Here is a 57,671-nt window from a genome sequence, read left to right as displayed (position 1 = left end):
ACCTTGAACCAACCGTGGGGAATAAGCAGCGCTAATCGATTGCGCCTCGAGAAGGACAGTACTGAACTGATTCCGTCTCCACTGTCAGCGCGACCCAACCCTTGAGATGCTGCGGCAAGACACCCGGACCCAATTGTCAATAGCGAAGGCCTGACCCTCCTCATCAGGGAAATGTCGCATCCACTCAGATTCTTGACAGGAGAGAAGCAAGCCCCAACGACAAAAACGGTGATCTCGGGCATCCAGAAAAGCCCATCAAACCCCAGGCGCCAAAATGACCCCACAGCAAATTACATTCTTGCTAACCGGTCTTGCAGCAGGAGCCATTACTGTCGTCGGAGCAAGAGGGTGGCCCATGCTTTTAGTGCACGGTGTTGGGCCGCTGTTTTTTCTTGCAGTCCTTGCGGCGATCATCTTGACCGGGGCCTGGTCTCATCTCGGTGGCGGCTGGTGGCGCATACTCGCCGGAATCTGCATCTGCGTAGGAGCCTACCTGCTCGCGTTATTCGCGTTCTCGGCTGTGGGCGGATACTCACTAGACATTTTAGGTATTCCATCGTCTGGCGACTCAAGCAGATTCGGCCCTGATGTCTGGATAGGTTTGCTCGCCGCGGCTTTGGTTGCATCCGCCTGCATCGAATTCCTTGTTTATGTCCTCACCGGCAAATGGAGCAACTCTTTTCTCCTCCGCTTGGCAGTTGCTGGCGTTGTCACCGTTCTTGTGACCTTTGCAGTTGATCGAGCAGCTCACTCCTACTGGACTTTCTACGGTGTCTTGTTGCCCCTAGGGGAAGGTCTTTTCTGTGCCATTGTAGGAGCACAGATCTGGGGAAGTTCCCGGTGGCCGACCGTCCCCGGATGATTGGGGTATGGTCTTTCCAGGCTGCTGCTCAAACCCGAGAGCGCCCGGTGAGGGCGACGGGCCTACAACATAACCCCATGATTCTGCGCTGCAGGCCGTCCGCCTAGGCCGGCTGACCCGGCGAATTGATATGGGCAGCAGCCCGTTTCCAGTCTCCAATTAAGATTCGGCGTTCTGGAAGACCTCGGCCAAGTGCTGGTCTGTCTCCAGTTTGCCTTCGATCCGATGGGTGCCCCCGGATACGGTGACATGGTCCAAGTATAATGTAGCGCTGAAATGGAGATTGGAAAGGCCAGACCCCATTCGTCCTGTTTACGCCGACGGAACCCATCTAACAGAACGCGAAACGTTCAGCCGTCCGGAGAACGCGGTCACCGGCGGCCAAATCACCAATGCGGGCTACGTGGATGTTACCCACTACGATCCTGCCGCCGGGAACACGGTTGTTGCCGTAGAGCGACATTACTTTTTGGGGAACGGGCCCGGCGCCACCCTGTTCAACAATGGCCTCGATCTCGATGCGACGGTCTACAATGCGTGGGTGGACGGCAAGGAAAATCAGACGGATATCGGCTCGCCGGCCCTTCGCCGCATGACCAACTTCTGGACCCAGCAGCCGCCGAGTTGGTGGACCGCAAGCGCCGATCTGGCGCCGTCGAACAACTCTGTCATCCAGGAAACCGACACCACGTTGTTGGATATGAATCAGGTGTCGAAACAGACCTTCAACTATGACCAGTACTCGAACAAGATTCTCACACAGGAGTTTGATTACGGAGTGGGCACGCCCGGCCCGCTGGTTCGGTGCACTTCCACGACTTATTTGGCGGCGGGGTACGATACTTTGAACCCGAGCGCCAGTTCCCCCGACCCCGCTCAGACAATCCACCTGCGGAGACTGCCGACCAACCAACTTGTGTATGCCGGGGCGTGCGCGGGGACCCCCGTTTCTCAAACGCAATTCGAGTACGACAGTTACACGGAAGGCTTAACCATGAGCAATGCCGTGCAGCACGACCCGTCGTTCGGGACAACCTACACGACGCGCGGCAATGTGACGGCCGTTGAGCACTGGCGCAACACGGATGGCGCATTTCTTACCACCCGGAACCAATACGATGATGCAGGCAACGTCCGAAAAAGCGTCGACCCGAAAGGAAACACGACGATTTTGAGCCATGCAGACGCATGGGGGAACACGGCGTGCCAGCCGGTGGGAGGCTCAGCTGCAGCATATCTGACGAGCACGACCAACGCGCTGGGACACCTTACCAGCAGTACCTATGATTCGTGCACCGGATGGGCCATGTCGGCGACAGATGCCAACGGCCAGACAATCACCTTTGCATATAACGATCCGCTCGATCGGCCCACCCACGCGACCCGTCCGGCAGGCGGGGGAAGCACTAACTTCACCTACGACGATGTCAACCACATCATCACCACCGCCAGCGATTTGAACACCCTGGGTGACCAGTCATTGAAAGCGGCGACCATTTACGATGGGCTGGGACGAACGATCGAAACACGGCAATACGAGACCCCCTCCGCCTACATCAGCACTAAGCAAACTTACGATGCGATGGGGCGAAAGAAGACTGTATCCAATCCCTACCGCAGCACGACGGATCCCACATACGGGATTACGACGTTCGGGTATGACAGCCTGAGCCGGGTGACGTCGACGACCACGCCGGATGGAGCGGTGATGGCGACCGCTTACATTGGGAATACCACCACGGTGACCGATCCAGCCGGGAAATCACGCAAGAGTACCAGCGACGCGCTGGGGCGCTTGACTCAGGTGATTGAAGACCCGCTTGGATTGGCCTATCCAACCAACTATACTTATGATGCGCTGGATGATCTGAAAACCGTACAGCAGGGCGTGCAGACCCGCACGTTTGTCTACAACTCGCTGAAGCAGCTCACGAGCGCGGGGAACCCTGAGAGTGGGACTGTGAATTATACCTACGATGCCAACGCGAATCTGGCGTCGAAAACGGACGCCCGGGGCACCACCACAACGTACGGCTACGATGTATTGAATCGGATGACATCGCGGAGTTATTCGGACGCCACCACGCCCGCGGTCAGTTATAACTACGACGCTCTGGGAGTGGCCAACTCGAAGGGGCGGCTGACCAGCGTGAGTTCGAGTGTGTCCAGTAACAGCTATGGCGCCTATGACGCCATGGGGAGAGCGCTTTCCTATTCCCAGACGACCGACGGACAGGTCTATAGCATCGGCTATACGTACAATCTCGCTGGCGACTTGGTGCAGGAAACCTATCCCTCGGGACGAGTGGTCACGACGGGCTACGACGCGGCCGGTCGTGTGAACGCCGTGACCGGGACTAGCGGAACTCTAAATAGGATCTACCTGACGGCGGCGAACTATGCCCCCCAGGGTGCGATAGCGACTATGAGCTTGGGAAACGCATTGACTGAAACAACCCAGTTCAACAATCGCTTGCAGCCGACCTCGATCGGGCTGGGAACGCTGGTGAGCTTTGGATACGGCTATGGGACCACCAACAACAACGGCAATTTGTTGAGCCAGTCGATCAGCATCCCGGGGTGGGGGGTGACCCAAAGCTATGGGTACGATGCCCTGAACCGATTGACGAGCGCCAGCGAATCGGCCTCCTGGTCACAGAGCTACGGCTACGATCAATACGGAAATCGCACCTCGGTGACCTCGCCGACGTATCTTCCGACATATGCCCCGGCACCGGCGGTGAATGCGACGAACAACCGAATTTCCGATGTCGCCTTCACCTATGATGCAGTGGGGAATTTGACGCGGGCGCCGATCGTCCCCGGAGGAGCTCTTCAAAATTATGGGTACGACGCGGAAAATCGGCTGATCAGCTTCAACAGTGGTGCCGCAACGTACAGCTACGATGGCGATGGCAAGCGGGTAAAGAAGACTGTGGGCTCAGCCACAACGATCTTTGTGTATGACGTCGGAGGGCGATTGATCGCGGAGTATTTTAGTACAGCGTCGACCACGGGCGGCGGGACGCTGTACCTGACGGACGATCACCTGGGCAGCACGCGGGTGGTCACCGACGCAAGTGGCAACCTCAAGGGGCGGCATGATTACCTGCCCTTCGGTGAGGAAATCCCTTCCGGCATCGGCGGGAGAACCACGACGATGGAGTACGGATCAAACGATGGCGTCCGGCAAAGGTTCACCGGCAAAGAGTGGGATACGGAAACGGGGCTGGACTATTTCGGGGCGCGGTACTTGTCGGCGGCGCAGGGACGATGGACAATTCCGGACTGGTCCGAGGGAGCGGCACCTGTACCGTACGCGGACCTGCACGACCCGCAGACCCTGAACCTCTACGCCTACGTTCGGAACAATCCTCTGACTCGTTCTGACCCCGACGGCCACTGTCAGGACGATAAGGGCAAGGAACGTGGGACGCTGTGGTGCGCCGCGCACGCCCTCGGGTTCATCCAAACCGACAAAGACAGGGCCGACGAAGCTAGGAACTTCTTCACGATTAACCCCACCAAAGACGCGAGCGGCAATCTCATCGACCCTACGAAGATGTCGGACGCCGAGGTGACCAAGACGTTCCAGGACTTCAACCATGAGAGGCGCGATCAGATCGAAGCAATGGCGATCGCCACTGCTGGTGATAGGGCCCTCGGGGTCTACATAAACCTGCTCGATGCCAGGGCTCAAGGCCACGTGCTTGAGGGCGACGCCACCGGCGGAGGGCATAGAGCGGGCACTGGAATACCTGGCAAGAGCGAGTTCCCCGCCACTTGGAGCGATGACAAAGTCCTTCACTATATCTCGGACGTTGCCACAGCCCCGAACTCGATCGTGACGAGGCAAGGCAACACTACACTCGTTGAAGGCACGCGGGAGGGAGTGAAGATTCGCGTGGTGGAACGCGACGGGCGCATCGTGAGCGCCTATCCCACGAACACTCCAAGAAACCCCTAGGGGACCGTCATGGCTATGGACAAAAAGAGGTTCGAGGAACTGAGAGCAGGGGTAGAAGAACTCCGTCCTATTTTAGTCGCTGAGCAACGTGCCCATGGTTACCTCAGCCTCTTCGACGAATTCGTCCGGGAGGCGGAACTCGGGCTTGCATTGCACACCGTCTGCGACTACCTGTTGGAATCGGAAACTCCACGGCCAGAGGCGACGACGGTCGAGCGGATACGGGCGTTGCACGCGTCAATGGAAATCGAGGACGATTGCCTTGACCGGCTGCGCCAAAAGGCCGGCCTGATCGAGACCGGCCTGTAGGGAACACTCCCGCGATCAGAGTGTTTCCGGGCGGCAAACTTGGGGGATAAGGGGCCAGACGCGTTTATGACGGAATCGTCATTAATATTCTGGGGTCAGAGCTCCGCATTCTGCATTTTGACAATTCAATCCTTTCTCTTGAACACAAGACGATGGGGATGGGGTCGGATCGGGGCATAGGGACAATTCGAGCGTTGCTCAAGCAAGGATGGCGCATCTTTAAGACTGGTTCTTTCATTCTTCATCTGGTGAATGATCACATGGCGTGATCTCCCGGAGGGATGCAACGCGGTAGACAGCCGCAATGTAGGACAGAGATAAAGACCGTGACTAAGCTTGTGAGGAAGCACATGAATAGCAAAAAGAAGCTTATGTTGGTGAGTACAACCACATCAGTCTCTCGATCCATCTGTTGGCTGATGGAAATCGTAGCGGCGCCCCTTTTCGTTTCCGTACTCTTTGCCCAGGGCCTTCCTTCCGCCACAGTGGATCGCGCCGTCCAGGCACATGGGGTGGGCTGGCAGAATGGGGCGGTGAAGAACTGGATTGCGACGGGACAGGTGACCATCTTTCGCTATGACGATCAGAACCAGCAGTCGTACGACATCTATCCGATGACGCTCATCCATGCGGCCGATACGACCGGGGGCGGCGGTGCAGGCGACCGGCTGCAGCGATTGATTTTCCAGCCGCCCGATCCGGACGGCCTAGTGAACGTTGGCAATGCCACGGTGAGCAGCTACTCCCTGCACTCGGTGCTGAGCCGGGAAGGCACCGACGGCGCCCAGACGTGGCACTCCTCAGGCCCCTTGAGCACCCCCGCCGCCGGACGAGCGCAGCGTTTCATTGAGGCGCACACGGTGCGGTCGCTCGAAGCCTTGTTCAACTACCGCGGACATGGGGGAACCGTCGCCGATATCGCGGCGCGCATCTTGAGCCTGAATCCGGGAGCGAATCTCCCTCCTGGCCTGGGCCAGGCCGACCGGGTGCATCCGCGACCGTCGTTCCAGGTTGCCGCCAACGCCCGAGTCATCGAGCTGAGCGCGGGGCTGAAGGGTCCCACCACACGGTATTACATCGACAAGACGACGGGGCTGGTGGCGCGGATGGAGTTTGACTATGCGCAGGGACCGGATCCGCTCTCCGGACAGATGGTTCCCTTGACTGAAATCTACGAATTCTCGAACTACCAGGACGTCCCTCTGACGGGCGCGGGACTCTTCGCCACTGCCTCCACAGCCCCTGCGGCCACAGTGAAATTTCCGATGGTGATCGATCGATACGTCGTCGGTCGCAAAGTCAAAACGATGGTGTTCACGCAGGTATTGCTGAACCAGAACCTTCAATCGGAGAGCTTTTCGCGGTAGGCGAAGGGGATGAAGGGGACTGACACCTTGTTCGATATCAACCGGAGGCCGCCATAAATGCCGGTGTCTGTCCCCGCATGATCATGCCACTCCTAATGGGGTTCAAGCGAGGAAGATAAGGGGTGTGGCGGTTGTATAGAGATTCCACTCCTACGGAGTTGGATCATGGCCGCATCGGGAGGGTCGTTCAGGTCCAGCTCACCGCCCGACAGGGCATAATCGCAAATCCCCCCGATGGTCCGCCTGGGCGGAGGGGATCATTCAGGTTCAACCCACCGTCAGCCGCCCCCTGCGACGCCCGAATTCCCCCATCGAGAGGTGGGGGGATTGTCCCGTGATCGGGTCCCACTGAGACGTGGCGATGTTGTTCAGGGGGCGGGTTTGAGCATCAACGAATGGGGTCAACTCGGGGTGCCGCCGGTATGCGTTGTGTGCATGCCGGCGAAGAGAGGTTTCCGAAGCCACTGCGCGCCGGAGAAGGCGGCAAACAGAATCGGCATCGATTCCATGGGTCCCGTGGTGACGATGGCGGACGCAGGCATGCACACAACGCATGCCGGCGGCACCCGGCTTAATCGATTGCCCGTGGGCAGGGGGAACCTGAAACATCCCCCCACTCCCCTCGGGGGAATTGAGAGCATGATGGCATGACGGGTCAGATCTGACACCCGACACCCCCTTCACATCATTCCTTTTTCGGCAAAACTAAAATAATCATTTCCGCCAATGACAATGTGGTCGAGCAGGACGATATCGACCAGCTTGCACGCCTCGCGCAGTTCCTGTGTCAGCCGCTGATCCTCGCGACTGGGCTCGGGGTTGCCGGACGGATGATTGTGGACGGCCACCAATGCCGAGGAGGAGACCGCCAGCGCCCGCTTGACAATTTCCCTCGGGTAGACGGAAGCGGAATCAATGGTGCCTCGAAACATCTCCTCGATCTTCAGGACCCGATGTTTGGTATTGAGGAAGACGACGGAAAACACCTCCTGGTCGAGGTCACGGAACTTGTGGGCCAGGAGGTCGACGACATCACGCGAACACTCAATGAACGATTCATGCTCAACTTTTTCCCGGAGCTGCCGCTGGCTGAGTTCGCCGATCGCCCGCAACGTAGCGATTTTGGCCGGCCCAAGGCCTTTGACTTTCCCGAGCGTCTCGTCACTTGCCTTGAATAGTCCGCGCAATCCTCCAAAATCGAGGAGCAGTTGGCGGGCAAGATCCACCACGTTCATCCCGCGCACCCCCACGCGGAGAAAGATGGCCAGTAACTCCGCGTCACTCAAGGCCGCTGTCCCGTGCTGCAGGAGGCGCTCACGTGGCTGCTCGCTTTCAGGCCAGTAACGTACCCATTTCTCAGAGATCTTCTTGGGTCTCATGGCTATGGTTCTCAGGGGGGAGGTTTGAGTAAAGGGTAGTCTAAATCGAAGGGAAATTCAAGTGATGATGGGGGCTCCGAGCACACGGTGCTGGGGAGGATAGTGAACGACTGAAGTCGTCACTACGACACGGGAGAAAGCGAAGGAACGACTGAAATCGTCACTACGACACTGGAGAAAGCGAAGGAACGACTGAAGTCGTTACTACGACACGGGAGAAAGCGAAGGAACGACTGAAGTCGTTACTACGTGAGCTGTCAATCCACGTAAACCCGGTACACTCTTCGGGTGCTGATCCCGCATAGCACCTCATAGGAAATGGTTCCCACGTACTCGGCCCAATCCGCGGCGTTGATGTCGTGCGGTCCAGACCGACCGAGGAGGATGACCTCGTCACCCAAGCGCACGCCCCTCACATCGGTGACATCCACCAGGGTCAAATCCATCGACACCCTCCCCACCATCGGCGCGAGCTGGCCGCGAACAATTGTGTCCATTGGACGCGCCTGAGCATTGGCACGACGATGGGGGCGCCGATTGGCAAAGGAAAGCCTCCGGTGAACCCCGTGAGCATACCCGATGGGCAGCGTGGCAATGACAGAGGGTCGCCGGGTGACAAACGTCCCCCCATAACCGAGGAGGCTTCCGCGGGGAACCGTCTTCAAATGAAGGATCCGTGTCTTCAGTGAGAGCACGGGCGCCGTGCCCATCGGCGGAATTTTTGCACCTTGCGGTTCGTAGCCAAACAACGCGATGCCGGTCCTGACCAGGTCCATCCGCATGGCGGGATGAAAGGCAGCCCCCGCGCTGTTGGCAAGATGTCGAAGAGGGATCTTGATCCCGGCCGTCTCAAAGACCTCCAGGATTCTTCCAAAATTCTGCAACTGCATCCGATTCTGGGGACAGTCCAAATCTTCTGCGGAGGCCAGGTGAGAAGAAACGCCCTGGAGTGAAAGGTGCGGCCACGACCCGCGCGCCCAGCGCTGCGCCAAGAACCCGGCATCGGCGAGAGAGAATCCCATCCGGCCCATCCCGGTGTCGAATTTCAGGTGGACCATTGCCGGCGTTTTCCTCGAGGCGGCCCGGTTAAGGGCATCGAGGTGTTGCGGGGAGCTGGCCGTCACTTGGATGTGATGCTTGATCGCGGAAGAGGCCTGGGGGGGGAAAAAAGTGCCCAGGATCAGGACATTTTCCCGGATTCCCACCCGCCGCAGTTCCAAGGCCTCCTCGATCGTCGCCACACCGAACCACCGGACCCCGTGGGCGGCAAGATAGGGTGACACGATGGCGGCGCCATGACCGTATGCGTTGGCCTTAACCACGGCCATCAGCTCGCAGGTTTTTCCTGTGCGTCGCTGGACTGCCCGGAGATTTTTCAGGATTCGAGACAGTGAAATCTCAGCCCAGGCGGGGCTCGCTTCAACCGGCAGTCGCCGGAGGAATTGAATGGGTGTTTGCACGGAGCAGATGGTAACACGATCCGGAGGAACCACAAATCCGCAGACCCCGGACGATGCCCATTGTTGCATGAGGGCCGCGCGGAGAGTTTGTCCACCCTTCTTGCTTGAATTGACATCACTTTGTCGCTATGTGATAATCGCAAGTTGCAGAATGGGTGACTGGCGACGCAATCACAACAATTTGCATCAAACAAGAGGCAATCTTGTTTGGAAGCACACCCCGCAAGAAGTGAGGTCATCGAGATTTATATGACGTTTAATCAGGTTTCCCCCCGGCGGTTGGATGTATTTTTCGCATTCTTGGCACTTTTCCTGTCCCTGGGTTCTCTCCGGGCCGATGATAAGGACAAGGCGAAGGATCCGAAAGCCCAGGGCCCAGCCGCGGTTTCGACATCGGCGGCCAAGAGCGCCGTCGCGGAGTCATCGAACCCCTCGGACCGCGCCCAGAGTTATTACCATTACATCCAAGGCCACCTCCTGGAGGAACAGGGCCGATTTCGAGAGGCCATCGAGGAATACAAACTGGCCATCAAGTATGATCCCTCGTCCTCCTTCTTGAATGCCGAATTGGCCTCCGCCTATGCCCGAAACAGCTCCATCAAGGACGCGGTCAGCGAAGCGGAAGCAGCCATCAAAAAAGATCCGAACAACCTGGAGGCCCACCGCCTCCTCGGCAACATCTATCGCTCTCTCATCGGGGATGCGGATTCTCCCGCGAAGACCTCTGACTCCATGGTTGACAAGGCGATCGCGCAGTACGAAGAAATCACCCGGATCGATCCCAATGCCACCGACGATCAGCTGACGCTGGGCCAGTTGTACCGCCGCGCCGGAAAAACCGATCAGGCCATGGGCATTTTCAAACACTGCCTGGAAATCGAACCGGACTCCGAAAGCTGTCTCACCAACCTGGCCTTTCTGTATACCGATCTCTCCGAAAGCGAGCAGGCCATCGCCCTGCTCGAGAAGAACCTGCCCAAAAAGGTGGATTCCGCCCAGTTGTATATTGCGATGGGGTACGCTTATGAGCGCAGCAAGAATTTCAAGAGGGCGATCGATTTTTACCGAAAAGCTATTGTATTGGACCACAGCAATCTCAACGTGAATCGCAGCCTGGCGGAGTGCCTGCTTCAGGACGGCCAATTGAAAGCCGCCCTCGACGAGTACAAGGCGGTCGTCGAAACCGATAAGAGCGATGCCGATTCCTATCTTCGGATCGGGCAGATATACCGCCGGTTGAACAACTTTGACGCGGCCCTCCAAAGCCTGCTCAACGCTCAGCTCCTGCGCCCCGATTCCATCGATGTGACCTATAACCTCGCGATTCTTTACGAGGAACAGGAAAAGTTTGATGAGGCCGTCGCGAAGCTCAACGACCTGGTGAAGACCACCGAAAAGAAGAACGGCACCTATTCGGCCGCCGAGATGAATAACCGGGGCATCTTCCTGGAACGGCTCGGCATGGTTTATCGCAAGATGGAAAAGTATTCCGAGGCGATCAAGACGTTCGATCAGTTGAAGGCCCTGGACAAGGAAAATGCGGTCAAGGTGGACAGCCTGATTATCGACACCTACCGGACAAAGAAGGATTACGATAAAGCCATCGAACTCTCCAACGAGGCGATCCAGAAATATCCCAAGGAGCGCGGCTTCAAGCTCCAGCGCGCCGAGGTGGTGAATGAAAAAGGCGATTATCCGGGTTCCATTGCCCAACTCGAGAAGCTGCTGACCGGAACCAAGGACGATCGCGAAATCTATCTCACAATGGCACAGATCCAGGAGCGGGAGAAGCTGTATCCCGACGCTGAGAAGAACATCCTGGCCGCAGAAGCCCTGGCCGGGGATGATCAAAAGGAAAGCATCTTCTTTTTCCTGGGGGCGATCTACGAGCGGGAGAAGAAGTACGATCTCGCCGAGGCGACATTTCACCGCACCCTGAAGCTGAATGCGCAGAACGCCGCGGCCTTGAATTATCTTGGCTACATGCTGGCCGACCGGGGGGTGCGGCTGGAAGAGGCGCTCAAGTACATCCAGCAGGCAGTGGATCTGGACCCGGCCAACGGCGCGTACCTCGATAGCCTGGGCTGGGCTTATTTCAAACTCAAGAAATACGATCTTGCCGAAACCAACCTCTTGAAGGCGATCGAGAAGCTCCCCAAGGACCCCACCATCCACGATCACCTGGGCGACCTCTATTTTGCGACCGATCAGTTCAAGCTGGCCACCAGCGAGTACGAGAAGTCGATCAAGTCTTATCGCCAGAACCCCCAGCAGGGCAACAATGTGGATGCTGAGGAAATGGCCAATGTTCAAAGGAAGCTGGACGACCTGAAGGCCCGACTGGCGCAGAATGTCAACAAATAGGCGGACGCCTTCCCGATTGCGTACCTCGCGTTCATCCGTCAAAAGCCGGGTTGATTCTACGGGGGGATCCCCTGCCAAGTCACTCACCGTACGATCTTTTGCCAAAGTGAATTTGGGGTTAAAGCTCGCGGGCCGACGGGCCGACGGGTATCACGAACTCAGGACGGTTTTTCAATCCGTAGATCTGAGCGACCGATTGACTTTCACCTCGCGGCGGGATTCCCGGATTATACTGAAATGCTCCGATGTCCAGCTCCCGCTCACGGAGGACAACCTCGTGGTGGCAGCGGCTGAGCGTTTTTTCTCCGCCACCGGGTCGCGGCGCGGAGTGGATATTTTTCTTGAGAAGCGGATTCCGGTGGGCGCGGGCCTGGGGGGCGGGAGCTCCAATGCCGCCATCACGCTGCTGACGCTCTGCCGGCTCTTCCACCTGGAGCTTACCCCCGACCAACTCCTGGAGATCGCCTTTTCCCTGGGCTCCGATGTCCCTTTCTTCCTCCTCGGCGGACGGGCCCTGGGGATCGGGCGGGGGAACGAGTTGTTTCCGCTGCCGGACGTGAAGGCGCAGGCGATGCTTGTGGCCTCCCCGGAGGATCTTCGCATCCGCACGCAGGAGGCCTATGAGCGGGCAAGTTTGTGGTTGACAAATGGTCGTCGGGCCAATAACATGGCTCGTTTCGGTTCAGCGGTCTTTGAAAAGGTGAGCGCCCTCGAGTTGTTTGAAAATGATTTCGAAAGTGTCCTTTTTCCCGAGTATCCTGAACTCCAGTATCTCAAGGCGGCGCTGTTGGCAGGGGGGGCTCGAAGCGCACAGATGACGGGGAGTGGATCGGCCGTTTTCGGCCTGTTCCCTTCGATTTCGGATGCTCGACGGGCGGAAAAAGGGCTCCGGGCGCGCCTTTCCGCATCTTCGCTGTTGACCTTCGTGGTTCGCAGCATTCCGCGGTCTCAATACTTGAAAAGGATTTTTGCCGCCTCCGAATGATCGGGTGAGTCTGATCCGAAGCATGTTTTTTCGATTGTACCAAAGGCTCGATCTTCTCCGATCACTTCCCGGGGCCAAACCCATCTTCGGGGGTCGTCTAACTGGTAGGACACCAGCCTTTGGAGCTGTGAATCGGGGTTCGATTCCCTGCCCCCGAGCCAGGATCTGAACGGAGTTTCGACAGCGCATGTACGACGAAATCAAAATCTTCACGGGCAATGCGAATCCGCATCTGGCGGAGGAGATCGTCAAGTACCTGAAGCTGCCTCTGGGCCAGTGCTCGACGAAGCGATTTGCGGATGGCGAGATTAATTTTCAGATCTTTGAGAACGTGCGCGGGGCCGATGTTTTCATCATCCAGCCGACCTGTCGGCCGGCCGATTCCAATCTCATGGAGTTGCTGGTGATGTTGGATGCCTTCAAGCGCTCCTCGGCCCGACGGATCACCGCGGTCCTGCCTTATTACGGATACGCCCGGCAGGATCGCAAGGACAAGCCGCGCGTCCCCATTTCTGCCAAGCTGGTGGCCGACCTGCTGACGACCGCGGGCGCGGATCGCGTTCTCACGATGGATTTGCACGCCGCACAGATCCAAGGGTTTTTCAATATCCCCGTGGACCATCTTTATGCCGGACCGGTCATCATCAAGCACTTTAAAAAACGGAAGATCCCCAATTTGATGGTGGTTTCTCCGGATACCGGCGGAGTCGAGAGGGCCCGGTCGTATGCCAAGCGGCTGGAGTGTGATTTGGCCATCGTTGACAAGCGCCGCGAAAAAGGGCTGGAGGCCGAGGTGATGAATGTCATCGGCGAGGTCAGCGGCCGGAACACCCTGATCGTCGATGATCTTATCGACACCGCCGGCACCCTGGTCCGGGTCGCCCAGGCCCTCAAGAAGAATGGCGCCAAGCGGCTGCTGGCCTGCTGTACTCATCCGGTGTTTTCCGGGGATGCCCTCACGCGGATCGAAAAGTCCGAAATCGAAGAGGTGGTGGTCACCAATTCGATCTCCACCGATCCGATTTGCAACTCGAAAAAGATCACCTGCCTGACCATCGGCCCATTGCTGGGAGAGGGGATCAGGTCGATCCACCAGGAGACCTCTATTAGCCGGTTGTTCGACAAGAAGGTGTGACCCGCGAGATTGGACTCGCACCCCATGGCAGCCCCGGCGCTCCATGGCTATTTGAAAACCGAAAGTTTTATTCAACCATGATAATCCCCCACAGGGGGATGAAAGTAGGTGAATCATGAAAGCGATCAGCGTTTCTGCAAAGGTACGGTCGGAAAGAGGAAGTCGTGCGGCACGGCGCGTCCGGCGCCAGGGCCTGATCCCGGCAGTGGTCTACGGGGCTTCGAAGCAGACCCTTTCCCTCCTCGTCAATCCCAAAGAGATTCTCTCCATTCTGAATTCCGAGACCGGGCACAACAGCATCTTCACGCTCGAAATCGAGGGCCATGGAAAACAAAACGTCCTGATTAAGGACTGGCTGTACGAACCGGTGAAGTCGGCCTTGTTGCATGCCGACTTTTACCGCATCGCCATGGACAAGCCCATCGAGGTCACCGTGCCTATTCGCACGGTTGGGGAAGCCCAGGGGGTGAAGTTGCAGGGAGGCATTTTGGAGATTGTTCTCCGCGAAGTGGAAATCCAGTGTCTCCCCGCTGATATTCCCGACCACATTGACGTCGATGTCACGGAGCTGGTGTTCGGGACCAACATCCGCGTGGGGGATTTGAAGGTCGACTCTAAAATCAAGATCCTCTCGGATCCCAACCTGACCGTGGCGCACCTCACCACGGTGCGAGAGGAGAAGGCGGCGGCTGAGGTCGTGGAAGGAGCGGCACCGGAAGCGCCTGCGGAACCCGAGGTCATCAAGAAGGGTAAGATCGCTGCCGAGGGCGAGGAAGCGCCTGAAGAGGCGGAGAAGGGCGAGAAGAAATAGCCTTTTGGTCCGGACAGCATTCCGCTGGATGGGATCGCCTGACCCGAGGGAATTGACCATGCGAATGATTGTCGGTTTGGGAAATCCGGGGGAACGCTATGAAATGACTCCGCACAACCTGGGTTTTCTCGTCATTGATGAATTGGCCAGGTTATTGGGGGTTTCGGTGAGACGGAATGAAGCGGAATCGCTTCTCGGGTTGGGCCGTTCCGGGGAGAACGAATTGGTCCTGGTCAAACCGCAGACCTACATGAACCTCAGCGGCCGGGCGGTCAGGCGTCTTCTGGAACGCTGGGAATCGACTCCCCGGGATTTAACCGTGGTGGTGGATGATCTCGATCTTCCGTGGGGTCAACTGCGCATCCGGGACCGGGGAAGCGCGGGGACGCACAATGGGATGCGTTCCATCGTGGAGATGATTGAAAGCACCGACTTCTCGAGGGTGCGGATGGGAGTTCGGCCGGATCACGCGGTGGAAGACGCGGCCCGGTTCGTGCTTTCCCCTTGGGGGAAGCAACAGCGCACCGCGGTGGATGAATTTGTGGCTCGTGGAGCGCAGGCGGTTCTAACGCTCATCAACCTGGGAACGCTTGCTGCCATGAACCAGTTCAATGCGCCGATCCCGGAACCTGCCGCCGCCGGGAAGGGATCTGAGGGATCCACGCGTTAGCAGTATTTAACAGGAATACCAGAGACAAGGAGATTTTTGTGGACCGACTTTATGAAATCATGTTCATTGTCAATCCGAATGTGCCGGATGAGGAACTGGACAAGCTGATCGCCCAGTTTGAAACCACCATCACCTCGACCCACGGAGAGACGCAGAAGATTGAAAGACTGGGCAAGCGGCGCCTCGCCTACCGAGTCGGAAGGTTCTGGGAAGGCAACTACGTGTTGTTCACGGTCAAGGGGGGCGGCGAAACCGTTAAGGAATTTGAGCGTCGCTTGAAGGTTACCGACGCGATCATCAAATACCTGACCGTCCGGGTGGATGAGGATTTGAAACGCCTCGAAAAGATGAAGGCCAAGCGCGCGGCACGGGCCGCCCGAAAGCCGGCCCGCCATGCCCCGCCGCCCGCCCCGGTCGCGGCGCCGGAAGCACCGCCTGAGGTGGCCCCGCCGGAACCAAGCACGCCCGCATCCAGCTAATGTGATCGGGCCGGGCGCGGCGAGCGACCCGCTTGATCCCTTCACGCGGTGGTGAGGAGAGCAGGCGGGAGACGCCGGACAACGGGACCGGTATCCCGCGTAACACACGGAAATATTTTTTAAGGAGTCCAAAATGGATAATCGAACCAGTCACTACCCTGCAAGTCGGTCCGGTCAACACGGCCCCCCTTCGCGCGGAGGCCAGGAGCGCACCGGCGGCCGCCGTGATTTTGTGCGGCGACGGCGCGTTTGCAAGTTCTGCGTCGAGAAGATTGATTACATTGACTGGAAGGACTACCGCACCCTGCTGCAGTTTGTCCCGGAACGCGGGAAGATCATGCCCCGCCGGCTCTCAGGGGTTTGCGCCCCTCACCAGCGCCGGCTGATGGAGGCGATCAAGAAGGCGCGCAACATCGCGCTTCTTCCCTTCGCCGCCGAATGAAAACATGGCGGGGATTGGACGACTCTTCGCAAATCGGAACCGCGGGACAACCCCCGTGGCGGAATGGGCGCCCTGGAGAATCATCGCCGATTGAACGTTCTCAGTAATTATGGGGAGGAAATATGGAAGTCATCTTGAAGGAAACGATTGAGAAACTGGGCACGCAGGGGGAAGTGGTGAAGGTGGCCAACGGGTATGCCCGGAATTACCTGCTCCCGAAAAACCTGGCCCTCGCAGCCACGCCGGGAAATCTGAAGAAGATAGAACATATCAAGGTCGCCGCGTTGAAGAAGGAGGCGACCGAGAAGAAGCAGGCTGAAGAGCTTGCCTCTCTGGTCAACCAGCTCACGGTCACTATCGCGCGGAAGGTCGGCGAAAAAGAGGTGCTGTACGGATCGGTCACGACGATGGATATTGCGGACGATCTGAAGCGGCAGGGCTACGAAATTGATAAGCGGAAGATCCACCTGGAAGAGCCCCTCAAGACCCTGGGGGAATATTCCGTGCCGGTCAAACTTCACCGCGAGGTCACCGCCACGATTAAAGTGAATGTGATTCCCGAAGCAACGACCTAGGATTATCCGGGACGTTCCCTCGAGGCGCCCTCGAAGCGACTCGCATAACCCGTGCGGTTGTGCCAGTCGCTTTTTTGTTGGCCGGCACCCCGTGAAGCGGGGGAACATGCCCTCCTGGGCGGGCCCCGGACCCGCCGCTGTGAATATCCTGTGCACCGGATGTGGAAGACTGATGCGCCACTGCCCATTTCTGTCAAGACGAATCTGGTTCGTGAAGAAAATTATTTCGTGCGAATCTACTTGAAGAGTTCTTGTCTCCGTTCTAGATTGAATCGACTTTCTTCAGAATTGATTTTCATTCCACTCGGGTCATAGAACCATCAGTATTGAATTCCTGAGCATGTCCACAGACCAACTCATCGAAAAAAGCCTGCCCCACAACGTGGAGGCCGAGCGTTCCGTGCTCGGCGTCATCCTTCTCGACAACGCCGCCTGCGACGCGGTCGTCCAGATTCTGAAGCGGGAGGATTTTTATCTCGACAGCCACCGCCGCATCTTCGACCGGATCCTTCATCTCTCGGAATTGAACCGGGCCATTGACCTCGTCACCCTCTCGGAAGAGCTCGCGCGCGCGGGAGACCTCGAAAGCATCGGCGGTGCCGCGTATCTCTCGTCCTTGACGGACGGAATGCCGCGATCCGGAAACGTGGAGTACTACGCGAAGATCGTCAAGGAAAAGGCCCTGCTCCGGAAAATGATCAACGTCTCCAACGGAATCATCCAGCAATGTTTCGAAGCGGGGGAAGACGCGGAGACGCTTCTGGACCAGGCCGAGAATGAAATTTTTCAGCTCGCCGAGGACCGCATTCAACGAGGGTTTTATGGCATCAAGGAGATCGTCCGGGAGAGTTTCGAGACGATTGAGAAACTTTATGATCGCCGGACGCATGTCACCGGCGTGCGGACCAGCTACGAGGATCTTGACCGGCTGACCTCCGGGCTTCAGCCCTCGGAGCTGATCATCCTGGCCGCCCGCCCCTCCATGGGCAAGACCGCCCTGGCGTTGAACATTGCGGAGAACGTCGCCATCCAGGACGGAAAGACCGTCGGGATTTTCAGCCTGGAAATGTCAAAAGAGTCCCTGCTGATGCGCCTGTTGTGCTCGCAGGCGCGGGTCGATGCCCACAAGCTGAGGAGCGGCTTCCTGCCAAAAACAGATTATGGCAAACTGTCGGTCGCGTTAGGCGCCCTCGCGGAGGCCCCCATTTTCATCGATGACACGCCCGCCCTGACCATCATGGAAATGCGGGCGAAATGCCGCCGCCTGAAGAAGGAACACAACCTCGCCCTCGCCATTGTGGACTACCTGCAGTTGATGAGCGGCAAGGGAAGATTTGAAAACCGGGTCCAGGAGGTTTCGTCCATTTCCCGCGGGCTCAAAGCCCTGGCCAAGGAATTGCGGATCCCCGTCGTCGCCCTCTCCCAACTCTCCCGCGCTCCCGAGAAGGAACGCGGCGATCATCGCCCCCAACTCTCCGACCTCCGGGAATCCGGATCGATCGAACAGGACGCCGACGTCGTGATGTTTATCTTTCGAGAAGAACTCTACAAACCGACGGAGGAGAACAACGGCCTCGCCGAACTGATCATCGGCAAACAACGCAACGGCCCGATCGGAAGGATGAAACTGGTTTTCCTGAAGGACTACACCCGCTTCGAAAGACTTCAAATGGAAGATTAGGGGATCGTCTCGGGGCGGCGAATGCATGGAACAAGGGGTGCAGGATTCCCGGTATTCCTGTTTGAAGGCAACGACCCACCGCGCTTACTTTAGACCTTCCATCGATCTGGGCCTGATGGCTTTGGGTTCCCGCAATATTTGCTTCACGGGTTGTCGAGAGGTGAGAAACCCAACACTCAATCTCTGCAGACCATTCCGGATACCCACCGTTTGGAGGCTGGAATACGGGATTTGACTGGAATTCAGGATTTGGATTTTACTTCTTCAAGCCAGATGCAATTTCCTTCAATGCCTCGACGGAATGGACGACGATGTGGCGGCCGTCCACGGCGATGAGCCCTTCGGTTTGAAACCGGCCGAGCGTGCGCGACACCAACTCGCGGACTGTCCCCATTTGAGTGGCTAATTCCTGTTGTGAAAAGGGCAACTCAATCTCCAGGCCGGCCGGGGTCTTCTTCCCACGAGCCTCCGCCAGGGCCACGAGGCGGCGTGCGATGCGCTGACTGACTTCCTTCAATGACAGTTCCTCCACCAGGGTCACCATCTTGCGCAGGCGCTGTCCCAGGGAACGAATCACCGCCATGGCCAGTTCGGGATGCTGCCGCACCAGCGATTCGAAATCGCGCCGTGAAATGAACAGAAGTTCAGAATCCTCCACACACTGGGCCGAGGCAGGATAATGCCCGCCGTCGAACAGCGGCAACTCCGCCACAGGTGTCCCCGGCAACTGAATCTCCAACGATTGCTCGCGTCCGCTCACGGAGCACTTCAGGATCTTGACGGCACCCCGCCCGACGACAAACAATCCTTTGCATTCATCCCCCTCTGAGAATAACAGCTCCCCTTTGGAATAAGTCTTTTCTGCTGCACGCTCCGCGAGGGCGGCAATCTCTTCCTCACCCAGCTCACGAAGGAATGGAACCCTCTTTAATAATGCGGTCTTTTCCACTTGACACTCCTCTTGAGTGGTATCAATTTGGTTTTTGGATTTTCAATCCGAAAGTTTAGCCCATCCTGTTCGATTTTCAAAGAAGGGCGTGACTTAGGTCATCTGTGTAGCCGGGCCAGCAAGGTACAATGAGTGACAGGTATCGGGTGTCAGGAAAGAGTTCTCAGTTGTCAGTTCTCAGTTGCCAGTGAAGACATCCGGACGCCAGAGGCCGGAAGCCGGAGGCCGGAGCTCAGAGAACCAGTTGTCAGTTCCCAGTTCTCAGAGGAAATAACCGGAAGCCAGGAGCCAGACGCAGGAAGCCGGAGGTCAGAAGTCAGAGTTGAACTGCACTTTGAACTTGGAACTTCAAACCTTGAACTTTGAACTGGGTTTCTAATGACCGCGAAGCAAGTTTTTCCGAAAGAGCATGGAACATGGGCGATGCTGTTGATCCCGTGGGCGGTGGGGTGCGGCGTCGCGCGTCGATGGAGTGAAAAAGAGTTGTTGTTACTTGTCGGAATGCTGATGCTCTTTCTGGCGCAGGCGCAGATCATGAATTGGCTCCGGCTGCGATTTGCCACCACTCCTGACCTTCGCGCTTTGTCCCGTGTCCGGGCCCTCTTCGTGACGTTTGCTGTTCTAGGGATGCTGGCCGTTGCGCCGCTCCTTGCGGTCTACCGTTTGAAGGCGCTGGTTTCCTTTGGGGGACTCGCCCTCGTGTTGACCGCGATCAGTATGGTCCTGGTCATCCGGAAGCTGGATCGCTCATTGGCCGGACAGATTCTGGCTTCTGCCGGCCTTTCCATGAGCGCGCCGCTCGCCTATTACGTCGCTGCAGGAATCGTCGATCCTCTTGCCATGGAGTTGTGGATGATCAACTTCCTTTTTTTCCTGGGAGGGGTGTTCTATGTTCAGCTCAAGATTGATGCCCTCCCCCAGAGGTCCAGACTCAGGTCCCTGGCGGACCGATTCCGGTTTGCGGCAGGCACCCTGAGCCTGAATCTCATAATACTCTCGCTGGTGTTTCTCAGTCTTCGGATGGGTCCCTTATCGCCTCTTATCATCCTCGCGTTTGTGCCGACATTTCTTCAGGCCATTATCGGAACGATCCGGTTGGATCGTCCGGCAAGGCTCAAGCGCGTGGGAATCATCTCGACCGGGCATTCGATTGTGTTTGCAGTCCTGGTGATTTGGCTGGCGTGAGGAAAAGTTGCCAGTTCTCAGGTGCCAGTTGTCAGTGAATGAGCCTTTATGGTTGACGTTCGACAGCAATCAAGTATGGCCACATTTTTCAGACGTCATAAGAGGGACGCTGGCCATGAGATGATCCTGTGTAATCATCGGACCGTCAAGACTCTTGCTATGAGAGAAAAGTACTGTGGGTTCGTTACGCAACTGGACCGACATCAGGATCACTGGCTGATAACTGGGAACTCACAACTGGCAACTGGCATCTGACGCTGAAAGCTGATGGCTGATGGCTATTCCCATGACCCTTGAACAACTCTTCCTGCTGGCCACTCTGTTGATCATGCTCGTCAATTTCGTCGGCTGGGAAGGCCTCCGGCGATATTTCCGGTTGGCGCGGGGAAAGACGTCCTCGCCGCAGGATCGGTTCTTTGTCCGAGCCCTTTTGCCCTGGGTGGTCCGTGTGGAGTTCTTCTACTATCTGGCCCTTGCCGCCTTTGCCATTGTGAGACCACGAATGTTCCCCGTTGTCATAGTGTACTTCCTTGTTCTCTACCATGCCGTCGGTTTGGTGCTCGGCGAAAAGTATGCAGTTCAGAAACAGCCTGAAACTCCGCAGACCCATGTCCTGAGCCCTTCTTCCCGAAAGCAGCTGTTCCCCCTGCGAATCATTTCCTTCCTGGACGGATTTGAGATGGCTTTGTTGGTCTACTTTTGTTTGATTCTGATACAGCGAATGTAGAGCAGCGATCAGCGGTCAGTCATCAGCTTTCAGCAACAAATCCTAAGCTGTCGCTCTTCGGCAATAAGTCGAGGTAATCAAATCTCCGAAGATAAATGCAGGAGGCATCGACTGGCATCCATCCTCACATTACGACAGGCTGTTGTCTGACGCGTTGAAGGATCAGCTGATCAAAGCTCGCTGCAAACTTTGGATTTCTGACAGCTGATTGCTGAAAGCTGACCGCTGATAGCTATTTCTCGAATTTCAGACGGGTCACTTTGATGGCAGGATGCTGGTGATTCCAGTCGGTGGGCAACCCCTCAAAACCAATGGCAAACTCGCGGGATTCGCCGGGTTTCAATGAGGCCTTATGTTCATCGATGGGGCGTTTGGATTCGCGGAGGACGGTCTGACCCAGGGTGTCAGAAAAATAAAAGGTCAGCTCCAGCAACTCCACCGGACGCGATTCGTGATTGGTGAAGGTGCCGTTCAGGTAGCGGACTCGATCCCCGAGAAAATTCTCACCGGTGTTAAAGTACACATGACCAATTTCAATTTGTGATCCGAACTGCTCTGCCGCTTGAATCATTTCCTCATCTGCGGCGGCCCGCCGTCGATTCTGAATTCGCGAGGCCAGAAAAGCCACCACGGCGAAGAGGAGGAAAAAGACAACGATTCCTCCGACCATGCGGAGAAGGTTCGGCCCTTCCTTCGGCCGATCAGGAAATGGATTCATCATGGACATGGGAACCGGCAATTTGAGAGGGAGTGCGGGTGCGGATGCCTCCGAGTTTCGCACAGCGCTTTCCAGGGTCGCTTCAAAACCGGCCCCGCATCGAGGGTCCCTTCAGCTTCCGCTGACCATCATCTTCGAGATCTTGATGGTGGGGGCAGCGACGGCATCGCGGAAATCCTCGTCATTCGCCACAGCCTCAATGGACAATAGCATTTCCGCGAGGTTTCCCGCAATGGTGACCTCCTCAAAGGGAAACGTCAATTTCCCTTTTTCAATCCAAAGCCCCGACGCCCCTCGCGAATAATCCCCTGTAACGACATTCACCCCAAAACCGATCAAATCAGTCACGTAGACCCCGCGTTCCACCGACTGAATCAGGTCCGCCGGGGAGAGTGTTCCCGCCTTGAGATAGAAATTGGTGGGGCCGACGCGGGGCGATCCGGCGACGTCCCTGACCGCATTGGCCGTGGTCCGCAATCCCAGCTTTCGCGCGGCATAACAATTCAAGAGGTAATTCTTCAGAATGCCGTGTTCGATGATGGGGGTGATTTGAGAAGGCACTCCCTCGCCGTCAAATGGCGAGGTCCCCAGCCCTGCGGGCATGAGGCCATCATCAATCACTGAGACGCACTCGCTGGCCACTTTGTTCCCCAGTTTTCCCACCAGGAAGGAGGCATGGCGATAGATGGAGCTCCCGGACACGGCATCCACCAGGTTTTCGAGCAAGGTGCGTGCCGTGAGCGGATCAAAGACGACGGGGACTTCACCGGTTGAGACCTTTCTGGCCCCCAACCGCCTCAAGGTGCGTTTCGCCGCATTGGTTCCGACCACCTCCGGCGATTCGAGCCGGGCGAAGTCCACCGCGTTTGAGTACCAGCCATCTCGCTGCATCGATCCCTCCCCGCCGTCGTCGGGACCTTTCTCAGCCGCAATGGACACGGTGGTCAGGGAACAGCCGGAGCTTCGATACTCACCCGCAAAGCCGTTCGAATTGGCAAGGATAACCCGCTGGAGCGAACTGCTGAAGGAGGAGCCATCGGAGTTGATAATACGCGGATCATAGTCCAAGGCATACTTCTCGGAATCCTTCGCAAGGCGGATCTTCTGGTCGGTGTCCAGAAGCGCGATGGAATCACTGTAAATGCCGAGTTCTCCCCCGAGCGGATGGATCCATTCCTTCTCGGGGAGGCCGGCGCACTCATCGGGCGAAGTGATCCGCGCCAGAGCCAGGGTGTCTTCGAGAAGACGTGCCAGGCTGGTTTCCGAAAGGTCGGAGGTGTGCGAAGTGGCTGTCTGTAACCTCGTTCCATCGCCCGACCGAAAGAAGACCCGTAACCCCAACCCCTTTGAACCGGATTCCTTCAGGGTCTCGATTTCCTGTCGGCGCAGGGTGACCGAGAAGTCGTCCCCCTCCACAATGAGACAATCGGCCGCCGCGGCGCGGCGCTCCATCGCCCGTTGGACCAGTTCGACGGCAAGTTGTTTGAGATCAGCCATGGTCAGGTGATAGGGATTAGGTAATAGGTAATAGGTAATGGGTAATAGGTGTTAGGTATCAGGTGACATGGGTCAGAGGGAGGGGGTAGGTGAGATGAAGACGGTTCCTGTGTCACTGAAGCGCTTTTCATGAGTCTGCGCTTCCTTCGGGGTTGCGCATCTCTGCGCTTCACCGAACCTCAGGATTCAGCCTTCTAGCCCCTAATCCCTATTCCCTACCACCTGCCTTTTCATCCCTGCGTGCCGCCCACCGTGAGTTCGCTCACCTTGATGGTGGGGATCCCGACACCGACCGGCACGGACTGTCCATCCTTCCCACAAACACCGATGCCTTCGTCCAGCCTCAGATCATTGCCAACCGCCACCACCTTGGTCAGGACATCGGGGCCGTTGCCGATCAGGGATGCGCCGCGCACCGGTGCCGTGATCTTTCCGTTTTCTATCAGGTAGGCCTCCGAGGCGCTGAACACAAATTTCCCGTTGGTAATGTCCACCTGTCCACCCCCAAAGTGAACGGCATAGAGGCCCCGCTTGACCGACCGAATGATGTCTTCGGCCGATTCCGTCCCAGCCATCATAAAGGTGTTGGTCATGCGCGGCATGGGGATGTGGGTATAGTTTTCGCGTCGGCCATTGCCGGTCGGTTCCACCCGCATCAGATCGGCGCTCAAGCGGTCCTGCATGTAACCGCGGAGGATTCCCTTTTCAATCAGGATGGTCCGGTGCGTCGGGGTCCCCTCGTCGTCGATATTGAGCGATCCCCGTCGATTCGGGAGGGTTCCGTCATCAACGACCGTGCAGAGGTCGGAGGCCACTCGTTTTCCAATCAATCCGCTGAACGCCGATATCTTCTTGCGATTAAAATCCGCCTCCAGGCCATGGCCAATGGCCTCATGCAGCAGAATACCCGGCCACCCGGGTCCGAGGACGACCTCCATCGGGCCGGCGGGACAATCGATCGCAGACAGCTGGATAAGGGCCTGCCTCGCGGCCTCGCGTGCGAAGTAAGCGGGAGGATGATCTTTCTGAAAGAAATCCATGCCAATCCGTCCGCCCCCGCCATACACTCCATCCGCCCGGCGGCCCTCTTCGTGGGCGATGCAGAAGACCGTCAGCCTTGAGAGGGGCTGATCGTCGGACGCAAGATGCCCTCCCCCCGTGGCGATCAGGACGCGTTTCAATTCATCGGCATAGCTGACGATCACCTCTTTGATTCGCGGGTCATAAGCCCGGGCTGTTTCGTCCGCCTTGCGAACCAGCGCAATCTTCTGACTGACGTCGAGATCTATGGTCGGATGTTCAACCGGATAAAGATTGTGTCCCGCGATCGAGCCGGAGATTCCGACGGATACCGTCCTGCCGGCACTCGCCGCTATGTGAGCGGCCGTCAGCGCTGATCTTTCAATCTTATCGCGTGAAAGATCATCAGAGTAGGCATAGCCGGTTTTCTCCCCGGAAAGCACGCGAATCCCCACCCCAACCGAAATCCCCCGCGTCGCGGTCTTGACAATGGATTCTTCCAGGTGAACCGAGGACGTCGTCCGGTATTCAAAATAAAGATCGGCGTAGTCTCCGCCGCGCGACAACGCCAGGCCGAGGTAATGCTCCAGATCCTTTTCCGCCACCCCAAACTGGGCCCGGAAGAATTCCTTTGCATTGGGTTGTTCCAACATGAGTAGCTTTTCGGCTCAGGCAGCTGCGGCTGAAGCCTGTTGTATCGTATTCAAGAACTCCTTGGTGACGTCCTTGTACTCGAATTGAAAGTCGGTACGCCAGGTCGCCTTGTGGCGTGTTTCGTACTCGTTCTGCAATTTCTCAATATCGGAAAAAATATTCTCGGATCGATTAAGACAGATGTACCGGTCCACATTGTTTGTTTTTCGGTTGGTCACAGTAACCAGATAAACCTCGTTAATGATCATGCGAAACCCCCGTCAGGCGTGAATTCGAATTGCGGTCCGCCTTGTTCTCAACCCAGCCGAATCGCGGAGCAAAACCTCCTCCAGACCGAAGAGCGCGACTCCAAGGAGCAATTGAGAATAGCATAAAAGAAAAGCGATGAGAACATGCTCCACGGGAAGGAGGTCCCCTATTCCATGAGACGGGGCACGGCTTCAGAGAGAGTTCATTGTTCGGTCAGCAGGTTGCAAAGTGAAGCATTAGCCGTTATCCTTCCGGAACGTGATCTTGTGGTTTGACACTATTGCGGGAAGGCCGGCATGGCGCCAAGCGCCTTTAAGCTCGAGTAAGGAGAACAATGCCTGAAATGACAATCTCTTGGAAGAAGGACCTCATCGCTCTGTGCTTGTCCCTGGCCGTGTTGCTAGGCCCCACTTCTGCACTCGCCAGTGATTCCCCGCTGGAGACGGAACTCAAGCTCCGCGTGGAAAACTACTTGACCCGGTATTTCCAGCTGGCGCCCCAGGAGTCCCTGACCGTGGACCAGATCTGGTCGGTCGAAAACCCTCCGATGTGGGGGCTCGCAGTGACACGGAAACAAGCCGGGAAGACCTCCACGGAGGTCTACATGCTTTCCAAGGACCTGAAACAGCTCTCGCTCGGTCGGGTGCTTGATTTCAACAGGAATCTGGATGCTGAGAACCTCGAGAAAATAAATCTCAACGATGCCCCTTCCCGAGGTCCAAACAACGCCCCGGTCACCGTCATCACTTATTGTGACCTCCAGTGCCCGGATTGCAAAGCCATGTCAGCCAACCTCAGAACGGTTCTTCCGGCTTATGACGGTAGTGTACGCCTCGTGTTTAAGAACTTTCCATTGATGAGCAAGCATCCTTGGGCCGAAGCAGCTGCCGTGGCGTCCCGCTGCGCCTTCATCCAAAAGCCCGATGCGTTCTGGAACTTTTATGACTTTTTTTACACGCACCAGGACAGCGTGACCAAGTCCAACATCCGCGAAAGAGCGCTGGAGGTGGGAAAGGAGGCCGGCCTCGATGCCAACCGGTTCGCTGCCTGCTACGACTCCAAGGAGACACTTCCGGACATTCAGAAGGACCTCTTTGAAGCCAACAAGCTGGGCGTGCGGGGTACGCCGACCCTTCTCGTGAACGGGCGCTTCATCTTTAACGAGGATATGACTGAACAGGATTATCACAAGCTCATTGATGAGGCTCTGGCCACGCATGGTCGATAGACTTCCCGTCAGGAAAGGCATTGGTCAATAAGAGTGAGAACCGCAATTCACTTCATCCAAGGGGATCCCATGAAAAGACACTGCACTTATCTGATAATTGCCATGATCGCTACAGTTGTCATAGGTCTACCAGCCCAAGCGCAGGAGACACACAAGAAAGCCACCGAAGAAACCTCTTCAGACATTCCCAGGCTCGCCGCGTTTCATGAGGTCATATTCCCGATGTGGCATCAGGCGTACCCACAGAAGGACTATGGCCTGATGAAAGAGCTTGCGCCGAAAGTATCCCAGTTTGCCAAGGAACTTCCCTCCATCGAGTTGCCCGGGATTCTCCGCGACAAGAAATCGAAATGGGATGACAAGGTCCGGGGGTTCATCCAGGCTGCTTCCGATTATGAATCAGCGGTGGGGAAAAACGATGACGCCAAACTGCTCGAGGCCGCGGAGAAAGTGCATGCCGAATATGAGGGGTTGGTCCGCGTGATCCGGCCTGTCAGCAAAGAACTCGATGCGTATCACGTCGTACTTTACAAGATTTATCATCAGTATCTGCCGGGAATGAAGTGGAACGAGTTACGGGCAAGCAGTGTGAAGTTGGTCTCTCAATGCGGCGATTTGCTGAAAGCGCCTCTTCCCAAGCGCCTCGAAAGCAAGATCCCGTCATACGAAAAGGCCCGGGCAGAGCTTTGTTCAGCCACCGACCAGTTGGCCGAGACCAGCAGGGGAAAGGATCAGGAGGCCCTCAAAAAGGCCGTTGATGACGTGCACAGCAAATACCAGAAGGTGGAGAAGGTATTTGATTAGGAGCAACAAGAGAAAACAAGTGGATTGAAACCGGATGGAAGATACGGAAGCCAGAAGTCGGAGGTCGGAGGTTGGAAGTCAGATTTGAATGAGGGAAAAGAGATCTGTCGCAAAATGCTTCGGTCCGTTCTTATCCTTTGAATTCTGACCTCTGACCAGACTCCCCCATTAGCCCGGAAGGGTACGACTTTAGTCATACCCCGCCGTCTCCCCCCTTGACCTGTCAGGGCATGACTTTAGTCGTGCCGTCCAAGCTCCCCCCCTTTATTACCCCCTGGGGCTTTAGCCCCTGGAGCAGATCCATGGCAAAACCTCATCGTGGTCCAAATCATCAAGGGACCTTCTTCATCACGGCAAACACCTGGGAGCGCCGCCAGCTTTTTCGGGCGGATCCTTTCGCAAGATTGTTCTTGGACGTTCTCTATGACTATCGAATGAAATCACGTTATCTGTTGCACGAATTCACACTCATGCCGGAGCACTTTCATCTGATCATTACACCAGGAAAGCAAACGACCTTGGAGCGGGCCGTGCAGCTAATTCGGGGCGGGTATTAATATCGGGTAGGGAAAGAGTTAAACTCATCGCTTGAGATATGGCAGCCAGGTTTCGCAGATCATGAGATTCGAGACACAAGAGATTATGCAACTCATAAAACCTATATTTGGGAGAACGCGGCCCAGCGGCAAGACTGAAGTCGTGCCCTTACGCCAAGGGGGGAAGTTCGACTCTGGCCCAGTTAGGTTCGAACTCAAGCGGCCTGAGAATCCCTGCCGTGCCCTCACGTCTGGGCGGGACTTCTCAGGCCTGGCAAGGTCCGAACCCAAGCGGCGCGAAATTCCCTGTCGGGCCCTTACGCCGGGGCGGACATTTCGACTTTGGCCCGATTGGTCCTTAGGTGGTCCGCCCCACCCCAAATTCGATTCCCCGCTTCTCGCGCCCCAGCGCGATGACCACCGCGGCAATCAAGAACACGACGAATGCTGTGGCAGCCATGGCATTGGCGTAGTTCATTCGGTTTGCGAAAATCGCCTCCAGGTAGGCCACGCTCCCGGCGATCAAAATGCCGCACTGGTAGGCAAAACCCGCCAGAAATCCTCTAACGCTATCCGGGGAAAGTTCTGTGATGTGGGCCGGAATAACCCCCCAGGCCCCCTGGACCATAAATTGAATCATAAAGGCCCCCAGCATCAGCAGGCTGGCGGTGGGGGAATACACCCAAAGGGGAATTATCACAATTCCGATTAACAGTGCCGTGATCATTCCCCGGCGGCGGCCAAACCGGTCCGAGAAGAGCCCGCCGCATATCCCCCCAATCAAAGCTCCGAGGTTGGCGATGATGGAAATGATCGCGGTCATTCGCGGAGAGAATCCGCGCTGCACCTTCAAAAAGGTCGGATACATATCCTGGGTACCGTGCGAAACAAAACTCATCATCGTCATCAGCGCGACCAGATAGAAAAATAGTTTGCGGTGTCCTTCGGCCACATGCCAGGTCACATCCGCCATGAAGAGGATGATTCCAGCGACCACGAACACGATGAGGATCCGAAATGGAGAAGTCCCTCCGGTTCCCTCCATGCTTTCCGAGTTCAAAAGCCTCTCCAATAAAGAGGCGGCCGGTCGGCGGAAGGCGTCAAGGACAACAACGACTCCTGCGAGCAACACGTAATATTTGACGTGGCTCCGCACTGAGATCCAAAGGGCACTCCAGTCCTTTCTCCTGGAACGCTCCCACACATCAGATTCTTTTACCTTGCGCCGGATGAACCAGGCCAAGAGCGCTGGGGCCCCACCAATGAAGAACATGGCGCGCCACCCCAAATGAGGTAGGACGAGAAAATAGGCGCTCGATGCTAAAAGGTAGCCTGCCGCATACCCTTCCTGAAGGAGACCGGAGAGAATCCCCCGCCATCGGGGAGGCACCGCTTCCATGGCCAGGGAGGCGCCCACGCCCCATTCGCCTCCCATGCCGATGCCAAACAGCGCCCGCAGGATCAGAAACGTGGTGAAGTTTGGCGCGAGACCTGAGGCGACTTCAATGACTGAAAAGAAAACGACGTCGATCATGAGGGGCAAGCGACGCCCGTATTTGTCGGCCATCAACCCGAAAATGAAAGCTCCGATCGGCCGAAAAGCGAGGGTAGCCGTGAGCGTCAGCGCAATCTCCGCATTGGTCCGGTGAAAGTCCTTGGCGATTTCGGTCAACACCATGACCACGACAAAAAAATCAAAGGCGTCAAGGGTCCAGCCCAGGAAGGAGGCCGCCAGCGCATTGCGTCGATCGCGAGCCTCCGGCCCGGACAGGGTGGTCAGGACAGGAAATGAGTTAGACGGCATCGGAGGGGGTCTCCGGAATTGACAGGGGGAAATGACTGTCGATCTTAAGGTGTCGAAGCCGGTAGCCAAACACGATGGCACTCAAAACGCACGCGAGCCCCCCGCAAATCACAGCCAAAGGGGCACTGTACCGTTGCGCCAGGAATCCGGCCATCAAACTTCCAAAAGGGGCTATCCCCAGAAACATCATGGTGTAGAGTCCCATCACCCGGCCGCGCATGGCATCGGCAACGATCGACTGGACCAGGGTGTTGGTGGCCGCCATTTGCACCATGAGACAGAATCCGGCGGGAACCAACAGGACCATGGACAACCACAGGAACTTGGAGAATCCAAACAGCACCAGGCTCACACCGAATCCCGCGGAAGCCCGTGCCACCACACGATCCAATCCCAAGACGTTTCTTCGTCTTGCCAAAGAGAGGGCAGCCAACAGTGCGCCAAAGCCGGCGGAGGTCATCAACCACCCCAAACCCCGCGCTCCACTGTGAAGCACCTTATCCGCAAAGATTGGCATGAGCACCATGTAGGCCATTCCCAGTAAGCTGACCATACCCAGCAAAAGCAGCAAAGCGCGGATGGCCACGTTCTTCCGAGTGTAATTCAAACCTTCCCGGAACTGGTCCCACTTCCCGGTGCCATGGTGCTCGAACCGTGGGGTGTTTACTTTCATCATCAAAAGCCCCGCGATCACGGCAATAAAACTGAGGCCGTTGATGAGAAAGCACATCCCCTCTCCCAGGGCGGCCACAAGCACCCCGGCCACAGCGGGGCCCACGATCCGGGCACTATTGAAGATCGAGGAGTTCAAGGCGATGGCATTCATCAAGTCTTCGTCCCCCACCATCTCGACCAGAAATGATTGCCGGGCGGGAATATCAAAGGCATTGCAGACACCCAGGCAGAGCGCCAGAACGAAGATCTCGCTGAAGGTGATGACCCGGGTGAGGGTGAGTATCGCCATAAGCAAGGCCTGACACATCATGGCCGCTTGAGTGGCAATGACAATGCGGTGCCGCCGGTGGCGATCGGCAATGATTCCCGCCAGAGGGCCAAAAAAAAGAACCGGAATTTGACCTGCAAAGCCGACCGTCCCGAGCAAGGCCGCGGAATGCGTCAGCCGATAGACCAGCCAGCCCTGCGCCAATGTCTGCATCCACGTTCCAATCAACGAGATCAACTGGCCGCCGAAAAAAAGCTGAAAATTTCGATGGCGCAAGGCGCGGAACATGGACGCGCGCCGGGCGGCTGCCCGGGGGGTTGTAAGGTTAGGAAGAGGAGCGGTCACGATTTGAAGGAGCCCTTCCGGGTTCTAAAACAAACTCCGTGCAGAGACGTGAAGGAGGCATAGAACAATCGAGTGGACGGATGGATTTCGCCCGTCTGTCTGTCCCCAACCGGCGCCGCATGGGTGACGAGTCAAGAGTGGGGCACGAAGATCGGGGACGACCATGCAAGAGTTGCGGACCGCGTTCTTGTGGATTCTGCTGTGCGGGTGGTCGTGCCCTTCATTTCTTAACACGCCCGTAATCGTCTTCAAGACGCGCGATGTCGTCCTCGCCAAGGTAGCTTCCCCGCTGGACTTCAATAAAAACGAGCATTCCCACTCCCTGGTTCTTGATCCGGTGTGCAGATCCTCTGGGAATATCAATCGTCCCGCCTGAGGACAGGGAAATTTCCAGGCCGTCGAGCGTCACCAGCGCTCGACCTTGGACAACCATCCAATGCTCAGCGCGTTGGGCATGCTTTTGGTAGCTCAACCGTTTCCCCGGGAGGACTTCAATCCGCTTGACCTTGTATCCGTTCCCTTCATCCAGCACTGTGAAACTCCCCCAGGGACGGTGATCAAACACGGCTGAGGAGCTCTTCTTGTTCATATCATCCATGCTACACACCTTTCACGTAGGATATCACTTCACCTGGACGAATTGCGGCCGTCCACCCTCTCCCCAGGGATTGTACTCCAGCGCAAAGGCGACTCGCTCTGCGACTGGTGGATGCCCGTAAAGCCAGACCTTGATAAACTCGCCCGGATCGGGGTCTCCCAAATCCACTTCTCCAAGGATCTGGAACGCGCGGGCGGCATTCTGCGGGCCGTCGGGTACCAGGCCATGAGTCACTTCAAGGCCGTAAATATCGGCCTGATGCTCAAAGTGTCGAGAAATCCCGTTCAGCAGCGGATTGGAGACAAAGGAAAGAATGGTGATGAACAGGAGCAAGAACGTCAAGGATCCCCAATCCTCGAGACGGTTGACCCCGGACCAGTCCTGCCAACGGGGGATGGCCCAGTTCACCAGCCGGTATCCGAGATAGAAGAGCACCAAAATAACCAGGAGTGTTAATGCGATCAATTTGGGAATATGGTGCAGAACGTAATGCCCTGCTTCATGACCGAAGACAAACGCGATCTCATCAGGGGTCATCTTGTTGATCGTCGTGTCCCAGACCACCACTCGTTTCGAGGACCCCAGCCCGCTTACGTAAGCATTCAGCGCCTTTACCTTCGTGCTGGCGTTCATCTCATACATCTTGGACTCGGGAATATCGAGTCCCGCCCGGCCTACAACTTCCAAAAGACGCCCGGTCAACTTCGGCTGGGTTTCCTGAAGTGGTGTGAATTTGTAAAAGAGGGGCTCGATGACATAAGGCTGCAAAAATATCAGGAAGACCGCAATGGGGATGGTGGCCAGCCAAAAATAGAACCACCAGCGTCGAGGACTGCGTCGAATCACCCCATAGAGGATCCAGATCAGGAAAGTCCCGAGAATGACTCCAAGGACCAAGCCCTTCAGCCAATCGAGCATCCAGGAACCAAAGGACTGGACCGACAAACCAAATTTCTTTTCGAGATGTTCACCGTAGTAATCAACCGGAAAGGTCATCACCTGCAAGGTGACCAGGAACAGCGGGGCAAAGATGAGGACCTGGAAAATTCGCCGCCGCGTCCCTCTCCCTTCAGCCCAACGCGCAAATTGGACCGGCCATTGAAGGCGCATCAGGAAGTAGAACAGGGCCAGGCTGTAAGCAATCCCGATAAAGTAAAGCAGGTAGTTGGCCCGGGAGTAAGCAATGGCTTTCTCACGCTGATCAGCGGTCAGGGTATAGCCCTGCACCTTCCGCTCTTCTTGGTCCTTGGCCGCTCGAATCGCCGGCTTCTCCGGAGGCGGCGCTTGCGAAGCGCCGGTCTCGCTCGCCTTCGCCGCGCCTGCCAGAGGCCCGGATGCCGCCCGGGCCAGGTAGGTTGAACTTAAAGACAAAAGCAAGAGCGCTGTACCGAGGATGATTCGGTGGCCGGATCTTTGACGCATCGCTTGCTCCATTATCCTTGAAATCTTTGAGAGTGGATTCCTGTGCGTCCGGGGGTCATGATGAGAGAGGTCATCGTCAAGCCGGTCGTTCAAAGGCTCCCGCGCGTCAGGCGTCTCTCTCATCTCACTGCATGTGGGTGACGGCTTCTCCGCTCCCCCGCAGCGGAGATTCCGGTGGAACCGGTTCCCCCCAGATATAATAGCTGAACCAATCGAGATTATGCTGCAACACGGCGCGATTTGATTTGGGCTTGGTGATGCCGTGGCCGAACCCTGCATAAATGATCATCCGGGCGGGAACGTTTTCATCCTTCAGCCCCCGATAGAGCTCGAAGCCGTTGGGGTTTGGCACTCGCTTGTCGAACTGGCCATGTTGTATCAGGGTGGGGGTACGGGCCTTCCTGATATTGGTAATGGGAGAGGTCAAGGCATAAATCGCCGGATCCTCCCATGGCGTGGCATGCAAGTACTGCCGGGTGAAGGGTGTAATATCTGTGTTGACATAGTACGTCATCCAGTCACTGATGCCGGCGCCCACCGAGATGGCCTTGAACCGATCGGTGTTGGTGGTCAAGAAAGCGGAAATGTAGCCGCCCTGTGACCAGCCCATCGAACCGAGACGCGACGGGTCGACGATTCCCTGCGCAATGACCGCGTCCACGCCGCTCATGACATCCCACATGTCGCCGACACCCAGATTGCGCACGTTGAGGGAACGAAACTTCTCTCCATAGCCCGCGCTGCCGCGGTAATTGGGCTCCAACACCAGGGCCCCTTTCGAAAGAAATTGCTCCACCGGATAATAATGATTCGCAGGATTCATCAACGCCCGGGAAATCCCTGTCGGGCCGCCATGAATGACCACAAGCAGAGGGTATTTCTTATGGGGATCAAAATCGGCCGGCTTGTGCAGCACGCCCTCAATGGTCGATCCGTCCTTGCTCTTCCAGGAAATCAACTCGACGCTGCCCACTGTCCAGCCCTTCAACTGTTTGTTCAAATCGGTGAGCTTACGCGGCGCAAACGGAGCGACCGTAGAGACGAAAATTTCACCCACATGCGTATCGTCGCTGGCGGTGAACGCCACCCTCTTGAAATCTCTCGTGAAAGAAGTACCGCCGCCGGCAAAACGGTCCGGAGAACTGATGCGGGTAATTTGTCGGGTCTGAGGTTCAATCCGAAAGAGATGCGAAGACGTCTTCTGCAGCGCTCCAAAATAAATTCCATCGGGCCCCCAGTTCATCAATTGAGGGTTTTCATCAAATTCCGCAGTCAAGTCATTCACGTCAGAGGGCTTCGTGGCGGGGTGCGTGAGCGCCATTTCAAGGTTCACCGTTGCGATATGGCCGTTCAAATAATATGAGTACTTTTGACCCAGGGCCGTTGAAAAAGCCAACTGCTTCCCATCGGGTGAAAAAACGGGATTCCCATCGGGGCCCTCCAGCGCTACGATCCTGTGGACCTGATTCTCCCGGGCCAGATCGACAAGATAAAGGTCCGCTTCCCCGCTGAAGGCGAGAAGAGGGTTTGGAGTCGCTTGAAACGCGATGCGAATGGAATCAGGTGACCAGGCGAATCCCCCGATGTTCAGAGTGGGGTCTTTTGTAACTTGTCGAGCCTTGACCGGCGCGAAGGAAGCCTCGGCCTCTGACACGTCCACCACCCAAAGCTGGTTTAGCGTAAAGTCTTCTTCAAAGACTTCGTAATCACTGTACTTTTCCTTCCGGTCCTTCATGGCCTTGGACTCGGCCTCAGTGGCCGTGAAGGCGATCTGCCTCCCGTTGCTCGACCACCGGAAGCCTCCAACGTTGGTTTCATGGCGCGTCAAGACCCAAGCCTCGCCCCCAGACGGGGAAATAAGCCAGATCTGTCTGGCCGCGGGTTTGGTTTCTGATTTGTCGTCGGAGGGCCCCGTGATTGGAGGAATTATCTCGCGCTCGCTGGCAAAGGCCACCCACTTTCCATCCGGTGACCATTGTGGATTCTCGCTTGATTTCTTTCCCCGGGTCAGCTGAATGGTGGCGCCGCTTTCCACGTCGGCCAACCAGATCTGAGACACATAAGCATTGTCCTTCCAGTCCGTCTCTTGAACGCTATAGGCCACAAATTTCCCATCGGGGGAGATCTGAGGACTGCTGACGCTTTTCATGCTGAGCAGTTCATCGAGGGAGGGCGTATGTTTCGTCTGTGCAAGCAGGGGAAAGTCAGGAAACAGGAAGGAGAGGATCCCCAAAACGACGAAAGAAAGTGGCACAAAACGCTGCACCCTGGACATGCGCGAATCCTCCTGAGATGAGGTGAAGTCCTAAAAATACAATACGATGGGTGGAATGATAGTTTAAAAAGCGGGGGGAGGCTATGAATTATTTTGGGGAGAGATGAAGGGACAACGGCCGGGCTTGCCGCCCATCACGATAAAGGCATACTCATGCGGCACAGAACAAGCGGCTTGGGCGAGACGCCCACCGTTCACGCCGCTCTTCGGATCTTCTTGCGGCGTTGGTAGCTGCGGGCCAATTCCAAAAAAATGCCGACATCCCGATCCAAGTCGGATTGTGTTCCATCAAAATAGAAATTCTTTATCGGGAGGTGGTCATGTTCGCGGCTGATTCGTGGATAAATCGCCTCGGTGACCGTTCCATTCATACACGTAAATGGACTGATGTCTATGATTCCATCCGCCCCCTTCTGGTAGAGGTAAACGGATTTGGCGATTGAGATCACCATTTCCCCGTAAGCCCCGGACTGGGGGAGGTAGGGATCGGCCAGCCTTAAGAAGACTTCGGTGTCATGGGGCTCTTCATAGCCGTGAAAATCTTCATGGAACGGGGCAAAGAGGGCGTGTTCATCTTTCCGTTGCAGGTGGTTTTTCAATTTGGCGCCCAGCATCGCGGTGCTGAGTGTCCGCCCTTCCATGCTGAGCTTGCGGCACTGCTCACTGTTGGTGTACCAAACCCACTCCCCCACGTCCGAAAGCCACACCTCTCCGCCGTATTCCTCGATCTTCTTCACCAGGTTTTGATTGCTGAACCGGTTCAAGCGACAGAAGATTTCTCCCACCACGCCGATGAGCGGCCGGGTCTCTTTCCGCACCGGGATCGCCCGGAAGCGATCGCGCGACCGGGTTATCTCCTCGACCAGCGCCCCCAGTTTCTCCTTGGGTTTCTGGTCGGGGACCTCGAGGACGAGTGCCACACTATCCAGGCAGCTCTCGTAGACCTGCTCCGTTTCGCCTTTGTTCAACTCGTATGGGCGTGTTTTCAACAGGAATTTTCTCAAAATGTCAGCACTCACCAGCGCCCGCCATCCGGTCCGCATCAATTCTCGCGAGGAATTCCCCAGATCCTCGTAACTGTTCCGGCTGGTCGGGGAAAGCACCAGCACGTCATTGGTCGAGAGATTCATGGAGTGGACGAGCTTTCGGAAGAAGGGAGCGTACTGACCGAACCGGCATGGCCCTTCTGCGGTCGGCATAAACACCCCCAGGCGGTTCTTTGAAAAGTCGTTCTCCTGGATCTTCTTTAACATGTCCCCCACGGTGACCTTCAGGGGAAAGCACTCATCGCCGGAAATATACTTCGAGGCGAGCTCCATTCCCGCCTCGTCGGAAGGGGGAAACTCCGAAGCGTCGATCCCAATCGAGCGGAACGCCGCCGCAAAGAGTTTGGCCCCGCTGTGGGTCATTGCGGTCAGGTACAACTTTCGATTCTGCCAGAGTTGCTGATACGAAGTGTCCATCATTTTAAATGCTCATCTCCTGAATCTCTTGTGCTCCCGGCGGTGGGGGGTTCCCCTATTGGATCATTCCCTTGCTATGCAGATAGGCCTCACAGCGGGTAAGGAAGCCGGCGTCATTGGAATGGCCGTCAAATTGAAGCGCCAGAAACGGTTTATCGGCCGCCATGTTCACGAAGTGTTTGATGAAGGAATCCGGGCCGCACTTGAAGTTGGTGATGTAGATCAGATGCAGTTTGGGATAATCGCGCGCCAGCTTTGCCGCAGCGAGGATCCGTCGCCCGGAATTCCAGAACATGTTGTCGTTGATATCGCGGATGTCGATTTCATCCAGGGGCAGAAAATCCTGCGGAATCACGTTGACGCCGTACAAATCCTTCAGCTTGCCCGGGATATCCAGGTTCACGCTGCGGTCATAGAGATTATAGTAACGGCCGACCAGGATGATGCCCCCCTCGCCGGTGGCCTTCAATTGCCGGATGGCCTCCTGCCCTTCTTCCTGCAGTTTATTGATGAAAGATTCCAGGGCCCGGCGCCCGGCGTGAAACGCCCGGCGGATCTCCGATTTACTTTTCTTCAGCGGTTCGGCGAGGACTTCCAACTCGCGCGCCACCCGGTCAGCCCCCAATCCAAAATGAATCGTCGGGATCATCAGCCTTTTTCGCTCTTCTTCGAAGCCGGGAGCGCTCTGAATGACAAAGGGGAGCGTCTGATTCCACGGGCACCAGTGTGATTCCACCTCTTCATGCATGGATTCTGAATCGAGAATGTTCGGAAGAAAAATATAATCCACCCTCTTGTCGAGCAGGTCCTGAACGTGACCGTGGGATATGCGGACGGGATAACACGGCTCCGCCACGCTCAGATCGATGCCGTCCTGGGCAATCTTTCGATTTGTTTTTTCGGAAACCTGCACATCGCATCCCAGTTCCCGGAAAAACCGGTTCCACAGGGGAAATTGCTCAAAGTAGGAGATGGCACGAGGGATGCCGATGGTGATGCGGCCACCGACCGGCTCTTCATAACCTTCGAGCAGGTACTGTTCGCGCAATTCAATCAGATCCCGGATGACCGGCTGGCGGTCCACCTTGGCGCGTTTGCGGAATTTGTCGGAGCACTTGTCGCCCCAATAAGTCTTGACGCCATCGACCTTGAACTCCTGCATGTCGCAGTAGTTGGAGCAGGCGCGACAGACAAATTCCCGGAGGGTGTAATCCACCTGTTCCAGGTCGTAGCCCCGGAAATGAGTTTTTGCATGGGTGGCACGGACCCGGTCGCGGGCCAGCAAAGACATCCCGACCGCCCCGATCACCCCGTTGTGCGGCGGAACGACGATCCGCTTGTTGAGGATTTTCGAGAAGGCCGCCGCCACGGAATCGTTGTATGCAGTGCCGCCCTGAAAGTAAATGACGTTTCCAATCTTTCGGCCGCGGACCACGCGGTTGAGGTAATTGAGGGCAATGGAATAGGCAAGGCCGGCCACGAGGTCCTTCTTCTCGGCGCCGCGCTGCAGGAAAGCCGTGACGTCCTGTTCCATAAAGACAGTACATCGTTCCCCGAGCCGCACGGGCCGAGTCGAACTGAGCGCCAGCCTTGAGAACTCCTCCTTGATCTTGATTCCGAGCTTTTCGGCCTGTTCTTCCAGAAAGGAGCCGGTCCCGGCGGCACAGGCCTCGTTCATGGCAAAATCGACTACAATCCCGTCATCAATGGAGATGTACTTGGAATCCTGCCCCCCGATCTCGAAAATGGTGTCCACCTTTTCACTGATCAGGGTTTCACTGATGTGCATCGCCCCGGTTTTATGCGCCGTGATTTCATCATTGATGGTATCGGCGCCGATCAACTCTCCGATCAATTCTCGGCCCGAACCGGTCGTCCCGACTCCGGCAATCTCGATGCGATCTCCCATTTCCTCCCGGATTTCCCTCAGGCCGTTGTTGACCACCTCGATGGGTCGGCTCTCCGTTCGCAGATAGATTTCCTTCAGCAGATTTCCCCCATCGTCCAGGAGGGTCAGGTTGGTGCTCACGGACCCGATGTCGACGCCGAGATAGGCGCGCACAGGTGTACCCTCGGCGGGCCACTGGTAGGGCTTGGCACGATGACGCAGCAACAGGACACCATCCATCGAAAGGGGGAGCTGGGTGGGCAGATCCGCCCCCGATCTTGCTTCCAGCCGAATCTTCTGATACTCGCCCTTGGCTTTACTGGGGCGGGGAATACCGGGTTTCTGCTGGTTCTCCTCCAGACAGGCGAGGGCAGAGGCGCCGACCGCTCCCAGCCAGGCAAACTCTGCGGGAACGAAGAAATCATCTTCCTCAAACTCAAACAGCTCCTTCATCGACTCCACCACCCCGGAGTTTTGGGAGACGCCGCCGATGAAGGCGACCTGCGGGACCACCTTCTTACTCTTGGTAATGGAACCCTTGAAATTCCGCGCCACGGCGTCGCACAGGCCCTTGAGAATCTGGGGGGGAGTGAATCCCTTCTGCTGCGCATGAATCATATCGCTTTTTGCAAATACGGAGCAGCGGCCCGCCACCCGGGCGGGGCTCTCGACGTCCGCCACCAATCCCCCGATTTCTTCAACCTGATATCGCATGCGGGTCGCCTGCTGGTCGAGGAACGAGCCGGTTCCGGCCGCACAATCGCCATTCGTTTCGTAATCCACGATGGCAGCCAATTCGTTGGCCATTTCGCGCTCGATGCGGATGAACTTGGAGCTTTGTCCCCCCATCTCAAAGATGGTTTGAACGTCGGGATAAAGCAGCGACGTTCCGATCGCAATAGCCTTGAACTCATTCTCATCCACCGCATTCAGTGCCGAGGTCACCAGCTTCGCACCCGACCCGGTCGCCCGGATTCGAGTGATAAGTTCCAGCGAGTCGGCGGGGGGTACTTCACCCATCACCCTCATGGCCTGACCCAGCGCGTCGCAAAACTCCCGAATCAAATCGAACGCGGCCCGGGCGGGATCACCAAAGATCCGGCGGTACGACGACAAGAGGAAGGCGTGGTGAATGAGCGATGAGTGCTCCGAATGGATCGGAACGAATTGAAACGCCGCAGCCAAGCCTGAGCCTTCGGGCGAGGTTCTATCTTTGGCTCCGTCTTTCGAGATTGGAAGATGGGCCAGCGTTTGGAACAAACGACGGTCATTGGATAGGGCGGCCAGTTTTACGCTGACTGAGCCTATGTCGATGCCCAGGAAGATCCCTGGACCTGGTTGCGTAGTGGAAGATTGAACTGTCATGGGAATTAAAGCAGAGCCATCCTTTTACAAAGTTACGACAAGCGCAGAAAATGAGGGCGACTTCTTGGGAGCCTCCCGGAGTTGTGGAATCGTTTTCGCCTCCACGGCGAGTGAGTAGAACGTCTCTCGGTTTGGTGGTCAGCCGATGTGACCAGCCCGTTATTATAGATCAATCGCCCTCTGCCTTCTATTCTTATCGGCTCGCGAGAGGTGAGGGGGCCTAAACAAAAACAGGAATGCCCTTCCCCAGCCTTGGTGAAGCAACGACAAAGTCGCATCAGGGCACCGGGGTGGACGTTAGTGTGGCCTGGTTTCCGTATCCGGAGTAAACGTGTCCAATTTGGACCAAGAGACGAAGACATCTTTAGTTAAACCCACTCTATGCTGCAAGATTGCTGCTAACCGCGACCTTTGCTCGTTGAAGAGGGACCGGGCACGACTTCCAACCCGCAGGCGGGAGACCCGCGCTATGAAATCCTCGCAGACCTACGGAAGTTTTTCAAGCGGAACATCGCGTTAGCAAGTATTTTTCTCAGCAAGTGACGTAAACGTTAGATTATGGGCAGGCTGGGGAAATTCCGAGAATCCTGCATCTGAACATCAAGTCTACACCCTCGGACTCCCAGGACAAAAGGCATGCCGGTCAAATTCCTCCAACGGATGTTGCAAGCAGCTGTGGAACCCACGTTGCGGAGCTACCTTAACCCATTACTTGAAATGAAGCCTTAGACCCTTTTCTTCTCGTCGTGACGGACGCGCTCGAGATTCCAGTCCCAATTTCCGATATTCATCCGAGATACTTACTTGTTCTGGGGGATCCTTGAAGTCTTGGAATTTGGGTTTTGTTTGGAATTTGGACTTTGGATTTTTCCCCCAGCCCTCCTCTAAACTCCGCCCCTGCACCGGCCCTTTGATGTAAAATTAAATCAGACTGGAGCTTCGATTCACTATGCCCGCCAACCTGACCCCCCAGTATCTCGCTGCCGAAAAGCGTTACAAGGAAGCCACCACCCCCCCAGAGAAGATCGAAGCGCTTGAAGAGATGATGGCGGTGATGCCCAAACACAAGGGCACGGAAAAGCTTCAAGCCGACCTGAAGCATCGCCTGGCCAAGCTGCGAGTCGAATCGGAGCACAAACACGGCCCGGCGAAGGGATCAACATTGTACGTCGTCCATAAGGAAGGGGCGGGGCAAGTGGTACTCGTGGGCGCTCCCAACGTGGGTAAATCATCTCTGCTGGCCCGGCTGACAAAAGCCACTCCGGAAATCGGAGACTATCCCTTCACGACACGAATGCCGCAACCTGGCATGATGCCGTTCGAAAACGTCCAGATCCAGGTCATCGATCTTCCCCCCGTCGCCCTGGAATCCTACGAACCGTGGCTTGGTGGAATCGTCCGTCAAGCGGACCTGGCGTTGCTGGCGGTGGATTTAAGCAGCGACGAGCTGCTTGAAGAGGTCGAGAGCGTGCTGAAGATTCTGGAGGGTTCAAGAATCCGCTTGACGGCAAGCATCCCCGTGGAGAATGACGGCAATGTTCCTGCAGTGATCTGCAAGAAGACCTTGCTGGTGGCAAACAAATCGGACTCCGGCAACGCGCCGGACAACCTGGCGATCCTGCGGGAGTTCTTTGAGAAGCAGTTTCCCATTTTCCCGGCGTCGACCGCCACGAACGAGGGGCTGGAATCTCTGCGTCATGCCATCTTTGAATCTCTTGAGGTTATCCGGATTTATACTAAGCCCCCGGGCAAGAAAGTTGACTTGTCCACCCCTCCGTTCGTTTTGAAGATTGGCAGTACCGTCCTCGATGCGGCGCGCGCCGTTCATCGCGACTTTGAAAACACCCTGAAATTCGCCCGCGTGTGGAGTTCATCCAGGTCAAAACGGACCGTCAAATTCGATGGCCAGATGGTGGAACGGACTCATCGGTTGGAGGATGGGGATATCCTGGAATTGCATATGTGATCCCGGTCTCGTATATGACGACTGAAGTCGTCACTACAACTTACGTACTTATAATGTCCAAACTCCAGTGTGACGACTGAAGTCGTCACTACAAAGCGCTATTTCCTCCTGTGAATCCCCATCAACTGCCTCCCTTCGGTCGTGTGGGCTCGATCCTTGGCGCCACAAGACGCGGTGGAAAGGCATGCGAGAGCGGCGAGGATCGTTGAGAGCAACAGAGGAGCACTCTTATGAAACATGGCTCAACCTCCGCCAACGTGGGGACTAACTTCTTCCTTCTATCCAGATGCTTTCTTCTCCAGCTTGCGCAGCAAGGCCTCTGCTGTGAACTCTGCCAGGTCGCGGAAAAGCCCCTCCGCCCCGGCCTCCTTCTCTGCGGGAGGAAGCGCCAGATGGCTTGAGACGCGAGATTGCAGTCCGTCCAACTTCCCGGGATCGGCGAATCGAAGGATGTGTTTGAAGAGCAATCGGTGAGCCCCTTTTCGCTCCATGACCTCCAGCCCATCCAGGATCTGACGCTGGGGGGTCCCCTCCCAGATCGCCAGGATCATAGCCTCACGCAACCATCGTTCGACCGGAAATTCCGCGAGTGTCCCCATTCCCCCGTGAACCTCCATGGCCCACTTCGCCGTTTGAGCGGCCTGCTCGGCAGTCCAGTATTTTGCCAAGTGGGCGATTAGCCGAAAGAGGTGATAGGGGTCGGAATAGGGAACCTTTTCCCGCCACACTTCGTCCAAAAGCACGACCGCCTCCCAGGCCAGGGCAAATGCCTTCTTTAATTCGTAGAGCCTGTCTTCGAACTGTTTGTGAAGCAGCGGATGCTGGAGAATCGGTTTGCCAAAGGCGATGCGTTGCTCGGAAAATCCCAGGGCCTCGGCCATCGCCCGCTGCGCCAGGGCGACGCTGCCAATGCTATTAGCCACCCGTGAGAGGTTCAAGACTTCCAGAATTTCATAAATTCCCCATTCGGGCTTCCCGAGCAGGAATGCCTCGCTGTCCTTGAATTCCACCTCCCCCGTGGGGACGGACCGTGTCGCAATCTTGTCTTTGATGCGGCGTACAAAATAGTTAAGACCACCCTCTTCACGCAAACGTGGAACAAGATAAAGCGCCAGCCCCCGCACCCCGGGAGGCGCCCCTTCGGGTCGAGCGGCGACCACAGCCAGTTCGGCTCCGACGTTGCTGGAAAAATACTTCTCGCCGGTTAGAAACCATCGCTCCCCATATGGTCTTGGCTGATCCTTCGCCGTCTTTCCCGGGTCAGGGCTGCGTGGGGCAGACGAGGACGTCTGCCCCACCAGCCGGGCCGTCGTCTCCACTGTAGCGCCCAAGTCCGAACCTCCTTTGGCCTCGGTCATCCAGGTCGCACCTTGCCAGCCTGTCCCATCCCGCCGGAGCAAGGGCGGAAGGAAGCGATCTTTCACTTCCTCGGCCCCGTACTTCTCAAGGGAGACTGCAGTTGCCAAGGAGACAATGTACGGACAATAAATGCCGGGATCGTAAAAAGAGGTGAGGAACCCAAGGGAGTAGTGCGATTTTAGCGAGTGCTCCTCAAACGCCCGCCACAACACCCCCGCCTCATATCCTTTCCTCAGCATCCTCCAGTAGTCGGGCGGGAAAATCACTTCGTCAACCCGGGCTCCGAAACGATCAAACATTCGCAGCCAGGGGGTCCCGGAGCGATCCGTCGCCGCAGAAATCAATTTCCCCTCCTGCTCCCACCAGTCCATGTAGGCCTGCAATTCCTTCTCGAAGGGAACGCTGCCCAGCATCTGTTTCAGAAATGCCATCGGGGAATGAAGAGTTTCGAAAGCCATCATCGACCTCACCTTAAGGTGGACGCCACACGCCGCAGGAGCTGACCTTTACTCCAATGATACCGAATAACGGCGGGCCTGTATCGGGGAAAATGGGTGGGATTGATCCCCTTCGAGGTGCGAACGTCACGAGGAAAGCCCTCGTAATCCTGGCGTCGTGGTCGATCGATCTCAGAACCGTACCAGCTCAACGTGCAACGGGGAGGCATTCGGAGGATCCGGGGTTGCCGATGCCGCTCCAGTGAGCGGCGGTTACTATTCGGCAACCCCGTTTTGAAAGGGTAATCTGCCGGGCGGTTTCTGTGGGATCAGTGCCTTTCATCCCAGTGTTGCTGCAAAGTGGACTCTGCGTTCTCAGGCGCTCATCACCACTTGGCGGATTTCCTCCATCGGCAATGATCTCACCGTCGCCTCACATTCCAACTGAGGAATCTGGGTGAAGTGATTTACCTTCAGGGCCGCCCGCACCTTCTTCAGCACATCGGCGCGAGACAGCTTGTTCTTGCACGCGCGCATTTCCTGGCAAAAATAATAAGTAAAAGCGCCATGCCAGGATCCGGCAATGGAAGCGTCCGCACTCGTCTGGTCCGCGCGGCACCCGGCCCAGAGGATGTGATGGACCAATTCCTTATACAGATCCGGCCATTTCCGCTGCAAGCCGCGCGGGGCACAGTTCTCCACCACTTGGAAGGCCTCGAGCGAAGGGGGTGGCAAATACCGGGGTTTGCGGTCCAGCAGGAGATCAATCGCCTTGAGCCCGGTCCCGCTGTGGCAGGTATCCAGGTAGACCTCCAGCAGTACGTTCGGAGGCAGCGTGACGAAGAGGTCATGTAACTCGTCATCGATGATAATGTGATTGGGGTCCCATTGATTGCCCAGAATTGCCAGGTCATGCGGACAGAAGGCCTCGTCCGCCCGATCGGGTTCGTCGCCCCCGGTGTCCGGCACCTGGGTGCCATGGCTGGACAGCGTGAAGACGAGGTAGCTGAATTTCCCGGTCTTGGCTCCATCAACCATCGATTTGAGGCTCGCCATGATATTCGCTTTATTGGCCTCTGCGTCGGTCAGCGTGGTGATGTCGGCATTTGTAAAGCCGAGAAAATTCTTGAGGATGTCAGTCATGTCGCTAACATCGTTGACGCAACCTTGCAGGGTTGCTCCGGGAAGGTTCTTAAAGACATTGATTCCTACACACAATGCTTTTCTAGCCATAACTCGTACCCTCCTTTTCGCTTCTGCTGCATCGGAATTCTTTTTGTGATTCGAGGGGGAGTTTTCACTTCGCGCCCCCTCTCCCCCTGATGATCGAGTCTCTATCTCCCCATCTCCATTCGATTGGCGAAGCAAGGGATCGCCGAAACGGTTATCTTCACGCGAGAGAGTTCCTCACGTTCTCTCGTAAGGGTTGGACGATCGGACAGTACCCCCCCCTCAATAAAGAAATGAAATGGAGAAACTTCGGGTCAGCCTCAATTAATCTAAAGGCAATTGAGAACGAAAGGGACTACACCCAAGGAGAGGTTTACGGAGGGCTCTATACCCTCTTCTGTAAAGCTTGCCTCATCGTACCTCTGTGGCAGGAATTGTCAAGAAAATTGACTCAGGGGAGAGCGTCTCGAGACGTCACACGGCGGGATTTCCTGAAATTTGCCTGGATCGAGACCAGATAAAATAGGCGACCACCCCGACAGCCAGGGTCAGCAGTCCCCCCAGGAAGTACGGCACGCCCGACGTGAAAAAAATATAGACCCAGCCCAGCAGGGCCACGGCACTCGGCAGCGGATAGAACGCCATGCGAAAGGTCGTGCCGGCTCCGCGTTCCTTCCGCACCAGGTGCACCGCTACAATTTGGGCAATGAACTGGATCAGAATGCGTGTTGTAATGAGCGCCTTGATCACTGCGTCCAGGCTGAAAAATCCCGCCCCGATCACCACGGCGCCGAGCGCCAAAAGAGACACGTGCGGGAATCCGCCCGTCGGATGCAGGCGGGCGAAAATTGAAAAAAAGAATCCATCGCGAGCGGCGGCAAAGGGGATGCGCGAGTAGGCCAGCATCAGCGCGAATACCGAGGCGAAAGCGGTCCACACAATCATCACGGTAATGAGCACACCACCTGCCCGGCCATAAATCTTCTCCATGAACTCGGAGGCGATGAACTGCGATCGCATCGCTTCCTTCCACGGGACCACCCCAATGATGGAAAGGTTCATGGTGAGATAGATGGCCGCCACAACAATCACAGAGATCAGGATGGACCGAGGAACAGTCCGGGAGGGATTCTTGACCTCGTCGCCAATGTAGCAGACGCTGTAATAGCCAAGGTAGTCGTACATCGCGATCAGCATGGCCGATCCCAGCCCCAGCACAAAACCCCTGGAAAAATCAAAGGCGTGGGGCGGGAAAGAGAACGCGATTCGCGAATCAAACCGCAGAAATCCCGAGATCATGACCACGAGGATGGTGGCGATCATCCCCACCCACAGCGCAACCATGAGTTTTCCCACGGAAGAGATTTTCCGATAAAGCAGCAAAACGGTGAGCAGTCCCACGCCGACCGCCACCCAGTTCATCTCGCGCGGCGTCAGGGGAATGAGATAGGTCAGGTATTGCGCCAGGCCGATATTGCCGGAGGCGATTTCGAGCGGCCCCGAAAAAATGAACTGCCAGATGAATAGAAACGGAAGCAGTCGTCCCAGGCGCGTGCGGGCATAAGCGACTTTCAAATATTCAAAGGTTCCCCCTGAGCTTGGAACCGCCGCGGCGAGCTCGGCCCACACCATGCCGTCGCACAGCGCAATCAGCGCCCCCAGGATCCAACCCAGCATGGCTTGCGGCCCGCCCATGGCGGCGAGAATCAACGGAATCGTGATGAACGGACCCACCCCGACCATGTTCGACATGTTCATGGCGGTGGCTTGCAGCAGGCCGAAGGTGCGGTGAAGAGCCGGTTGTGTGTCCGCGGAGGTCATGAAAATCTTTCCTGTGTCACCCGAACTCCGGGCTGGACAAAAAAACAGCACCCCGATTCATCGAGGTGTATTGACTGGGACATGAAGAATTAAAACCGATTCATCGGTTTCTAAGATCCTTCTTGGAAATGGTTAGCGCGGATCGATCCCACTTGGCTTTGCTCCCTCGTTCACGCCGTGGAATCGTTTTGTTTTCGCCGAATGTAAATCGTTTTCTCCACGACAGCACAGACCCTCCCTTCAGCATCGGTAAGTTGGATCTCATACACTCGATCGAGGGACTCCAAGTGCTGAGATTCGCGGCGGATGGTACTGAGCTCCTCATCGCTCAGAACAAACCTTGCATACAGGGTCCCTCGCCCGGGTTTCTTGAACCGGATGGCCGCCGCCTTGTCCCAAACGACAAATTCTGGACCGAGCGTTTTGATAAGCATGATCATGTAGAAGGGATCGACCGCAGAGTAGATGCTTCCTCCAAAGAGGGTCCCCACGTAATTTCGAGTCCGCCAGGACAGCGGAAGTTCGACGCGCAGTTCACGGAAATCATGGGCAAGGTACTTGACCCATGCTCCAGTACTGCGGTAGGTGGGATGAAAGTTGAAGGCCCAGCGCCACAGTTTGGTCTTAACTGATTCAGGCATATCCGGGAAGCTTTGCCCCGAGCATGGAAGCACGGATTTGCGGACCTTCCAACATCAGGACATCCTGAGCACAGGATGCACACTTCGAAAAGGAGCAAAAAAGGGCGAGTGAAATTGGTGCCGAAGCGGGGACTTGAACCCCGACCCCCCGTAGAGGACTACACCCTGAATGTAGCGCGTCTGCCAATTCCGCCACTTCGGCGTGGGAACCTATTCTGTCATCCTCAAAAATGTTTGTCAATCCGGCTTGCAGAGCAAGTTCCTGGTCTCCCGCGGAGGCACCCAGCCGCGAGCAAAACCGAGCTTTGTTCAATAGCGATTTAAAACGGCCTGCCGGTTTGTTATGATGCCCGGGGGTTGTTGCTTCTTCAAGTCAAGGCAGCATTCCTGAACAATTCCGCACGGCTCGTCAAAAATAATCCGAAAGGCCTTTCCGAACTCATGCTTATTGAATCCGTGGCTCCGACCCGTGTCGACCTCGCGGGAGGCACCGTCGACATCTGGCCTCTTTATCTGTTCCATGAAAACGCCTGCACCGTCAATTTTGCCATCGACCAATTCGCCCGCTGCAAGATCCGTACCCGGCGGGACCGGAAGATCGTTCTGAAATCCATCGATGGGAAGAGATCGGCGCGCTTCAACTCCCTTGAGGAGTTGAAAGGCGATCGCGTGTTGCCTTTGCTTTCACGGCTGATCCTCGAGTTTGCCCCGAAGAGGGGTCTGGAGATGACCACCCGCTGCATGGCTCCTGCCGGTTCGGGACTGGGCGGCTCGTCGGCGCTGAACATAGCCATCTGCGGGGCCCTGAAGGCGCTTACCGGGTCTAAACTGAGCAAACCGGCCATTCAATCGCTCGCCAAGAACGTGGAGGCCCAGGTGATCGATATCCCGACAGGTGAACAGGATTATTTTCCGCCTCTTTACGGCGGCGCTTTGTGCATGCACCTGACGGCACGCGGGATTCGCGTCGAAAGGATTCCGATCAGCCTTACGCAACTCGAGAGCCATCTCATTTTGTGTTTCACGGGAGAGCCGCGGTATTCAGCCATCAACAACTGGGAGATGTTCAAGCGGCATGTGAACGGAGATCGATCCACTTTTGCCAAGTTTGAAACCATTGTTCAGAGCGCAGTGCGAATGCGGGAGGCGCTCCTTGCGGGCGATTTCGAGGCCATCAGTGGCGCCCTGGCGGACGAATGGCGCCATCGCAAGCACCTGGCTCCCCGCATCACCACTCCGGTCATGGAAACACTGACGCGCATCGCGCGACAGGAAGGAGCGACCGCCGCCAAGGTGTGCGGTGCCGGCGGTGGTGGTTGCATGGTGTTTGCAGTTCCACCCGAGCGCAAGCGTCCGGTCCAGCACGCGCTCCACGCGGCAGGTGGCAGGGTCATTAATTTCCGGATTGTAAAACAGGGATTGAAGGTAAAAGTGTCGTAGGATAGAAATTCAATGCACCGTAGTACTGGTAGCCGGGATGCTCCGCTCTTGGGAGCATCCCGGAAAACTCGAAGCTGCTTCCCTCTCCCGGACTCATGCAAAAGCCCGGGATTCGCCAAAGAACAGCGAATCCCGGCTACCAGTGCATCACAAATCGTGATCGGGTGGTTAAACCGGGTCTATATTGTTCAAGATTGCATGTGTCTTTAGGATAAACGCCCTCCCCCTTCTCTCATTCCGCCTTTTCGTAGGCTTCCTTCAAAACGCGCATCGGATGGATGACATTGAGCTGCGTGCCCTGCTTCACCTGAATGTTGCAGGTGCCGCAGGAGGTCGTCACCGTCTTGACGCCCGTCTTTTTGATTTCATCAAACAATAAATTTCCGATCTCCATCGAGAGATCAAAGTTCTCTTTCTTGAAACCGTAGGTCCCGGCGATCCCGCAGCAACTGTCCTTGATTTCCTTCACCCTCACACCCGGGACCAGACGCATCAGTTCAATCGGCTCCAACTCCACGCCCTGGGTTTTCAAATGGCAGGCATTGTGATAGACCATTTCGTAGTCCAGCTTGCCGAAGCAGGTATTGAGCTCTCCGTCCTGATAGAGCTTCCACAAAAACTGGTGGATGTCGTAGGTGTTGGCAGCGATCTTTTGCGCGGCATCATTTTTCATGAGCTGTGGCCAGTCTTCCTTGATGGCGAGTCCGCAGCTCGGGGCTGAGGCCACGATAACGAATCCCGCTTCAACCAGCGGAATCAATATGCGGATGTTGAATTCCACGTCCGCACGGGCCGCTTCGGCAGCGCCCATTGTGAACAACGCGATGGAACAACACCGTTGATCGGGGATGTAGACATCGCAATCGTTCTTCTCGAGTACGGTCACCGTCGCTGCCGCCTCCCCCTCGGGATCATTAAAGCGCGCAAAGCAGCCCGGGAAATAGACCACCTTGTGACGGCGGAGGGCGCCCCCGAGCGAGGTGATGTAACCTTGTCCCGCCTGGAAAGGATGTCTGAACTCCGGCATGTCGCGGCGGTGGTCGATGCCAACGGTCGCGTCAAGGATGGCGCGGTTCAGCGAGTTATGGTTCATGAAGTTCGTGAGGCCGGGGAGGAGGGAGCCCAATCTGGATGTCAATTCGGCCTTGCCCAGCATCCAGTTCTTCAATGGCATCCCATGCTTTTCCACATAGAAACTTCGAGCGGCGATGGCCAGCCTGGGGACATCGACTGCGGTTGGGCACTCAGTCAGACACAGTTTGCAATTGAAGCACAGGTCCGCCACGGTCTTCAACTCATCGGTGGCGAGACGTTCCGGATCGATTTCCCCGCGGATCACCGCCATCAACAGGTTTGCCTTGGCGCGGGCACTGGATTCTTCCCAGTGGGTCGCCTTGGCGACGGGACAATAATTCTGGCAGGCCCCGCAGCCATGACATTTCTCGATTTCGAGTCTCCACTCGGGTTCATCAAAGTGGGTCCCGGTCAGCTCGTAATCGTTCGTAAAACGGAGATTGTGAGTTGGGATTTGGGTGTCTTCGGTGATGATCTTGCCGGGATTCAGGATGCTCAAGGGATCGAAAATACGTTTCGTCTGAACCAGCAGATCATAAAAATCATCCTGGTATTCCCGACGGATGTAGGGCGCGCGCAGGATGCCGTCGCCATGTTCAGCCGAGATGGTTCCGCCCAGTTTGATGGCCAAATCAAAGGCTTCGTCGGACATGCCCTTGAGCTGATCCACAAATTGCGCGCTGTGGGGGTCCATCAAGGGATTGACGTGGATGTTGCCGTTCCCGGCGTGTCCATACAGCACCCCCTCGACGTCGTACCGCTTGAAAATCTCGCGCAAACCAAAGATGTAATTCCACAACTTGATGGGCTCGACCGCTGCATCGTCGATGAAATTCATCGGCTTCCGCCTGGGATTGGCCTTGAAGAGGATCGGCAACGCCGCCTTACGGACCGCCCACAATTCCTGTTGCTCGGCAGGTTCACAGGCGGGGAGAACTTCGGAGGCTAACTTTGTTTGATTTTTGAGCAAGTGGGTCAGGTCCAGCACCCTGGCGTGCAATTCTTCGTGGGTCGCGGCTTCGAATTCAATGAGGAGCATGGCCTCCGTGTCTGGGAGAAGAAGATGCCGCAGGGTCGGCTTAGCCGCGCGCACGATATCGACGAAAGTTCGATCCATCACCTCACAGGCGGAGGGACTCGAACGATTGACCTCTACCACGGCGGCGCTGGCCTTGCGCCAATCATCGAAGTAAGCCAGGGCACATCCCCTGACCGCAGGAAGATCCTCCAGATGCAGGACGGCCTCGGTGACCAATCCCAGCGTGCCCTCCGAACCCACAAGCACCTTGGTGAGGTCAATCGAGCCATTGGAGATCACTTCGCGTAAATTATAGCCGCAGGAGTTTTTCGACAGATTCGGGGTGCGGTCCGCAATCAGCCGGCGATTCGGCTCGATGAGGCCGATGATCTGTTTGTGGATTCGAGCTTCTTCGGTGTCGCGTGACAGGAGGTCCTTGAATTCCGCCGATTCCCGCGCATACCTTTTCAGGGTGGCCAACTCCCCGTTGTGAAGGACGGTGGAGATTTCCAGAACATGATCTTTCGTCGTCCCATACTTCAGGGTGTGGGGGCCGGCGGCGTTGGTTCCCAGCATGCCTCCCACCACACAAAAATCGCCGCTGGAGGGGTCCGGAGCAAAAAACTTCCCGTGCGGTGCAAGGGCCTTGTTCAATTCGCCGAAAATAATTCCCGGCTGAGCGGTCACGCGATTTTCTTCCGGCTCGATTCTTACAATCGAATGCATGTACCGCGGAAAGTCGAGGATGATCCCTGCTCCAACCGCTTGCCCCGCCAGCGAGCTCCCCCCTCCCCGGCCCGTAATGGGAACTCTTTCCTCATGGCAATATTGCACCACGCGAACCACGTCCTCGGCATCCCGCGGCGACACCACACCCAGCGGCATGATCCGGTAAATGCACGCCGCCGTGGCGAACAGCGTCCGCGTCACGTCATCGAAGCGCACGTCGCCTTTGACAAGTTGTTTCAGGTCTTTTTGAATCTGCTCCGAGGATTTCATGAGGACAGCCACACAATCGAGAGCGGCCTCTAGAGAAGGTCCGCCGGGAACTCTCTACGACCAGTCCAGGATGACCATTCTATCACTTTGCTGCCTGGCCCGAGAGGAGCCGCGCCAACGCGGCAGGGGAGTCCATCGGCGGGGAACAGGTGAAGTCAGAACACACAAAGGCTCGGGGGAAGTGGTCGAGTGGCATATTTCGGGCGAGCGTGAGGAGTGCGGGAGGAAGCGTGTCGGCGTTCACTTGTTGGCTGGTGAGTTGAAGGACGATCTTCCCGATCCGGAAGAATTTGCTCGTTTCCTTCACGAGCGCGTCCGTTCCGGTGTCATCCCTTTCCCCAAAAACAAGCACCTGCATGGGTTGCTGGTAATGCAATGCAAGAGCGATAGCGTAAGTTGCAGCGTAAAGACCGTACTTCGAAGCGGGCTCGCTGAAGTTCTTCAGAATCGTTTCCGCCTTATCACGGTAGTCCGCGTTTTCGGTCAAGTGAAACAGTCGCTGGAGCGCGATGGCCGCAACCGGATTCGCGGCCGGCGTCGGAGAATCCTGGAAGGGCTTGCGTTTGGAGGCCAGAGCCCCAACCGCGGAACTGTCCCGCGGCGTGTCAAAGAATCCCCCGTGTTCAGGATCCCAGAATGTCCCGAGGGCATGCTGAATCAAGTGTTCCGCCAAATCGAAGTAATGCTTCTTGAGGGTCACCTCGAAGGCATCCAACAGCGCGCCGGCCATGTGAACCTGATCCTCAATCAGACCAGGGACACGGGCCTCTCCGTCCACGATGGAGTGATACATGCCCACGTCGGCCTGATAGGCCAGGGCCACCAGGCGGTCCAATGATTTCAGGGCAAAGGCTCGGCAATGCGGAAGACCCAGCACCTTCCACGCCTCAAGGTAAGCAGAGATCATCATGGCGTTCCAGTTGGTGTACAGGGTGGTATCCACAAAGGGGGACCTTCGTTTCTTCCGTTCCTCAAGAAGCCGCCTTTTCCCGGAGGCGATCAACTCCAAAACGCGGTCCATTGAAAGGTTCAGGCGAGACGCGATGTCGCGAGAATCCATCACAATTTCCAGCACGTTCTTCCGGGCGTTGTGGTGCATGTCGCCCTTCTCCTCAACGCCATAATAGAACTGAATGACCCGGGCTTCCTCTTCGGAGAGAGCCCCCTTCAATTCTTCCAGGGTCCAGGTGAAAAAATCGCCGTCATCATGCAGATCGATGTCGGCATCCTGGCTGGCGTAGTATCCACCCCTTTCCTGGTCCGACAGGGTAGTATCCACCCAGTGGAGAATGCCTTCCGCGACCTCGCGATAAAGCGGGTTTTGCGTCGCCTGGTAACCGTGGAGGTAGTTCTTAAGCAGTTCCGAGTTGTCATAAGACATCTTCTCAAAATGAGGAACCGTCCAATGCTCGTCGGTGGAATAGCGATGGAAGCCGCCGCCCACCTGATCGTAGACCCCGCCCTGCGCCATTTTGGTCAGGGTGGTATCGGCGATGGTCAGGGCCCAGGTTTCACCCGTCAGATGGTGATGGTTCAGCAGCAACTCCACAGCACCGCAATGAGGAAACTTTGGCGAGGTGCCGAACCCGCCATGGCGCACATCAAACGAATGGACGATGGAGTTCAGAATGATGTCCAGGTGGTGCGGCGATAATTGTGACTCCTTGGGAACAAAATTATCGACCGAGGCGATGGCCTCAATCACCTTGTTGGACTGCTCAATAATCTCGGCCGGACTCCGGCGAAAGTACTCAGAAAGGGTCTGGAGGATATTCTTGAACCCCGGGCGGCCGTACCGGTCATCCGGCGGAAAGTAAGTCCCTCCAAAAAACGGTTTGCCATCTGGCGTCAAAAAGGCGGTCAGGGGCCATCCCCCCTGCCCGCTGATGGCCTGGACAGCGGCTTGCATGCGGCTGTCGATGTCGGGCCGCTCATCCCGGTCCACCTTTACGGCGATGAAATTCTCATTGATCAAGGCGGCAATCTCTTCATTCTCATAACTCTCGCCATCCATCACATGACACCAGTGACACCACACGGCGCCGATGTCGAGCAAAATGGGCTTATTGGCGCTCTGGGCGCGCTCGAAGGCGGCGTCATTCCACTCCTGCCAATGGATGGGTTGATGGGCCGCCGTTCGAAGATAGGCACTGCGGGCGTTTGAAAGCTGGTTGCCGGACTGGGCTTGCGTCATGAATTGAATCCTTTCAGTAACTCGCAGATCGAATGGGCAGCGGCGCGATCGCGCCCGAGTTCTCCAGACGGAGCCAAACACCCTTCTTCCCACCGCTTTTCTTTTAAGGGTCTCTCAATCCACGCCCCGGTGGGGCCAAGGGACGATTTACTGAACGGGGTTCCTGTCTTTGGATTTTAGATCCGGAAGGACCGGACTCTAGTCCGGTCGATGGGCAGCCCGGGAAAGAAGAAAGAAAATCCTTACCCCTTCAACCGGGCTCAAGCCCGGCCCTTCATCGGAATGAAAAGGCTTCTCGAGCGACCTGTCAAAGGTCTCCCCCGCCGCCTTCATCCCCCGATCAACGACATGTCCCGCTCCGGCTGAACAAAGTCGGGGTCGTTGATATGGTGTCGTTCTTCCTTTTGATCGACCACCCGCTCGATGAACCCTTTGATCGCGTCGTCGCTGGCCCCACCGCGCAGGAGCGCCCGCACGTCGTGTTCGAGGATGGAAAACAGGCAGGTGCGAATTTTGCCGTCGGCGGTCATGCGAATGCGGCTGCAATGTCCGCAAAACGGGCGTGAAACCGGGGCGATAATGCCGATCTCTCCCACCCCATCCTCAAACTGGAAACGCCGGGCGGTCTCACTGATGGAGTGAGCCGGCAGAGGAACCAGCTTCTCGTAGGAAGAGATCCTCTCCACCATCTCATCGAGGGTCACGACACGATTCTTGGACCACTGATGATCGGCATCGAGCGGCATGAACTCGATGAACCGGAACACCACGTTCTTTTCCCGGGCGAAACGAGCGAACGCGACCAATTCATCGTCATTGACGTCCCGCATGATCACCGCGTTGACCTTGACCGGCTGGAAGCCCAGGGCCACGGCGGCGTCAATCCCTTCCAGCACTCTGGCGAAGTAATCTTTTCCCGTAATGGCCGTGAATTTTTCGGCATTCAAAGTGTCGAGACTGACGGTCACGCGCCGCAGGCCGGCACGCTGGAGGATCTCGCCCTTTTCTGCGAGGACATACCCATTGGTGGTCATGCACAAATCCTGGACGCCCTCAATCCGCGCGATTCTCGCGATGAGATGCTCGATGTTCTGCCGCACCAGCGGCTCGCCACCGGTGATGCGGATCTTCTCAATCCCCAGGGACACGAGGATTCGTGCCACGCGTTCGAGCTCTTCAAAGGTCAGAAGCTCGCTCCGCTGCACCCACCGGCCTTCCAGCTGCGGCTTGCAATAAACACACTTGAAGTTGCACCGGTCCGTCACGGACAACCGCAAATCAGTGATCTGTCGCCCAAAGCTGTCACGCAGCATAATGGCCGCTCAAAATAAAATCGCCGACCCCCGTGTCAAAAAAACGGAAGTCGGCGCTCCGATCTTCTCGTTTCTCCTTTCCAAACACGGGAGGCATTCCAATTTCTCGGAAGACCCTGATCCATTTACGGAATCGGCGTTGAACTCATGTCCTTCCGGATTTAGGGTTCAACACTCGGAGAAATTCTGATCCCTCATCGATGCATTCCAAACCGTCATCCTACCGGACGGGTGCCTCCCTTGTCAAACCCGGTCTGGCGTCTCCGCACAGAGGTCTCGAACCGGGGGGGATCCGCCCTAGCCAAAAAAATCGCGGATGATTGCAATCATCCGCGATTGGCAATGGCCTCAGGGGTTCCACACCGGTGGTCGGCAGGACCCTTCGCGTTACAGGGAACGCAAAAAATTCAGAATATCCTGTCTTTGCGAGGCAGACAGCGAGTTGAAGAGCTGGATGACCCGGTTCGCCTCGGAGGGAGCGAACTGGGAGTTGCCGGAACTCGCATGCTCCTCAATCGCATCCATCAAATCGTTGGTCCGTCCGTCATGCAGGAAGAAGATCCGTTGTCCGAGCCCCCACAGCGGAGCGGTGCGGAATTCATCCCCCCCCGCGTTTCCCTGGGAGACCCGGTCCGCCAGTCCCGGGCCCATGTTATGCACCAGCAGATCTGAAAAGAGATTCGCCTGCTTGAAACTGAGCGCCGGGCTTGAGGATTTGCCTGTCTTCAGGGTGGGGGTATGGCAGAGCGCGCAACCAACCTGGCTGAAAAGGCTGCGTCCGTTCGCAATGGATGTTGTGGCTGGGGCTGGAGCGGGTTGATCTGCAAATCGCATGAAGTTGACGAACCGCTCGATATCGCTCAGCATGGCCTGCGGCGTTGTCGCATCCGCATGCGTATGATCCTCGGGAGTCCCGTTGAAGAAGCAAGACGGGTTCTCCTCTCGCTCGTTCGGAAATCCCTCATTGGTGACGCCCTGTTCAACGTTGTAGGCCTCCGAGGCAAAAATCTTGAGGGATTTGTTTTGTGCCTTCCATCCAAAACGAGTCACGGTGCCGTCATTACCATTGCGGTTGGGATGGCCGGCAATGCCGAAGTTTCGCTTGGCATTCGAGTTGGCGTTTTGATTGGCGAGGATCGTGGAATCCGGGATGGCCTCAATCAGACCGGCGCCAAAGACCGGGGTAGGGATTCGGAAAATCAAGTTGTGTTGCGAGGCCGCGCCGTTGAAATCGGGCTGTCGGAGACTGCAGCCCGGCGCATCCGAGCGGCCGGTGATGGTGTAGAGATCGTGGACTCCCCCATCGGGTGAGCCATCCGGATTGAGGGGGAATCGCGCTTCTCGCACAGGCCCGTTGATCCTGATAAAAAAGGGTACAACATTGTCGGCACCCAGAGTTGTGGCCACAGCAACCTGGGGATTGCTGAAGGGACTGGTTCCCCCGGCAGCCGGCTGGGCATGGCACCCGGCACAACTGTCCAGATTAAATCGCGGCCCGAGACCATTTGAAACTGAATCCTGCTCCAGGAACGCGATCTGACCATCGTTGAAATTCGCTAGTTCACCGGGAGTCAAGCCAGGCAGGGGTCCACCCGCACCTGAAGGACCGCTGCGCACGCCGTGATCCTGTGCGAAAAATACAAATTGCGCCTGGATCACCAGCGCCTCACCCAAGAGCAAAGCAATGAGGACAAACCAGGCGATTCTCATCGGGGAAAAGGGCTTCGTGAGGGAACGGTGTTGAGCATTTGCTGAGATCATCATTGACTCCTCCTTACCTTGGGATAAACAACAAAACCTTTGTCAGCGGGGTGCCACGACTGGAGACAGAAGATTCTCCGCGCTCGTTCACAAGAAAGACCAAGGCTCTCCTTTTGGCAAAGAGATCCTTCTCGGCCGTGGTGTGGGGATGCGCCGACGGTCCATGGACCGCCCCCGCCGTCTGTAAATCACGGGAGCATCAACGGTCCCGGCGTCTAAGGTTCAATGCCGCCCGGCATCGAACACCCCGACTGCTCATATTTCAAAAAACTGAAATGGGGAGAAGGCTTTGGAGAATCGTCGCGCAGCTACCCTGCCGCTC

Annotated in this window: 43 protein-coding genes, 2 tRNA genes and 1 riboswitch; of the genes, 22 read left to right on the top strand and 23 right to left on the bottom strand. The window is 56.6% G+C overall.

Going from position 1 to position 57,671, the window contains the following annotated elements:
- Positions 1 to 274 precede the first annotated feature (274 nt).
- The 5 genes from LAO21_06765 to LAO21_06745 all read left to right on the top strand — a co-directional run bounded on the left by LAO21_06765 (position 275) and on the right by LAO21_06745 (position 7,156).
- The gene (locus tag LAO21_06765; GenBank protein ID MBZ5552404.1) at positions 275 to 862 is read left to right on the top strand and encodes a hypothetical protein; all 588 of its coding nucleotides are present in this window, start codon (positions 275 to 277) and stop codon (positions 860 to 862) included.
- A gap of 283 nt (positions 863 to 1,145) precedes the next feature.
- Positions 1,146 to 4,829: an EndoU domain-containing protein gene (locus tag LAO21_06760; GenBank protein ID MBZ5552403.1), complete on the top strand. Its 3,684-nt coding sequence runs from the start codon at positions 1,146 to 1,148 to the stop codon at positions 4,827 to 4,829.
- Positions 4,830 to 4,838: 9 nt separating this feature from the next.
- Positions 4,839 to 5,138: a hypothetical protein gene (locus LAO21_06755; GenBank protein ID MBZ5552402.1), complete on the top strand. Its 300-nt coding sequence runs from the start codon at positions 4,839 to 4,841 to the stop codon at positions 5,136 to 5,138.
- 350 nt (positions 5,139 to 5,488) lie between these two features.
- On the top strand, positions 5,489 to 6,505 hold the full coding sequence (locus LAO21_06750; GenBank protein MBZ5552401.1) for a hypothetical protein: 1,017 nt from the start codon (positions 5,489 to 5,491) through the stop codon (positions 6,503 to 6,505).
- Between the two features lie 381 nt (positions 6,506 to 6,886).
- The gene (locus tag LAO21_06745) at positions 6,887 to 7,156 is read left to right on the top strand and encodes a hypothetical protein (GenBank protein ID MBZ5552400.1); all 270 of its coding nucleotides are present in this window, start codon (positions 6,887 to 6,889) and stop codon (positions 7,154 to 7,156) included.
- A 29-nt stretch (positions 7,157 to 7,185) separates the two neighbouring features.
- Here LAO21_06745 and radC read toward each other — a convergent pair whose 3' ends face one another.
- Both radC and alr read right to left on the bottom strand, forming a co-directional pair.
- On the bottom strand, positions 7,186 to 7,884 hold the full coding sequence (gene radC / locus LAO21_06740; protein ID MBZ5552399.1) for a DNA repair protein RadC: 699 nt from the start codon (positions 7,882 to 7,884) through the stop codon (positions 7,186 to 7,188).
- Positions 7,885 to 8,141: 257 nt separating this feature from the next.
- Complete coding sequence (alr, locus tag LAO21_06735) at positions 8,142 to 9,344, bottom strand: alanine racemase (GenBank protein MBZ5552398.1); 1,203 nt, start codon at positions 9,342 to 9,344, stop codon at positions 8,142 to 8,144.
- Between the two features lie 207 nt (positions 9,345 to 9,551).
- On the opposite strand from alr, the gene LAO21_06730 reads away from it, so the two are divergent.
- The 10 genes from LAO21_06730 (at position 9,552) to dnaB (ending at position 18,486) form a co-directional block, all read left to right on the top strand.
- Complete coding sequence (locus LAO21_06730; GenBank protein MBZ5552397.1) at positions 9,552 to 11,708, top strand: tetratricopeptide repeat protein; 2,157 nt, start codon at positions 9,552 to 9,554, stop codon at positions 11,706 to 11,708.
- Positions 11,709 to 11,814: 106 nt separating this feature from the next.
- A complete protein-coding gene (ispE, locus tag LAO21_06725; protein MBZ5552396.1) occupies positions 11,815 to 12,693 on the top strand; it encodes a 4-(cytidine 5'-diphospho)-2-C-methyl-D-erythritol kinase in 879 nt (292 codons plus the stop codon).
- An 86-nt stretch (positions 12,694 to 12,779) separates the two neighbouring features.
- Positions 12,780 to 12,854 (top strand) — tRNA-Gln (locus tag LAO21_06720).
- A 26-nt stretch (positions 12,855 to 12,880) separates the two neighbouring features.
- Entirely contained in the window at positions 12,881 to 13,828 is a 948-nt protein-coding gene (locus LAO21_06715; protein ID MBZ5552395.1) for a ribose-phosphate pyrophosphokinase, read from the top strand.
- Positions 13,829 to 13,943: 115 nt separating this feature from the next.
- The gene (locus tag LAO21_06710; GenBank protein ID MBZ5552394.1) at positions 13,944 to 14,639 is read left to right on the top strand and encodes a 50S ribosomal protein L25; all 696 of its coding nucleotides are present in this window, start codon (positions 13,944 to 13,946) and stop codon (positions 14,637 to 14,639) included.
- A gap of 58 nt (positions 14,640 to 14,697) precedes the next feature.
- Positions 14,698 to 15,309, top strand: a complete 612-nt coding sequence (gene pth / locus LAO21_06705) for an aminoacyl-tRNA hydrolase (protein MBZ5552393.1) — start codon at positions 14,698 to 14,700, stop codon at positions 15,307 to 15,309.
- A gap of 38 nt (positions 15,310 to 15,347) precedes the next feature.
- On the top strand, positions 15,348 to 15,788 hold the full coding sequence (gene rpsF / locus LAO21_06700; protein MBZ5552392.1) for a 30S ribosomal protein S6: 441 nt from the start codon (positions 15,348 to 15,350) through the stop codon (positions 15,786 to 15,788).
- A 133-nt stretch (positions 15,789 to 15,921) separates the two neighbouring features.
- Positions 15,922 to 16,230 carry a 30S ribosomal protein S18 gene (rpsR, locus tag LAO21_06695; GenBank protein MBZ5552391.1) on the top strand — a complete coding sequence of 103 codons (309 nt, stop codon included), beginning with the start codon at positions 15,922 to 15,924 and terminating at the stop codon, positions 16,228 to 16,230.
- A gap of 122 nt (positions 16,231 to 16,352) precedes the next feature.
- Complete coding sequence (gene rplI, locus LAO21_06690; protein ID MBZ5552390.1) at positions 16,353 to 16,805, top strand: 50S ribosomal protein L9; 453 nt, start codon at positions 16,353 to 16,355, stop codon at positions 16,803 to 16,805.
- Positions 16,806 to 17,145: 340 nt separating this feature from the next.
- Positions 17,146 to 18,486, top strand: coding sequence for a replicative DNA helicase (gene dnaB / locus LAO21_06685; GenBank protein ID MBZ5552389.1), 1,341 nt, complete (start codon positions 17,146 to 17,148; stop codon positions 18,484 to 18,486).
- A gap of 256 nt (positions 18,487 to 18,742) precedes the next feature.
- On the opposite strand, the gene LAO21_06680 is transcribed toward dnaB, so the two are convergent.
- The gene (locus LAO21_06680) at positions 18,743 to 19,435 is read right to left on the bottom strand and encodes a Crp/Fnr family transcriptional regulator (protein MBZ5552388.1); all 693 of its coding nucleotides are present in this window, start codon (positions 19,433 to 19,435) and stop codon (positions 18,743 to 18,745) included.
- A 378-nt stretch (positions 19,436 to 19,813) separates the two neighbouring features.
- On the opposite strand from LAO21_06680, the gene LAO21_06675 reads away from it, so the two are divergent.
- The gene (locus LAO21_06675; protein MBZ5552387.1) at positions 19,814 to 20,620 is read left to right on the top strand and encodes a YwiC-like family protein; all 807 of its coding nucleotides are present in this window, start codon (positions 19,814 to 19,816) and stop codon (positions 20,618 to 20,620) included.
- A 286-nt stretch (positions 20,621 to 20,906) separates the two neighbouring features.
- Entirely contained in the window at positions 20,907 to 21,347 is a 441-nt protein-coding gene (locus LAO21_06670; protein MBZ5552386.1) for a hypothetical protein, read from the top strand.
- A gap of 232 nt (positions 21,348 to 21,579) precedes the next feature.
- Here LAO21_06670 and LAO21_06665 read toward each other — a convergent pair whose 3' ends face one another.
- The 4 genes from LAO21_06665 to LAO21_06650 form a co-directional block, all read right to left on the bottom strand.
- Complete coding sequence (locus tag LAO21_06665; protein MBZ5552385.1) at positions 21,580 to 22,065, bottom strand: hypothetical protein; 486 nt, start codon at positions 22,063 to 22,065, stop codon at positions 21,580 to 21,582.
- Between the two features lie 111 nt (positions 22,066 to 22,176).
- On the bottom strand, positions 22,177 to 23,562 hold the full coding sequence (locus tag LAO21_06660) for a TldD/PmbA family protein (GenBank protein MBZ5552384.1): 1,386 nt from the start codon (positions 23,560 to 23,562) through the stop codon (positions 22,177 to 22,179).
- Positions 23,563 to 23,792: 230 nt separating this feature from the next.
- Positions 23,793 to 25,235, bottom strand: a complete 1,443-nt coding sequence (gene tldD / locus LAO21_06655; GenBank protein ID MBZ5552383.1) for a metalloprotease TldD — start codon at positions 25,233 to 25,235, stop codon at positions 23,793 to 23,795.
- Positions 25,236 to 25,250: 15 nt separating this feature from the next.
- Complete coding sequence (locus LAO21_06650) at positions 25,251 to 25,484, bottom strand: hypothetical protein (GenBank protein ID MBZ5552382.1); 234 nt, start codon at positions 25,482 to 25,484, stop codon at positions 25,251 to 25,253.
- A gap of 344 nt (positions 25,485 to 25,828) precedes the next feature.
- Between LAO21_06650 and LAO21_06645 the strand changes: the two genes are divergently transcribed.
- The 3 genes from LAO21_06645 (at position 25,829) to LAO21_06635 (ending at position 28,074) form a co-directional block, all read left to right on the top strand.
- Positions 25,829 to 26,713 (top strand): DsbA family protein, encoded by an 885-nt coding sequence (locus LAO21_06645; protein MBZ5552381.1) that lies wholly within the window; start codon positions 25,829 to 25,831, stop codon positions 26,711 to 26,713.
- A gap of 69 nt (positions 26,714 to 26,782) precedes the next feature.
- Positions 26,783 to 27,517, top strand: a complete 735-nt coding sequence (locus LAO21_06640; GenBank protein MBZ5552380.1) for a hypothetical protein — start codon at positions 26,783 to 26,785, stop codon at positions 27,515 to 27,517.
- Between the two features lie 302 nt (positions 27,518 to 27,819).
- Entirely contained in the window at positions 27,820 to 28,074 is a 255-nt protein-coding gene (locus LAO21_06635) for a transposase (protein MBZ5552379.1), read from the top strand.
- Positions 28,075 to 28,411: 337 nt separating this feature from the next.
- On the opposite strand, the gene LAO21_06630 is transcribed toward LAO21_06635, so the two are convergent.
- The 7 genes from LAO21_06630 to LAO21_06600 form a co-directional block, all read right to left on the bottom strand.
- A complete protein-coding gene (locus LAO21_06630; GenBank protein MBZ5552378.1) occupies positions 28,412 to 29,857 on the bottom strand; it encodes an MFS transporter in 1,446 nt (481 codons plus the stop codon).
- Positions 29,847 to 31,088, bottom strand: coding sequence for an MFS transporter (locus LAO21_06625; protein MBZ5552377.1), 1,242 nt, complete (start codon positions 31,086 to 31,088; stop codon positions 29,847 to 29,849). The genes LAO21_06630 and LAO21_06625 overlap by 11 nt, the downstream gene beginning before the upstream one ends.
- A gap of 277 nt (positions 31,089 to 31,365) precedes the next feature.
- On the bottom strand, positions 31,366 to 31,734 hold the full coding sequence (locus LAO21_06620; GenBank protein ID MBZ5552376.1) for a phosphomannose isomerase type II C-terminal cupin domain: 369 nt from the start codon (positions 31,732 to 31,734) through the stop codon (positions 31,366 to 31,368).
- 33 nt (positions 31,735 to 31,767) lie between these two features.
- The gene (locus tag LAO21_06615) at positions 31,768 to 33,165 is read right to left on the bottom strand and encodes a M48 family metallopeptidase (GenBank protein ID MBZ5552375.1); all 1,398 of its coding nucleotides are present in this window, start codon (positions 33,163 to 33,165) and stop codon (positions 31,768 to 31,770) included.
- Positions 33,166 to 33,289: 124 nt separating this feature from the next.
- Positions 33,290 to 35,440 (bottom strand): S9 family peptidase, encoded by a 2,151-nt coding sequence (locus LAO21_06610; protein ID MBZ5552374.1) that lies wholly within the window; start codon positions 35,438 to 35,440, stop codon positions 33,290 to 33,292.
- 194 nt (positions 35,441 to 35,634) lie between these two features.
- The gene (locus LAO21_06605) at positions 35,635 to 36,906 is read right to left on the bottom strand and encodes a hypothetical protein (protein ID MBZ5552373.1); all 1,272 of its coding nucleotides are present in this window, start codon (positions 36,904 to 36,906) and stop codon (positions 35,635 to 35,637) included.
- Between the two features lie 52 nt (positions 36,907 to 36,958).
- On the bottom strand, positions 36,959 to 40,156 hold the full coding sequence (locus LAO21_06600; GenBank protein ID MBZ5552372.1) for an acyl-CoA dehydratase activase: 3,198 nt from the start codon (positions 40,154 to 40,156) through the stop codon (positions 36,959 to 36,961).
- A 949-nt stretch (positions 40,157 to 41,105) separates the two neighbouring features.
- Between LAO21_06600 and LAO21_06595 the strand changes: the two genes are divergently transcribed.
- Entirely contained in the window at positions 41,106 to 42,122 is a 1,017-nt protein-coding gene (locus tag LAO21_06595) for a 50S ribosome-binding GTPase (GenBank protein ID MBZ5552371.1), read from the top strand.
- Between the two features lie 278 nt (positions 42,123 to 42,400).
- Here the strand turns inward: LAO21_06595 and LAO21_06590 are convergent, their stop codons facing one another.
- From LAO21_06590 to LAO21_06570, 5 genes are all read right to left on the bottom strand, one after another.
- Positions 42,401 to 43,939 carry an acyl-CoA dehydrogenase family protein gene (locus LAO21_06590; protein ID MBZ5552370.1) on the bottom strand — a complete coding sequence of 513 codons (1,539 nt, stop codon included), beginning with the start codon at positions 43,937 to 43,939 and terminating at the stop codon, positions 42,401 to 42,403.
- A 354-nt stretch (positions 43,940 to 44,293) separates the two neighbouring features.
- Complete coding sequence (locus LAO21_06585) at positions 44,294 to 45,151, bottom strand: caspase family protein (protein MBZ5552369.1); 858 nt, start codon at positions 45,149 to 45,151, stop codon at positions 44,294 to 44,296.
- 411 nt (positions 45,152 to 45,562) lie between these two features.
- Positions 45,563 to 46,909, bottom strand: coding sequence for an APC family permease (locus tag LAO21_06580; GenBank protein MBZ5552368.1), 1,347 nt, complete (start codon positions 46,907 to 46,909; stop codon positions 45,563 to 45,565).
- Positions 46,910 to 47,079: 170 nt separating this feature from the next.
- On the bottom strand, positions 47,080 to 47,550 hold the full coding sequence (locus tag LAO21_06575; GenBank protein MBZ5552367.1) for a DUF4442 domain-containing protein: 471 nt from the start codon (positions 47,548 to 47,550) through the stop codon (positions 47,080 to 47,082).
- A gap of 115 nt (positions 47,551 to 47,665) precedes the next feature.
- Positions 47,666 to 47,752: transfer RNA gene (locus LAO21_06570), tRNA-Leu, on the bottom strand.
- 239 nt (positions 47,753 to 47,991) lie between these two features.
- Between LAO21_06570 and LAO21_06565 the strand changes: the two genes are divergently transcribed.
- Positions 47,992 to 48,990, top strand: coding sequence for a GHMP kinase (locus LAO21_06565; protein ID MBZ5552366.1), 999 nt, complete (start codon positions 47,992 to 47,994; stop codon positions 48,988 to 48,990).
- A gap of 232 nt (positions 48,991 to 49,222) precedes the next feature.
- Here LAO21_06565 and LAO21_06560 read toward each other — a convergent pair whose 3' ends face one another.
- The 4 genes from LAO21_06560 to LAO21_06545 form a co-directional block, all read right to left on the bottom strand.
- On the bottom strand, positions 49,223 to 52,081 hold the full coding sequence (locus LAO21_06560) for an anaerobic glycerol-3-phosphate dehydrogenase subunit C (GenBank protein MBZ5552365.1): 2,859 nt from the start codon (positions 52,079 to 52,081) through the stop codon (positions 49,223 to 49,225).
- A gap of 82 nt (positions 52,082 to 52,163) precedes the next feature.
- Positions 52,164 to 54,275 carry a thioredoxin domain-containing protein gene (locus LAO21_06555; protein MBZ5552364.1) on the bottom strand — a complete coding sequence of 704 codons (2,112 nt, stop codon included), beginning with the start codon at positions 54,273 to 54,275 and terminating at the stop codon, positions 52,164 to 52,166.
- 329 nt (positions 54,276 to 54,604) lie between these two features.
- Positions 54,605 to 55,588, bottom strand: a complete 984-nt coding sequence (gene moaA / locus LAO21_06550; protein MBZ5552363.1) for a GTP 3',8-cyclase MoaA — start codon at positions 55,586 to 55,588, stop codon at positions 54,605 to 54,607.
- 57 nt (positions 55,589 to 55,645) lie between these two features.
- Positions 55,646 to 55,781, bottom strand: a riboswitch (molybdenum cofactor riboswitch).
- A gap of 194 nt (positions 55,782 to 55,975) precedes the next feature.
- Entirely contained in the window at positions 55,976 to 57,352 is a 1,377-nt protein-coding gene (locus LAO21_06545; protein ID MBZ5552362.1) for a thiol oxidoreductase, read from the bottom strand.
- Positions 57,353 to 57,671 lie beyond the last annotated feature (319 nt).

This window comes from Terriglobia bacterium (assembly GCA_020073085.1).
Lineage (GTDB): Bacteria > Acidobacteriota > Terriglobia > JAIQFV01 > JAIQFV01 > JAIQFV01.
Note: the sequence above shows the minus strand (reverse complement) of the source record. Positions and strands in the feature narration are given on the sequence as shown.

Bases quoted from the DNA above. Each gene is read 5' to 3' on its own strand.
- LAO21_06645 (MBZ5552381.1), top strand. From the start codon at position 25,829: ATGACAATCTCTTGGAAGAAGGACCTCATCGCTCTGTGCTTGTCCCTG.
- LAO21_06595 (MBZ5552371.1), top strand. From the start codon at position 41,106: ATGCCCGCCAACCTGACCCCCCAGTATCTCGCTGCCGAAAAGCGTTAC.
- LAO21_06625 (MBZ5552377.1), bottom strand. From the start codon at position 31,088: ATGTTCCGCGCCTTGCGCCATCGAAATTTTCAGCTTTTTTTCGGCGGC.
- LAO21_06765 (MBZ5552404.1), top strand. From the start codon at position 275: ATGACCCCACAGCAAATTACATTCTTGCTAACCGGTCTTGCAGCAGGA.
- LAO21_06715 (MBZ5552395.1), top strand. From the start codon at position 12,881: ATGTACGACGAAATCAAAATCTTCACGGGCAATGCGAATCCGCATCTG.
- LAO21_06640 (MBZ5552380.1), top strand. From the start codon at position 26,783: ATGAAAAGACACTGCACTTATCTGATAATTGCCATGATCGCTACAGTT.
- LAO21_06650 (MBZ5552382.1), bottom strand. From the start codon at position 25,484: ATGATCATTAACGAGGTTTATCTGGTTACTGTGACCAACCGAAAAACA.
- LAO21_06620 (MBZ5552376.1), bottom strand. From the start codon at position 31,734: ATGAACAAGAAGAGCTCCTCAGCCGTGTTTGATCACCGTCCCTGGGGG.
- LAO21_06560 (MBZ5552365.1), bottom strand. From the start codon at position 52,081: ATGAAATCCTCGGAGCAGATTCAAAAAGACCTGAAACAACTTGTCAAA.
- radC (MBZ5552399.1), bottom strand. From the start codon at position 7,884: ATGAGACCCAAGAAGATCTCTGAGAAATGGGTACGTTACTGGCCTGAA.
- LAO21_06605 (MBZ5552373.1), bottom strand. From the start codon at position 36,906: ATGATGGACACTTCGTATCAGCAACTCTGGCAGAATCGAAAGTTGTAC.
- LAO21_06615 (MBZ5552375.1), bottom strand. From the start codon at position 33,165: ATGCGTCAAAGATCCGGCCACCGAATCATCCTCGGTACAGCGCTCTTG.
- LAO21_06710 (MBZ5552394.1), top strand. From the start codon at position 13,944: ATGAAAGCGATCAGCGTTTCTGCAAAGGTACGGTCGGAAAGAGGAAGT.
- pth (MBZ5552393.1), top strand. From the start codon at position 14,698: ATGCGAATGATTGTCGGTTTGGGAAATCCGGGGGAACGCTATGAAATG.
- LAO21_06670 (MBZ5552386.1), top strand. From the start codon at position 20,907: ATGACCCTTGAACAACTCTTCCTGCTGGCCACTCTGTTGATCATGCTC.
- LAO21_06610 (MBZ5552374.1), bottom strand. From the start codon at position 35,440: ATGTCCAGGGTGCAGCGTTTTGTGCCACTTTCTTTCGTCGTTTTGGGG.
- LAO21_06675 (MBZ5552387.1), top strand. From the start codon at position 19,814: ATGACCGCGAAGCAAGTTTTTCCGAAAGAGCATGGAACATGGGCGATG.
- LAO21_06630 (MBZ5552378.1), bottom strand. From the start codon at position 29,857: ATGCCGTCTAACTCATTTCCTGTCCTGACCACCCTGTCCGGGCCGGAG.
- LAO21_06545 (MBZ5552362.1), bottom strand. From the start codon at position 57,352: ATGATGATCTCAGCAAATGCTCAACACCGTTCCCTCACGAAGCCCTTT.
- moaA (MBZ5552363.1), bottom strand. From the start codon at position 55,588: ATGCTGCGTGACAGCTTTGGGCGACAGATCACTGATTTGCGGTTGTCC.
- LAO21_06600 (MBZ5552372.1), bottom strand. From the start codon at position 40,156: ATGACAGTTCAATCTTCCACTACGCAACCAGGTCCAGGGATCTTCCTG.
- LAO21_06590 (MBZ5552370.1), bottom strand. From the start codon at position 43,939: ATGGCTTTCGAAACTCTTCATTCCCCGATGGCATTTCTGAAACAGATG.
- LAO21_06660 (MBZ5552384.1), bottom strand. From the start codon at position 23,562: ATGGCTGATCTCAAACAACTTGCCGTCGAACTGGTCCAACGGGCGATG.
- LAO21_06755 (MBZ5552402.1), top strand. From the start codon at position 4,839: ATGGCTATGGACAAAAAGAGGTTCGAGGAACTGAGAGCAGGGGTAGAA.
- rpsR (MBZ5552391.1), top strand. From the start codon at position 15,922: ATGGATAATCGAACCAGTCACTACCCTGCAAGTCGGTCCGGTCAACAC.
- LAO21_06555 (MBZ5552364.1), bottom strand. From the start codon at position 54,275: ATGACGCAAGCCCAGTCCGGCAACCAGCTTTCAAACGCCCGCAGTGCC.
- LAO21_06750 (MBZ5552401.1), top strand. From the start codon at position 5,489: ATGAATAGCAAAAAGAAGCTTATGTTGGTGAGTACAACCACATCAGTC.
- LAO21_06575 (MBZ5552367.1), bottom strand. From the start codon at position 47,550: ATGCCTGAATCAGTTAAGACCAAACTGTGGCGCTGGGCCTTCAACTTT.
- LAO21_06580 (MBZ5552368.1), bottom strand. From the start codon at position 46,909: ATGACCTCCGCGGACACACAACCGGCTCTTCACCGCACCTTCGGCCTG.
- LAO21_06635 (MBZ5552379.1), top strand. From the start codon at position 27,820: ATGGCAAAACCTCATCGTGGTCCAAATCATCAAGGGACCTTCTTCATC.
- rplI (MBZ5552390.1), top strand. From the start codon at position 16,353: ATGGAAGTCATCTTGAAGGAAACGATTGAGAAACTGGGCACGCAGGGG.
- LAO21_06565 (MBZ5552366.1), top strand. From the start codon at position 47,992: ATGCTTATTGAATCCGTGGCTCCGACCCGTGTCGACCTCGCGGGAGGC.
- dnaB (MBZ5552389.1), top strand. From the start codon at position 17,146: ATGTCCACAGACCAACTCATCGAAAAAAGCCTGCCCCACAACGTGGAG.
- LAO21_06665 (MBZ5552385.1), bottom strand. From the start codon at position 22,065: ATGAATCCATTTCCTGATCGGCCGAAGGAAGGGCCGAACCTTCTCCGC.
- LAO21_06585 (MBZ5552369.1), bottom strand. From the start codon at position 45,151: ATGGCTAGAAAAGCATTGTGTGTAGGAATCAATGTCTTTAAGAACCTT.
- tldD (MBZ5552383.1), bottom strand. From the start codon at position 25,235: ATGTTGGAACAACCCAATGCAAAGGAATTCTTCCGGGCCCAGTTTGGG.